The 57,671-nt window shown below is 45.1% G+C and carries 44 protein-coding genes, 1 other RNA gene and 1 pseudogene (2 of these 46 running past the window's edge); 24 read left to right on the top strand and 22 right to left on the bottom strand.

The window, feature by feature from the left end:
• Positions 1 to 883, bottom strand: the beginning of a protein-coding gene (locus tag ACT7WV_RS21515) for a cation-translocating P-type ATPase (RefSeq protein ID WP_445104843.1). The gene continues 1,883 nt to the left of window position 1, outside the view; only the first 883 of its 2,766 coding nucleotides appear in the window; its start codon is at positions 881 to 883; its stop codon lies beyond the left edge, outside the window.
• Positions 884 to 1,683: 800 nt separating this feature from the next.
• Here ACT7WV_RS21515 and ssrS point away from each other — a divergent pair.
• From ssrS to ACT7WV_RS21490, 5 genes are all read left to right on the top strand, one after another.
• Positions 1,684 to 1,868, top strand: a non-coding RNA gene (ssrS, locus tag ACT7WV_RS21510) — 6S RNA.
• Between the two features lie 335 nt (positions 1,869 to 2,203).
• Positions 2,204 to 3,472 carry a M16 family metallopeptidase gene (locus ACT7WV_RS21505; protein WP_445104842.1) on the top strand — a complete coding sequence of 423 codons (1,269 nt, stop codon included), beginning with the start codon at positions 2,204 to 2,206 and terminating at the stop codon, positions 3,470 to 3,472.
• A 163-nt stretch (positions 3,473 to 3,635) separates the two neighbouring features.
• Positions 3,636 to 4,160: a retropepsin-like aspartic protease family protein gene (locus ACT7WV_RS21500; protein ID WP_445104841.1), complete on the top strand. Its 525-nt coding sequence runs from the start codon at positions 3,636 to 3,638 to the stop codon at positions 4,158 to 4,160.
• A 194-nt stretch (positions 4,161 to 4,354) separates the two neighbouring features.
• Complete coding sequence (locus ACT7WV_RS21495) at positions 4,355 to 4,480, top strand: hypothetical protein (RefSeq protein WP_445104840.1); 126 nt, start codon at positions 4,355 to 4,357, stop codon at positions 4,478 to 4,480.
• Positions 4,481 to 4,821: 341 nt separating this feature from the next.
• The gene (locus ACT7WV_RS21490) at positions 4,822 to 5,682 is read left to right on the top strand and encodes a peptidoglycan-binding domain-containing protein (RefSeq protein ID WP_445104839.1); all 861 of its coding nucleotides are present in this window, start codon (positions 4,822 to 4,824) and stop codon (positions 5,680 to 5,682) included.
• Positions 5,683 to 5,945: 263 nt separating this feature from the next.
• Here ACT7WV_RS21490 and ACT7WV_RS21485 read toward each other — a convergent pair whose 3' ends face one another.
• Complete coding sequence (locus ACT7WV_RS21485; RefSeq protein ID WP_445104838.1) at positions 5,946 to 6,761, bottom strand: DALR anticodon-binding domain-containing protein; 816 nt, start codon at positions 6,759 to 6,761, stop codon at positions 5,946 to 5,948.
• A gap of 169 nt (positions 6,762 to 6,930) precedes the next feature.
• Between ACT7WV_RS21485 and ACT7WV_RS21480 the strand changes: the two genes are divergently transcribed.
• The gene (locus ACT7WV_RS21480; protein ID WP_445104837.1) at positions 6,931 to 7,611 is read left to right on the top strand and encodes a Crp/Fnr family transcriptional regulator; all 681 of its coding nucleotides are present in this window, start codon (positions 6,931 to 6,933) and stop codon (positions 7,609 to 7,611) included.
• Here the strand turns inward: ACT7WV_RS21480 and ACT7WV_RS21475 are convergent.
• Both ACT7WV_RS21475 and ACT7WV_RS21470 read right to left on the bottom strand, forming a co-directional pair.
• On the bottom strand, positions 7,600 to 10,701 hold the full coding sequence (locus ACT7WV_RS21475; RefSeq protein WP_445104836.1) for an efflux RND transporter permease subunit: 3,102 nt from the start codon (positions 10,699 to 10,701) through the stop codon (positions 7,600 to 7,602). The two genes, ACT7WV_RS21480 and ACT7WV_RS21475, sit on opposite strands and share 12 nt — an antisense overlap.
• A gap of 6 nt (positions 10,702 to 10,707) precedes the next feature.
• A complete protein-coding gene (locus ACT7WV_RS21470) occupies positions 10,708 to 11,388 on the bottom strand; it encodes an efflux RND transporter periplasmic adaptor subunit (RefSeq protein WP_445104835.1) in 681 nt (226 codons plus the stop codon).
• A 358-nt stretch (positions 11,389 to 11,746) separates the two neighbouring features.
• Here ACT7WV_RS21470 and ACT7WV_RS21465 point away from each other — a divergent pair, with 358 nt between their 5' ends.
• The 4 genes from ACT7WV_RS21465 to ACT7WV_RS21450 all read left to right on the top strand — a co-directional run bounded on the left by ACT7WV_RS21465 (position 11,747) and on the right by ACT7WV_RS21450 (position 13,885).
• Positions 11,747 to 12,556, top strand: coding sequence for a dCTP deaminase domain-containing protein (locus tag ACT7WV_RS21465; protein WP_445104834.1), 810 nt, complete (start codon positions 11,747 to 11,749; stop codon positions 12,554 to 12,556).
• Between the two features lie 65 nt (positions 12,557 to 12,621).
• Positions 12,622 to 13,059: a dUTP diphosphatase gene (gene dut, locus ACT7WV_RS21460; RefSeq protein WP_445104833.1), complete on the top strand. Its 438-nt coding sequence runs from the start codon at positions 12,622 to 12,624 to the stop codon at positions 13,057 to 13,059.
• Positions 13,060 to 13,278: 219 nt separating this feature from the next.
• Positions 13,279 to 13,506, top strand: a complete 228-nt coding sequence (locus ACT7WV_RS21455; RefSeq protein ID WP_445104832.1) for a hypothetical protein — start codon at positions 13,279 to 13,281, stop codon at positions 13,504 to 13,506.
• Positions 13,496 to 13,885, top strand: a complete 390-nt coding sequence (locus ACT7WV_RS21450; RefSeq protein WP_445104831.1) for a type II toxin-antitoxin system VapC family toxin — start codon at positions 13,496 to 13,498, stop codon at positions 13,883 to 13,885. The genes ACT7WV_RS21455 and ACT7WV_RS21450 overlap by 11 nt, the downstream gene beginning before the upstream one ends.
• A 200-nt stretch (positions 13,886 to 14,085) precedes the next feature.
• On the opposite strand, the pseudogene ACT7WV_RS21445 reads toward ACT7WV_RS21450, so the two are convergent.
• Positions 14,086 to 14,220: pseudogene (locus tag ACT7WV_RS21445) on the bottom strand (cobalt transporter); the annotation flags it as partial.
• 77 nt (positions 14,221 to 14,297) lie between these two features.
• Here ACT7WV_RS21445 and rppA point away from each other — a divergent pair.
• A complete protein-coding gene (gene rppA, locus ACT7WV_RS21440) occupies positions 14,298 to 14,990 on the top strand; it encodes a two-component system response regulator RppA (RefSeq protein ID WP_445105709.1) in 693 nt (230 codons plus the stop codon).
• A 12-nt stretch (positions 14,991 to 15,002) separates the two neighbouring features.
• The gene (rppB, locus tag ACT7WV_RS21435) at positions 15,003 to 16,379 is read left to right on the top strand and encodes a two-component system sensor histidine kinase RppB (protein ID WP_445104829.1); all 1,377 of its coding nucleotides are present in this window, start codon (positions 15,003 to 15,005) and stop codon (positions 16,377 to 16,379) included.
• 160 nt (positions 16,380 to 16,539) lie between these two features.
• On the opposite strand, the gene ACT7WV_RS21430 is transcribed toward rppB, so the two are convergent.
• The 3 genes from ACT7WV_RS21430 to ACT7WV_RS21420 all read right to left on the bottom strand — a co-directional run bounded on the left by ACT7WV_RS21430 (position 16,540) and on the right by ACT7WV_RS21420 (position 19,665).
• Positions 16,540 to 17,358: a carbohydrate ABC transporter permease gene (locus ACT7WV_RS21430; protein ID WP_463424290.1), complete on the bottom strand. Its 819-nt coding sequence runs from the start codon at positions 17,356 to 17,358 to the stop codon at positions 16,540 to 16,542.
• A gap of 62 nt (positions 17,359 to 17,420) precedes the next feature.
• Positions 17,421 to 18,293: a carbohydrate ABC transporter permease gene (locus ACT7WV_RS21425; protein WP_463424289.1), complete on the bottom strand. Its 873-nt coding sequence runs from the start codon at positions 18,291 to 18,293 to the stop codon at positions 17,421 to 17,423.
• 97 nt (positions 18,294 to 18,390) lie between these two features.
• Entirely contained in the window at positions 18,391 to 19,665 is a 1,275-nt protein-coding gene (locus tag ACT7WV_RS21420; protein ID WP_445104826.1) for an ABC transporter substrate-binding protein, read from the bottom strand.
• A 197-nt stretch (positions 19,666 to 19,862) separates the two neighbouring features.
• Here ACT7WV_RS21420 and ACT7WV_RS21415 point away from each other — a divergent pair, with 197 nt between their 5' ends.
• Positions 19,863 to 21,344: an MFS transporter gene (locus tag ACT7WV_RS21415; protein ID WP_445104825.1), complete on the top strand. Its 1,482-nt coding sequence runs from the start codon at positions 19,863 to 19,865 to the stop codon at positions 21,342 to 21,344.
• Between the two features lie 19 nt (positions 21,345 to 21,363).
• Here ACT7WV_RS21415 and ACT7WV_RS21410 read toward each other — a convergent pair whose 3' ends face one another.
• From ACT7WV_RS21410 to ACT7WV_RS21390, 5 genes are all read right to left on the bottom strand, one after another.
• Positions 21,364 to 22,401 (bottom strand): PstS family phosphate ABC transporter substrate-binding protein, encoded by a 1,038-nt coding sequence (locus ACT7WV_RS21410; protein ID WP_445104824.1) that lies wholly within the window; start codon positions 22,399 to 22,401, stop codon positions 21,364 to 21,366.
• Positions 22,402 to 22,537: 136 nt separating this feature from the next.
• Positions 22,538 to 23,605 (bottom strand): PstS family phosphate ABC transporter substrate-binding protein, encoded by a 1,068-nt coding sequence (locus ACT7WV_RS21405; RefSeq protein WP_445104823.1) that lies wholly within the window; start codon positions 23,603 to 23,605, stop codon positions 22,538 to 22,540.
• 53 nt (positions 23,606 to 23,658) lie between these two features.
• Positions 23,659 to 25,071 carry an ABC transporter substrate-binding protein gene (locus ACT7WV_RS21400; protein WP_445104822.1) on the bottom strand — a complete coding sequence of 471 codons (1,413 nt, stop codon included), beginning with the start codon at positions 25,069 to 25,071 and terminating at the stop codon, positions 23,659 to 23,661.
• 34 nt (positions 25,072 to 25,105) lie between these two features.
• On the bottom strand, positions 25,106 to 26,665 hold the full coding sequence (locus tag ACT7WV_RS21395; RefSeq protein ID WP_445104821.1) for a protein kinase domain-containing protein: 1,560 nt from the start codon (positions 26,663 to 26,665) through the stop codon (positions 25,106 to 25,108).
• Between the two features lie 168 nt (positions 26,666 to 26,833).
• Positions 26,834 to 27,823 (bottom strand): LysR family transcriptional regulator, encoded by a 990-nt coding sequence (locus ACT7WV_RS21390; protein WP_445105708.1) that lies wholly within the window; start codon positions 27,821 to 27,823, stop codon positions 26,834 to 26,836.
• Between the two features lie 1,185 nt (positions 27,824 to 29,008).
• On the opposite strand from ACT7WV_RS21390, the gene ACT7WV_RS21385 reads away from it, so the two are divergent.
• The 4 genes from ACT7WV_RS21385 (at position 29,009) to ACT7WV_RS21370 (ending at position 34,476) form a co-directional block, all read left to right on the top strand.
• Positions 29,009 to 29,725, top strand: a complete 717-nt coding sequence (locus ACT7WV_RS21385; RefSeq protein ID WP_445104820.1) for an NnrU family protein — start codon at positions 29,009 to 29,011, stop codon at positions 29,723 to 29,725.
• A gap of 98 nt (positions 29,726 to 29,823) precedes the next feature.
• Positions 29,824 to 30,222 (top strand): thioredoxin, encoded by a 399-nt coding sequence (gene trxA / locus ACT7WV_RS21380; protein WP_463424288.1) that lies wholly within the window; start codon positions 29,824 to 29,826, stop codon positions 30,220 to 30,222.
• A gap of 518 nt (positions 30,223 to 30,740) precedes the next feature.
• A complete protein-coding gene (locus ACT7WV_RS21375) occupies positions 30,741 to 32,807 on the top strand; it encodes an NAD(P)H-quinone oxidoreductase subunit 5 (RefSeq protein WP_445104818.1) in 2,067 nt (688 codons plus the stop codon).
• An 85-nt stretch (positions 32,808 to 32,892) separates the two neighbouring features.
• On the top strand, positions 32,893 to 34,476 hold the full coding sequence (locus ACT7WV_RS21370) for an NAD(P)H-quinone oxidoreductase subunit 4 (RefSeq protein WP_445104817.1): 1,584 nt from the start codon (positions 32,893 to 32,895) through the stop codon (positions 34,474 to 34,476).
• A gap of 132 nt (positions 34,477 to 34,608) precedes the next feature.
• On the opposite strand, the gene ACT7WV_RS21365 is transcribed toward ACT7WV_RS21370, so the two are convergent.
• The 3 genes from ACT7WV_RS21365 to ACT7WV_RS21355 all read right to left on the bottom strand — a co-directional run bounded on the left by ACT7WV_RS21365 (position 34,609) and on the right by ACT7WV_RS21355 (position 37,535).
• Positions 34,609 to 35,601, bottom strand: a complete 993-nt coding sequence (locus tag ACT7WV_RS21365; RefSeq protein ID WP_445104816.1) for an ROK family protein — start codon at positions 35,599 to 35,601, stop codon at positions 34,609 to 34,611.
• Between the two features lie 110 nt (positions 35,602 to 35,711).
• Complete coding sequence (gene wecB / locus ACT7WV_RS21360; protein ID WP_445104815.1) at positions 35,712 to 36,827, bottom strand: non-hydrolyzing UDP-N-acetylglucosamine 2-epimerase; 1,116 nt, start codon at positions 36,825 to 36,827, stop codon at positions 35,712 to 35,714.
• 333 nt (positions 36,828 to 37,160) lie between these two features.
• The gene (locus tag ACT7WV_RS21355; protein WP_463424287.1) at positions 37,161 to 37,535 is read right to left on the bottom strand and encodes a hypothetical protein; all 375 of its coding nucleotides are present in this window, start codon (positions 37,533 to 37,535) and stop codon (positions 37,161 to 37,163) included.
• A gap of 887 nt (positions 37,536 to 38,422) precedes the next feature.
• Here ACT7WV_RS21355 and ACT7WV_RS21350 point away from each other — a divergent pair.
• A complete protein-coding gene (locus tag ACT7WV_RS21350; protein ID WP_445104813.1) occupies positions 38,423 to 39,775 on the top strand; it encodes a type IV pilus twitching motility protein PilT in 1,353 nt (450 codons plus the stop codon).
• Between the two features lie 453 nt (positions 39,776 to 40,228).
• A complete protein-coding gene (locus ACT7WV_RS21345) occupies positions 40,229 to 41,197 on the top strand; it encodes a circadian clock KaiB family protein (protein WP_463424192.1) in 969 nt (322 codons plus the stop codon).
• Here the strand turns inward: ACT7WV_RS21345 and ACT7WV_RS21340 are convergent, their stop codons facing one another.
• Entirely contained in the window at positions 41,198 to 42,730 is a 1,533-nt protein-coding gene (locus ACT7WV_RS21340; protein ID WP_463424286.1) for a thioredoxin-like domain-containing protein, read from the bottom strand. It lies immediately after the preceding gene.
• Positions 42,731 to 42,828: 98 nt separating this feature from the next.
• Positions 42,829 to 44,319, bottom strand: coding sequence for a hypothetical protein (locus ACT7WV_RS21335; RefSeq protein WP_445104811.1), 1,491 nt, complete (start codon positions 44,317 to 44,319; stop codon positions 42,829 to 42,831).
• An 850-nt stretch (positions 44,320 to 45,169) separates the two neighbouring features.
• Here ACT7WV_RS21335 and psaA point away from each other — a divergent pair.
• From psaA to ACT7WV_RS21320, 3 genes are all read left to right on the top strand, one after another.
• Positions 45,170 to 47,425, top strand: a complete 2,256-nt coding sequence (psaA, locus tag ACT7WV_RS21330; protein WP_445104810.1) for a photosystem I core protein PsaA — start codon at positions 45,170 to 45,172, stop codon at positions 47,423 to 47,425.
• Between the two features lie 168 nt (positions 47,426 to 47,593).
• Entirely contained in the window at positions 47,594 to 49,822 is a 2,229-nt protein-coding gene (gene psaB / locus ACT7WV_RS21325) for a photosystem I core protein PsaB (RefSeq protein ID WP_445104809.1), read from the top strand.
• Between the two features lie 166 nt (positions 49,823 to 49,988).
• Complete coding sequence (locus ACT7WV_RS21320) at positions 49,989 to 50,912, top strand: hypothetical protein (protein ID WP_445104808.1); 924 nt, start codon at positions 49,989 to 49,991, stop codon at positions 50,910 to 50,912.
• 17 nt (positions 50,913 to 50,929) lie between these two features.
• Here the strand turns inward: ACT7WV_RS21320 and ACT7WV_RS21315 are convergent, their stop codons facing one another.
• Complete coding sequence (locus tag ACT7WV_RS21315; RefSeq protein WP_445101212.1) at positions 50,930 to 52,171, bottom strand: IS701 family transposase; 1,242 nt, start codon at positions 52,169 to 52,171, stop codon at positions 50,930 to 50,932.
• 116 nt (positions 52,172 to 52,287) lie between these two features.
• Positions 52,288 to 52,500, bottom strand: coding sequence for a helix-turn-helix domain-containing protein (locus tag ACT7WV_RS21310; protein WP_445105706.1), 213 nt, complete (start codon positions 52,498 to 52,500; stop codon positions 52,288 to 52,290).
• Between the two features lie 134 nt (positions 52,501 to 52,634).
• On the opposite strand from ACT7WV_RS21310, the gene ACT7WV_RS21305 reads away from it, so the two are divergent.
• Complete coding sequence (locus ACT7WV_RS21305; protein ID WP_445104807.1) at positions 52,635 to 53,117, top strand: hypothetical protein; 483 nt, start codon at positions 52,635 to 52,637, stop codon at positions 53,115 to 53,117.
• 151 nt (positions 53,118 to 53,268) lie between these two features.
• Here the strand turns inward: ACT7WV_RS21305 and ACT7WV_RS21300 are convergent, their stop codons facing one another.
• Together ACT7WV_RS21300 and ACT7WV_RS21295 are read right to left on the bottom strand one after the other, a co-directional pair.
• The gene (locus ACT7WV_RS21300) at positions 53,269 to 53,385 is read right to left on the bottom strand and encodes a photosystem I reaction center subunit VIII (protein WP_445104806.1); all 117 of its coding nucleotides are present in this window, start codon (positions 53,383 to 53,385) and stop codon (positions 53,269 to 53,271) included.
• Between the two features lie 116 nt (positions 53,386 to 53,501).
• Entirely contained in the window at positions 53,502 to 54,014 is a 513-nt protein-coding gene (locus ACT7WV_RS21295; protein ID WP_445104805.1) for a photosystem I reaction center protein subunit XI, read from the bottom strand.
• Between the two features lie 542 nt (positions 54,015 to 54,556).
• Here ACT7WV_RS21295 and ACT7WV_RS21290 point away from each other — a divergent pair.
• Positions 54,557 to 57,671, top strand: partial view of a DUF4114 domain-containing protein gene (locus ACT7WV_RS21290; RefSeq protein WP_445104804.1) — the 5' portion only. The gene runs 701 nt beyond the window's last position; the window shows 3,115 of its 3,816 coding nt (coding positions 1-3,115); it begins with the start codon at positions 54,557 to 54,559; the stop codon falls past the right edge of the window.

Here is a 57,671-nt window from a genome sequence, read left to right as displayed (position 1 = left end):
GGGCAATAGTCACTACTGCGGGCAAACCTTCGGGGACTGCGGCCACAACTAAACTAACGGCGGTGAGAAACATATCTTTGAGTTCTTCACCCCGCAGCAAACCTAAGACAAAAATTACACCTGCAATAGCTACGGCAATTAAACCTAAGATCTTTCCTAACTGCTCTAAACGCCTCTGCAAAGGAGTTGGTTCTGACTCTACCGTCTGGATGAGGTTGGCAATATTACCTAGTTGCGTCTGCATGCCAGTTTCGGCGATCGCTACTGTGCTGCGGCCATAGGTAACAGTGGTGCCCATATAAACCATGTTGAGTCGGTCACCAAGGGGCTGCTCTGTATCAAAAATAACCTGCTCATTCTTTTCTATCGGCTCTGACTCTCCGGTAAGAGAAGCTTCCTGGACTCGCAGATTGAAGCTCTCTAGTAAGCGTCCATCGGCTGGGACTAAGTTTCCCGCTTCTAGCAGTACAATGTCACCTGGCACTAACTCACTGGCCGAAACCTCTTGTACTTGACCGTTGCGCCGAACCTTAACCTCAGGTGTAGCTAGTTTTTTTAAGGCGGCCATTGCCTCCTCAGCCTTGCGTTCTTGATCAAATCCTAAAAAGGCATTGAGCAAAACGATCGCCATAATCGCTATTGAGTTTTTATAATCCCCAACGGCTAGCGAAATGATCGCCGCAATAACCAACATAACCACCAAGGGGGCTTTCAGTTGCTCCCATAAGATCTTCCAGGGATTTTTACGACCCCTTTCAACTAATTCATTCGCGCCATACGTCTGCCGACGATGATTTACCTGGGCATCCGTCAAGCCATGAGTGACATCGGTGTCTAGTTGTTGTAAAACCTCAGAAATACCTAATTGATACCAGTTACTCACAGTGTCCTCCTTGCTAGTTACTTGGCCAAGGCTAAATTGGTGCGGCTATAAAACTTTTGAGCTCTTTACTACTTGGCTCTATCTTTAGATTTTGCACTATCTTCAGTCTCTCCTCAATTAAAGGAGAAATACAGTTGTCGTATCCTGCTCGTTCTTAGTCCTGCTCGTTGTTAGTAAGGAGTATTAAGGAATATTAATAGAGTTAAAAACAATTGATAACAGGAACCGTAAGCTCTGATTCAAAGAAACTTGAGCATCTTTTCTCAAATATTTTTTGGTAACAATTGAATTTTTTAGAGTTCAGACAATATAGCTCACTGTCCGCAGCTTGAGGAAAAATTGCCGATGTACGCAAAATCACCTCTTAGGTCAGCACCCTTCTCTTCGTTTAAGATAATTTTGGGGAGTCAATCTGCTTAGTAATAATAAAGTATATGGGCAACGATAAAGTTTTGCCATCCTCCTCTAAGAAAATTTTAAAGTAACTGATTTTCTATAATTAATTAGCTATGTTCTCTAGGCTTTACTCAGTTTTGTCTAAAACCCCTAAGATGATTATCGATTGAACTCCTGACTAGGGCAGGTAGGTAAGCTAATAAACAGGAAAGCAAGTTAAGGCAGCAGGAAACATAGCTGATCAGTCAGGAGAGGGGAATTAGCAATTTTGATCGTGCTTGAGGAATCTGCAACTTAAAAATGGATTGCTCTAATAAGGTTAACGCTGGGAATATGTCAAGTCTGTTCATCCAGGAATAAATAGTTACAATAGAGTCACAGGTTCTACTGGGACGTTGGTGACTCACCGACTGAAACGTTAGTGATTGCCAAAAGCGTTTAATGATCTATGTCCTTAAAAATAAGGGAATTCCAGTGGTCTCGTGGCAGTAGACCGGGCATGTACCCGGAAACTTCAAACAAGATCAAGGAGTGCCCACCTGGTTCTTCCAGGTCATAAACTGAGGTAAGACGGCGTCCCGGTGAATCTTTAAAAATTACACAGCGAAGCTCCTTTGGTTAATCGAGGGTGCTTCGTTTGTGTTCTTATAGCAATTCATTGACCTTAAGCTCGGTGAGTCTTTCGGAAATTCAACAAGCTGTTTGAGTCTTTGCCTGTTTGTCCATATTTGGGGTTAGAGTTCCTCGGACACTTGCTCACAGAGTAGACAGGACAGTTCACGCTCTGTAATTTATTGAATAGGGAAAAGCCAGCTAGCTTCAATATAAGCTTAGCTAAGTAATCTAGCAGTGAGCGACCATTAAAAATGTGGGAGTTGCTCGGCAACTCACTACTGCGTTTTTATTAAATTTAAAATAGCACTCATGCCTCAAAATTTAACTTCTTATCAACAACAGACAATCCATCGTAATGTTCTAGATAACGGTATTGTTGTGCTTGCGGTAGAAAATCCAGCAGCAGATATTATTGCTACTCGTATTTTTCTCCGAGCTGGCAGTCAATGGGAGCCAAGAGAAAAAGCCGGGTTATCTAACCTGCTCTCCGCAGTACTCACCAAAGGCACAGAGCAATTGTCTTCTATAGAAATTGCTGAAAAAATTGAGTCAGTGGGAGCTTATCTGAGTGCCGATGCGGCTAGCGATTATTTTCTACTATCCCTCAAGACTGTTTCCAGGGACTGGCCCCAGATTTTACAGCTAGCAGGGCAGATTTTGCGATCGCCTAGCTTTCCCGAAGCTGAAGTGGAACTAGAGCGACAGTTAATCATTCAAGATATTCGTTCTCAAAAGGAACAGCCCTTCAGTGTTGCTTTTGACCAACTGCGGCAAGCAATGTATAAAAATCATCCCTATGGTGTCTCAGTTTTAGGAACGGAAGATAGCGTATCTCAACTCTCACGCTCTGACTTAGAAGAGTATTATCAAACCCATTTCCGACCCGATAATATAGTAATTAGCATCGCTGGTCGTGTGACTCCAGAAGAAGCAACAGAGCAGGTTGAGCGAATTTTTGGCGATTGGTTGCCGAACAAAACGCCACTGCCGACAAAAATTTTACCTTCAGTTCCCTTCCAGCCTTACCAGATCAAAAAGCCGCAAGAAACTAAGCAGTCAGTTGTGATGTTGGGTTATCTTGCACCATCCGTACAAGATGCCGAATTCGCTGGCTTAAAACTGCTAAACACTTACCTGGGTAATGGCCTTTCTAGCCGCTTATTCGTAGAACTGCGGCAAAAGCGAGGTTTAGCCTACGATGTTTCATCCTTTTATGCTACGCGTCAGTCAACTTCTACATTCATCACTTATATGGGTACAGCACCAGAAAATACGAACATAGCAATTGATGGTCTACGGGCAGAAGTTGAGCGCCTTGCCTCTAGTTCTTTAAGTGAGGATGAACTCCAGGTAGCTAAAAATAAGCTACTAGGTCAGTACGCATTAGGCAAGCAGACTAATTCCCAACTTGCCCAAGTTTATGGTTTGTACGAGATTCTAGGACTGGGAATTAAGTTTGATGACCAGTTTCAGCAGGACATTAACAGTGTTACTCCGGAAATGACTCAAGCCGCTGCAAAGCGCTATTTCCTTGAACCTTATGTGTCTTTAGTTGGTCCTGCTGAAGTCATTAATTAGCCAGGTACGCCTTGAGTTTAAGTAGTTTGTTCCAAATAAGTCAGTTATAAACATCACTATAAGTAACTTTTTCGGGAGCTTCGAGATTTCCTGAGTAGGCTCCGGTTAGTCATTCCAGAAATGCCAATAACTGGTAACTTCAAGAATACTTAGGGAAAAGGGCGTGAAAAACCATTCACCAAGCCAACTGATAACAGTACTATTTTTGCTGGGAGGAGTAAATTTAATTTCTTCTCCAGCCAACTCTCAAGCTGACTCTGCCTGTTTTATGGTTAATGATGACGGCAAAGTAATTGATCTAGGCAATCTTTGCACAGGAGAAAATTCTCGTGTCATGGAAGCCCAGATTAAACGCAGAGATAGAGGCATTCCTGTAATTGATGTCACTTTTAATGGACGAACTTTTGAAATGCTGTTCGACACTGGTGCTTCTGGCACTTCAATCACCCCGCAAATGGCACGAGCGTTGGAGGTGGCACCAGAAGGAACTACCCTAGTGGATACGGCAGGAGGCACTATTAGAGTTACTACTGCTCGTGTGAGTTCCGTAACAGCAGGAGGAGTTGTCGCCAACAATTTACTTGTAACTATTAACCCATCATTACCCATTGGACTCTTAGGACAGGACTTATTTGGCAATTACGATATCACTATCAAGCAAGATGTAGTAGAATTTAATCCCCGCTGATAGAGAAAGAACTGGGAGTGTTCCACGGTCGGGGAAGGGGAACAAGATTGACTGGGGGAAAGGAATCGCTGTAAATCCTAGATCATTCTTCAAAATGCAAGGCTGAACCGGGAAAAGGGCTATCCACAGTTCAAGAAGTTCTCTCATTCTGTAGGCAGCGTCAAGACTTTGGCATCAAGACGGCATTGTGTGTAGTGAAATCTAACGACTTGATTGCCGATGAAAGCTTGCAGGTGAAGAACCATAAGCTTGCCAAAAGAATCAGTGACGCCGCCTGGTCGCAGTTTGCTCAATGGCTGCAATACCTGGGGAAAGTGTAGGGAAAAACAGTGGTTACTGTACACGTTCCAGGATTTTTCAGCTTGCGGAAACAGGGTCAACAAGTCGCTATCAGTCAGAACTCATGTGTGCGCTTATGGCACGGTTTTAGACCCTGATCACAACGCCCCACGGAACATCTTGGCTAAAGCTTTGAGGCAGGCAGGAATTGATTTAAATACCGTATGCTCTAGGGAAATTAACGCTTTCGGACAGAACGACTTCTACTTGCGGGTGGTAACATCAACGAATAAGCCGACTGAATGATCAAAGAATCCTCGTGCGTTAACGTCGAGGAGTGTCAAAAAACGCCTCTATAAAGAAGCACAATGATTTAACTCAAATGGGTAAAAGCCAGATAGTAAATGCCTCTAAAGCCAGTTGGGCAGGAAATTTGAGCATGCTCAGCTTGTTAATATTTAATTTAGGAAATCTGCCAGTTTTTGCTGTTGAATCTAGATCATTTACCCAAACGGTGGCTCAGGCGATACCTGCTGCAACAATCAATCGACCAATCCTCAAAACTGGTAGCGAAGGTTCCTTAGTGTCGGAACTGCAAGCGGCTCTCAAACTGTTGGGGTACTACAGCGGCGTAGTGAATGGTGTTTACGGAGACAGTACTGCGATAGCTGTATCTCAATTCCAAAGTGCAGCAGGTGTAAGTGCTGACGGAATTGCTGGGCCAGCTACTTGGGAGCGTCTTTTCCCTGATACTCTGTCTTCTAGTACAGCATACGTTCCTGTACCTTCAAATAACTCAGTATCGGTGAGAAAGGCACCTTCTCGACCTTCTCTAAGTAACCCACAAGCTGCGGCAAGTAGACCCTACACAACTTTCTCTAATGACTCAGCATCCCCTAACTCAACCTCCCCTAACTCAGCATCTGCTTTCCCAGTTCCTTCGACCCTGCAAACCACAGCTAGTGTCCTCAATTCACCTACCCCTCCTAACAATCAGAGAGTTCCATTAGAAACAAGTTCTCAGTCTACGGCTGTTACTCTACCAATTCTTAGAGAGGGTATGGAAGGGTCTGCTGTTAAGCAGTTGCAAGAACGACTGAAAACCCTTGGTTTTTTACAAGGGTCAGTGGATGGTGTCTTTGGTTTATCCACCCAAGCCGCAGTGAAAGCTGCTCAACAGAAATTTCAGCTCGAGCCGGATGGTATTGTTGGGCCTGCAACTTGGAGCGTTCTACTGCGTTAGTTCTTCAATCAAAGGAAAAGTGCAACGCGCTGAAAAACCTTACACCAGAGCAGACTAACTATAGAAGATGGCAAAACTTTCAGATCAGAAAGGGAACCGACGACTGGCCGTGTTTCGTCTCGGTTCCCTTGCTGGTTCGCTCCTCACACAATAAGAATAGTAGGCTGTTTTGTCAAAATTGTCACTCGTTTTGCGAAAAGATTATTCCTTCTTTACAGATGTCCAGGAATAATACCTCTTGATCACAGTTAGTTGTGAGTAGATCAAAGTTCTACTGCTGCTGTTGCACTTAACACGTCTTGTAAGAGCGATCGCATTAACCCTTGAGTGATTGCTACTAATCCGAACCTTGCCTGAGCTAGCTTAGGGTTATCAAGCTTGACCTCTCCCCAAATGCGGCAGTGGCTGTAAAACTTTTCAAAAGCCTCACTCAAGTCATTGCCCTTTTTATGCCAATTACTGTGAGTTTGATTACTAAAGCCATCTTGCCAATCTAATATCTGGGTAATCAAACTGCACTCTGCCGGATGCACTAACCTAAGAGGAATTTCCACTGTGCCTTCTTCTAGTTTATCTTCCAGCCAGGGAATCGGATTAGGCTCTAGTATTTGTCCTTGGGGAGTTGAGAAATCTGCATCCCTGAGCTTAATTAAACCCTGTCGGTGAGCTAGATGCAGCAGCGAACAACAACGGGCATGGGTATACTGTAACTTAAAAAAATTATCAGCTTCTTTTGAAGTATCATCTAATGATTTGAGCTTAGTTTGTTCCGGTTCTTGAATTAAATGCTGTAACCAGCTAGCTAAACTGTGGTTACTGAGTTGGAAACTAATCCAGCCTGGGGGTATTACTTCAATCCTGAAGTTCAGGCACCGATCACTGGCACTCTGTTGATTAAAATCAGGGAAGGATGCTGTTAACTGATCAGCAAAATCGATAGCTCGGAGCTGTTTGTGGGATGCTAATTGAAGAGCGATCGCACAACGGTAAATTACACAAGTATTATGGGATAAGCGGTATAGAGGAATATCACTCGGCTTTAACTGTTGAGTTTCCAGTAAATCAGCCGTCGTACCCATACCGGACAACTCGATTGCAACCCAGAGGTTTTGCTGCAAGATTTTCTTAATAGCGATAGAATCGTGCAGCCACCTAACTCTGATAGAACAATACCTATGAGTATTTTTTGTTATTTTTGACTCCATGTAAAATCTAGAAAAACTAGCGTTGCCGTGACGCTCTGAACCTATGCACTCACCATCCTCTGCTTCAGAGGCCTCTCGACCTTTTTTGACCTGGCAACGGGTTCTTGACTGGGCGCAGGAACACTATCGTTATCGAGTTTTTGCTAGGGATGAGCGGATTCCTGTTCGTGCTGGGTTGTTGTATTTAGTACAACGAGGAGCGATTCGGTTGGTTGGTACTGCTCAAGTTAGTCCTAATTACGTCTCTCCATTGTCGCATCAGACGACAGAGGATACTTTTTTGGGTTTTGTTGCTGCTGGCCAGCCTTTTGAAATTGTGGCGCAATCACCATTTACACTTCAAGCTTATTCCCATGTTGAGCAAACTGCTGTGGTGTGGATGTACTGGAATGATTTAGACAACTGGCCTTATTTCCGGCGAGAGGTTTTAGAGGCATTTAGGTATCAGCATCAGCGCAAACTTCTTTGGCTAAGTACGCTGGGAAAGCGACGAACAATTGACCGATTAATGGGCTTTCTCAAACTCTTAATAGAGGAATTCGGTGAACCTTGTGATAGCGGTTACCGTCTACCTTTTTCCTTAACTCATGCACAGATTGGCAGCGCTATTGGCTCAACTAGGGTGACGGTAACTCGCTTAATGGGAAAACTGCGTCAAAGTGGACTTATTGGCACTCAAGGGGATAATCTGATTTACTTACCAGCTAATGCCTTACAAAAGTAGTTTGGGCATCAACTGTTTGCCAAATTTGGCATAGAGTGCAGGAATCACCAACAAAGTCAATGCCGTAGAAGTAAACAAACCACCCAAAACCACAATTGCCAACGGTTGCAGAATTTCGTTTCCAGCTCCATCGGCGATCGCTAACGGCAGCATCCCCAGTGCCGAAGTGAATGCTGTCATCAGGATGGCGTTCAATCGTTCTAGAGAACCGTTGACAATCACATCCTTGAGAAACATTCCCTGAGCAAACTTTTTGTTGTAATTGTCTACCAGCAACAAGCCATTGCGAACAGCAACGCCAAACAGGGTGATGAAGCCAATTAAAGAAGCCACTGAAATCACACCGCTACTCAGCGCGATTGAGACAATGCCACCTACTAGCGCTAACGGTAAGTTAATCATGATGGCGATCGTGGCAGGAAGCGATTTAACTGAGAAAAACATCAAAACTGTAATGACGATCGCCGCGAGGATACTATACACCAGCAGGCTATTAGTAGCGCGTTCCTCCGATTCAAACTGTCCACCGTATTGGATAAAGTAACCATTTGGCAACTGCACCTTTTGCCGAATTTGAGACTGAATATCGCCAACAACGCTGCCCAAATCGCGCTCTGCAACATTTGCCGACACGACAATGAGCCGCGAAACATCTTCTCGATTCACCACGTTTGGACCCATGCCGTAGTCTATTTCGGCAACTGTACTGAGCTGGATAGTTTTCCCCGTGGGGGTGGAGATGGGAATGGCGCGAATGGCATCTAAATTATTGCGAGCCTTTTCTGTCAGGGAGACGGAGATATCAATGAGCTGTTGGTTTTCTGCCACCTGCGACACCACCCGACCATTAAGAGCGGTTTCTACCACATCTGACAGTTGTTCCATGCTTAATCCATAAGTCGCAGCCGCCGCACGATTGTATTGGATTTGCACCTGACGTATGGGTAGCTGAGGTTCAAGCTGCAAATCTACAACCCCAGCAATCGGTTCGATGACATCGCGGACTTGTTCACCAATCTTGCGGAGTTCAGCTAAATCAGAACCAAAGATTTTTACGGCGATCGCGCTTCTTACTCCAGAAAGCACCTCATCCATGCGGTGAGAGATAAATCCGCCAATATTAGGTGCGACACCGCGCAACGTCAGGAAGGCTTCGCGCAGTTTTTTGATACTAGCTTCGCGGTCTTGCAGGGCGCGATCGCTCAGTTCTACATCCACATGCGCCATATTCACTCCAGCCCCGTCTGCATCACCTGGAGCGCGTCCTGCCCGCACTTGCACCCACTCATACAGGGGATTATCTTCGAGAGAATTGGAAAGCGCCATGCCTGCCCGATTAGTAATATCCAGTGAAACACCGGGAAACAATACCATTGAATTCACCAATGACTTTTCCTGAAATTCCGGCAGAAACACCCGCCCCAGGGAAGGAACGACCGCAAAAGCAGCCACCAAAGCAGCCAGTGCTAGACCCAAAACAATTTGGGGTGCTCGCAGCGATACATTGAGCAACGGACGATAGAGCCGTTCTGCCCAACGCGAAACAAAAGTGCCTTCCTGTGGCAAGGTTTGATTTGCCAGCAGAATCACACAAAGGGCAGGGGAAAGGGTCATGGCAACCAAAGTCGAGGCGGCGATTGAGAGCAAATATGCCAACCCCATCGGGGCAAAAATCCGTCCTTCCACGCCAGTCAAACTAAAAATCGGCGCAAAGACGACTACGATGATAACCGTAGAGAAAATCACCGCTAGCCGTACCTCTACAGACGTGTTATAAACCACTTCAAAGGGATGTTTAGGATTGCCCTGCGCCTGATTAGTGCGGAGTCCGCGATAGCAGTTTTCCATGTCCACAATCGCGTCATCTACGACTGAGCCAATAGCAACCACTAACCCGCCTAGGGTCATGGTGTTAATGCCCAAGCCAAACGCTTTGATGAACATTAACCCAATCAACAAGGATAGCGGAATCGCACTCAGAGTAATCACGGCGGTGCGCCAATTCATTAAAAACAGCAGCATAATCACCGAGACAATGATGATGCCTTGAATTAGAGAACCGCTGACATTGCCAATAGCAGAATCAATGAAGTTGGACTGGCGAAAGGTTCGTGCCACTTGCACATCAGCAGGAAAGGTTGACTGCAACGATCGCATCACAGCTTCCACCGCTTTAGTGACAGTGGGAGTATCGACATCGGGCTGTTTATTAATCATCAGCACCACCGCAGGCTGCCCGTTAAAGCTGGCATCCCCGCGCTTTAGGGCTGCACCCGTTTGCACCTGTGCCACGTCTTGGAGCAAAATCGGTTTACCATCCTGCACCTTAACCACAGATTGCTGCAAGTCTTCAATTGATTTCACCTGCCCAATACCGCGCACCAGCAGTTCTTGACCCCCGCCAATCAGGAAACCACCGGGAGCATTGGAATTCGCGCCTCTTGCTGCATTGGTGACTTCGGTGAGAGAGACATTACGCGATCGCAACTTTGCCGGATCGACGAGCACTTGTTCTTGGCGTTCATCTCCTCCATAAATTGTGACTTGAGAGACTCCCGGTACTGAGAGAATCTGATTGCTGAGGGTGACTTCCACCAGTCGGCGCAGTTCCATCAGCGAAGTTTTCCCCTGCCCATTGACGGTGAAGGCGTACTGCAAAATCGTGCCCAACGGGGATACCAGAGGCGAAATTTCTGGCGGATGAGTTCCTTCTGGAAGCTGATTGGTTACTTGCTGAAGCCGTTCTGTTACAGATTGCCGCGCTTTGTAAATGTCAGCATTCTGGTCAAAGACTACCTGCACCATCGATAGCCCTACCTTAGAGGACGATCGCACCGTCGTCACCCCTGGCAAGCCATTCACGGCACTTTCAATGGGTACGGTAATTTGCGTTTCCAGTTCCTCTGGAGCTAGTCCAGTCGCTTCGGTTTGAATATCCACCTGAGGCGGTGCAAATTCAGGAAACACATCCAGGGGCATCTGGGTAATACTGACAACACCCCATAGGGTAATTACAATAGCACCAACCACGATGAACCAGCGTTGGGTAATTGAGTTTTTGAGAGTCTGATTCAGAATCGTGTTCAACATCTTAAATTAGAAGCCCTCTTTGTTGTCAGAAAAGATGCTCTTTTTCTTGCGGCTACCCATGACAGCAATCGCACCGACTAACAGCACAGCCCCACCACCAACGGCAGCTAAAATCCCCATCGGCAATCCACTCTTTTGCGGTGCGACTTCCCTAGGCTGTTCGGTCATATTGCCAGAGGCATCGTGGCTATGAGGTAGGCCTTGGGCATCTGCCTGAGCATGAGCTTTATTGGTTTGAGGGGAAACGCTCAGATCACTGCTAGTGGCTACATCTGCGGTCTGGGTTTTACGAGATTCGGCATAAAGAGATAGACTGCCCTGAGTAACGAGTTTTTCCCCAACCGACAATCCTTGAGTCACTTCGATCAGTTCGTCCTTAGTCGCGCCAGTTGTAATTTCAACTGGCTCATAAAAATTCTCATACTGCACAAAGACTAGCTGCTTGCCGTTGGCATCCACCAATGCAGTAACAGGCACCATCACCCCTGCTCCACCCTCGGCAGACTGAGCGATCGGCGTGACAACAATGCCCAACAACTGATCAGTTTCGGGGTTGACTTCTACGCGCTGAATGCCCCCCGTTGCTTGAAACTCATCGCCATGTCCAACGTGAGCAAACACAACTGTGGGGGTACTGCTGGCTAAACTGGCTGCAAGAATGGAACTAATCAGTAGAATGGATTTCATAAATACCTCCTCACAATGGATACGGGTTAAACAAAAGTTCTCCATAGTTTGCCAAAGGGTAGATGAAATCCAGGTGAAATGGCAGCTGTTTTTGTAAGATCAGAGCTTCGTGGTTGATTTCCCTGAAGTGATGCGAATTTTACTGGTGGAAGATGAAGCAGAATACCCATCGGCAATCCACTTGCCTGCTGTGTGGTGTTATGGCTATGAGCTAGAATGTTAACTTTGTAACATTTTCGGTGTTCAAAATTCATGCAAAATATTCGAGGTCAAGATAGCTTGAGGTTGTTGGTGTGCCGATCTCAGTTTTGGAATGCTATTTGGGTAGACGCAGCTTCATCTTGCGCTTAACTAACATATGTCAACATTAAGCAACGTAGATATTGAAAAAGAAATTGGCAGCAATATTTACATATATCCATTCTCAAGAAGTAAGCTCAGAGGTGCAAGCTATAACCTCACAGCAAGTAAATTAGCATGGAGCTTACAAACTAAAAAAAGTATATACGATGCTCAAACTAATAAGTTAATTATTCCTAAACAGTCAACAGCTCTGATAGAAACAAACGAAGCTATTTGGGTGTCACTGAAAATAGCTGGAACTTATCATTCTAAAGTCGCTTGGGTTTCCAAAGGATTATCTCATATTGGCACAACACTAGATCCAGAATATGTTGGCTCCTCCTTAATTGCTGTACATAATCACAATGATCAAGATGTATCGCTGACTCCTGAAGTCGATACTTTCGTGACTCTAGTATTTCAATATGTGAAGACTAAAGCATCTGTTAAACCCGGAAATGATCCAGGTCGTCCGGATGTATTGCGTGCTTATCATCTAACCTCAGAAGAAGAGACTTGGTTGGATCAGGACTTTAGAAAAATTCCTGACAGTTTAAAAACGAAAATGAAAGAGAGTACAGACTTTCAAGAAATTTTAGATCAGCGCAAAGCTATTAAAACTAGATTAGGATCGAGTGCAGTTTATATTGTTTTGAGTATCCTATTTATTTCGAGCCTTGCTGCTTATGGTTTTTTAGCCTCACGAAAAGAAACCTTTGCTAACCAGCTTTGGTATGATCCTACAATGAATGCTCTTTTAGGTTCTACAATCGCCTTGCCTACTGCTCTTCTGACAAAATGGCTTTCTGATATCAGCAAAAACTGATGTATAAAGTTAGGGTGTTAAAGACTAGACTGAATTTCTAACCAAAGGGGAAGGTGTAGCGTCAAATGCAAAAGGTCAAAATTAAGATTTTGAGATTGGTCGATTCTGCTAGTTTGCCCAAGTATGAGCATGAAGATGATTCCGGATTAGATTTGTTTGCAATTGAGGAACGAGAGATTCCTCCTGGGGAGGCTATGCTTATAGGGACGGGTATTTCAGTAGAACTACCACAGGGAACTGAGGCGCAAATTCGACCTAGAAGTGGTTTGGCTCTTAAACACTCGATTACAGTATTAAATACTCCAGGAACCGTTGATGCAGGTTACAGAGGGGAGATTGGAGTAATCCTTATCAATCACAGCAAGCATTCTTTCAAAGTACTCAAAGGTATGAAAATTGCTCAGATGGTTGTTGCACCAGTAATTCGAGCTGAGATTGAGGAAGTTGATAGCTTGTCAGAGACTCTTAGAGGAGAAGGTGGATTTGGTTCGACTGGGGTTTAGTGAGAAGTCTGAGCCTGTCAAATAGGAGCATTCCGATTCATAAAAAATATTAGTCACATAATTCTACTCAGAAACGTAGTTTGGTTGACAAACCATTGCAAAAGCTGAGAGATGAAGCGTAATCTAGTTCGTAGCTGATGCGGCATAACAAGCCGGTTGGAGCAGACTGACAAAGGTGGTCGCAGCGATTATCTACGACCTTGAGAAAAGGAGGAGAGAATGAGTGTTTCCATTATCAATGAAGTAATCAAACGGCTAGAAATAATGCCGCAGCACTTGCAACAACGAGTGCTTGAATTTACTCAAGCGTTAGTAAAAGCTGAAGTTCGAGGAACTCCAGGGCAGCAATTGCTACGTTTTGCAGGTTCAATTCCTTCGGACGATCTCCAGGTCATGCGTGAGGCGATCAAGCAGGATTGTGAACGGATAGATGTCGATGAGTGGTAGGTATTTGCTCGATACCAACATCATCATTGCTCTTTTTGCAGATGAAGCGATCGTCAAAAGCAATCTTGCTCAAGCCAACGAAGTTTTCATTCCAAGTTTTGTGATTGGTGAGTTGTGTTATGGAGCCAGAAAGTCAGGGCGAGTTGAAGCAAATTTGGCAAGAGTTGATGAGCTAGTTGCTAGCAGCACGATATTGGGATGTGATGCTGAAACTGCACGGCAATACGGTGAGGTCAAAAACAAGTTAAGGCTCAAGGGTCGTCCGTTACCTGAGAACGATGTCTGGATTGCATCTCTTGCACTGCAACACGCTCTGATTCTAGTAACACGCGATGCTCACTTTCAAGAAGTGGAGAGTCTACAAACAGTAGCGTGGTGAGTAAAGCTGCCGCATAACAACCCGGTCGGAGCGGACTGCCGAAAGTCCTCAGTGTGGATGCAAAGGTTGCTTGCCGCCGCACAACTTCACCGTTAAATCGACCACTTCACTCAGTATACTTGCACTATATGCTACAAGAATCGGTAAGTGGCGTATTTAATGACCCGCTTCACCCGCCGCTAGTAAACATCTCGAACTCACAAACTACCTTGGGTAACTAGCTTTTCCCCAACTGGCAATTCTTTGGTAACAGTGATTAGTTCGCCTTTGGTCGCGCCAGTTGTAATTTCTACTGGCTCATAAAAATTCTCATACTGCACAAAAACTAGAGTCTGCCAAAGGGCAGATGAAATTGAGGTGAAATGGCAACTGTTTCGATAAAATCAAGCTCGTGGTTGATTTCCTCAGAGCAATGCGAGTTTTGCTGGTAGAAGATGAAGCGGATTTGGGACTGGCAATCAAGCAAGTCTTGGTTAGCGAAAAATATGTGGTGGATTGGGTGCCGGATGGTGCTCAGGCGTGGGACTGTCTCGAAAGCCAGTGGACTGACTACACGGTGGCAATCATCGACTGGCTTTTACCGGAGATGTCGGGATTAGAGTTATGTCAGCGGCTCAGATTGCGCCAAAATCCCTTACCCGTGCTGATGCTCACAGCCCTTGGCCAGCCTGAAAACCGCGTGGCAGGGCTGGATGCTGGAGCTGATGATTACTTGGTCAAACCGTTTGTCATGGAAGAACTGCTGGCGCGGCTGCGGGCACTTCAGCGGCGATCGCCCAACCTCCAACCACAATCGCTTACCATTGGTGCATTTACCCTGGATTACGCCAACAATGCACTATGCAACAAATTAACCCAACCCCCTCAAATGATTCCTTTAACGGTCAAGGAATTTCAAATACTCGCCTATCTAATGCAAAATCCCGATCGCATCATTGCAGGTAGTAAAATTCGCCATCAACTTTGGGATTTAGAAGAGGAACCAATGAGCAATGTAGTCGCGGCACAAATGCGGCTGTTGCGGCGCAAGTTAGCCAGTTATGGCTGCGACTGCCCAATCGAAACGATTCCCGCTCAGGGCTATCGATTCAACACATCTTTGTGAACAGCCACCATTATGAACAGCCATCAACTGTTTCGCCGCAGCCGTATCCGCTTAGCACTTTGGTATGCAGGAGTGATGGGGGTAATTTTAAGCCTATCTGGGTTTGGTATGTATCGAGCACTTGTTCAAGCAAACTGGGCAGCTTTGGAACGAGAAATTGAGTCGATTGCTGGAACGCTACATGATAGTCTTGAACCGATTCTGCCTGCTTCAGAAGACCCTACAGCGATTTTGCAGCAGATTTTGCCTGAATTGTGTTTGGTTGGACAACCCTGTAACACTAATCCAACGCTGATTCAAAGACATACGACGGGAATTAGCGATCGCAACACGTACTATATTCGCCTGTTTGATCATCAAGGTAAACTCCTCGCCTTTTCGCCTAATCAAGCCTCACATCTAACCCAAACCTTAAATCCGGCTACTTGGCAAACCTGGCGTAGTGCTGACGGCATTCGCTATCACCAATTCACCACGATTTTGCACAGCGCCAATACCCATCATGTGACAGCTAAAACTAGCTCCCATCCGTCCTGGGGCTACATACAAATTGGACGCACGCTAGAACCCTTCGATGCTGAAGTAAGACGGGTTCAATGGATTTTTGCAATCGGCTTTCCCCTTGCCCTCGGCTTGGTTGCTGTCTCTAGTTGGTGGCTTTCAGGATTGGCGATGCAGCCGATTTACCAGTCCTATCAACAACAGCAACAGTTCACTGCCAACGCTGCCCACGAACTGCGATCGCCCCTTGCCAGTCTTTTGGCAACGGTGGAAGCCATCTTACGAGTGCAGCCGTCAAATCAGCAGGATATTCCAACAATGCTCCAAACAGTTGAACGGCAGGGACGACGCTTGAGCCACTTAATTGCTGATTTATTATTACTAAGCAGTATTGAACAAAATACCTCTTCAGAACAGTTTAAACCTTGCTGTCTCAACGACCTGATTAGTGATTTATCAGAAGAGTTTTTAGAGCTTGCGGTCGCATCAGATATTAAACTCTCCAGCCACATTCCTGCTCATCTGATTTATGTTCTAGGACACGAGCAGCAACTCTATCGATTAGTATCCAACTTGATTGCTAATGCAATTCATTATACGCCGTCTGGAGGATGTATTAACATCAGTTTAGAGCAGCGAGATCGCACCTCATTTATCACGGTAAAAGATACCGGAATTGGAATTCCACCTACTGAGCAGCCCCGCATTTTTGAACGTTTTTATCGAGTTGATAGCGCTCGCTCCTGCAAAACTGGCGGCACAGGATTAGGGTTAGCGATTGTGCAAGCGATTACCCAAGTCCATGGCGGTAAGTTAAGCGTGGAAAGCCAACTTGATCAGGGTAGTACCTTTACGCTCCAGTTAGCCGCTCATCCTTTACAAATGTAAGTGCTAAAGCGCTGACAAACATCAGTTGTTTTGGGATTATGATGTCTGCATTGCTCAACTCAATGTCCGTATCTTGCCCAACGCTAAACTTCCTACCTGACCAAAAAAGTGTTACTGTTGCTTGTCATCGCGCCGATAAAACCGAAGGTATTACTGATCTCTAACCTTTGCCTCCAGTAAAAGTGACGTTTTCAATAAAGTAACGATTAAAAAAGGCATAAATACCAAGGGCGGGTAAGGTGAAAACCATAGAAGCCGCCATGATGTAGTTCCAATAACTGATGTATTCGCCCTTAAAAGTATTTAGTCCCAAAGGTAAGGTAAACATTTCTGGGTCAAAGAGGATTACTACTGGCATCAAGAAATTATTCCAGCTTCCCATAAATACAAAAACCGCCTGTGCTGCTAGTGCAGGCTTTGCTAAAGGCAATACGATGTGCCAGAAAATACCAAAGCGACTTAAGCCATCAAGTTGGGCTGCTTCCTCTAGTTCTTGGGGAAAATTGACAAAAAACTGCCTCATCATAAAGATGAAAGTGGCATTGATCATGCTGGGCACAATCATGCCTTGGTAAGAATTTAGCCATCCGAGAGCCTTGAGAATTAAAAAAGTCGGAATTAGGGTTACCTGAGCTGGAATTGCTAGCACTGCCAAGATCAAGAAGAACCAAAAACGTTTGCCTCGAAAGCTAATACGAGCTAGGGCATAACCAGCCATGGAATTGAGCAGTAAATTGCAAGTCGTTACGCTGACGGCAATCACTACACTATTGAAAAACCAGCGGAGAAATAGCGGTTCCTGTAGGAAAATTTGCCGATAGTTGTCAAGGGTAAACTGTTTAGGCAGGAAGTTTGTTCCACCACTGACAATTTCAGATAAGGGCTTAAAAGAGGCAGAAAGCGCCCACAAAAAAGGGATGAGCGTGACTATACCGTAAAGAGTCAGCAGAACATACAAAAGTCCTCGAAGCCAGAACATTCGCTTTTCTGGTACGCTAATAACGCGAGCCTGTCTGGAAGTAGATGTTGGTCGCTGTTTAATCACAGTTTTTCTCCTCCCAACCAGCGACGCTGAATTAGGGTTACGGAAATAATTAATGCTGCTAACATAAAAGCGATCGCAGCCGCATAGCCCATCTGCAAGTCTCTAAAAACATACTGATAGATCAACAGCACTACCGTCAGTGTGGCGTTATTCGGTCCTCCGGAGCCTCCAGAGAAGATATAGGACTGATCAAATAGCTGAAAGGTGCCAATTACTCCCATCGTGACCACGAAAAAAGTGACTGGTTTCAGCAGGGGAACTGTAATGTGGATAAACTGCTGCCACCAATTTGCCCCATCTAAAGTTGCTGCTTCGTAGACAGATTTAGGGATATCTTGGAGAGCAGCTAAATAGATCACCATATAAAACGGAGTGGTTGACCAGATATTCATCAGCATGATGCCTTTAAGAGCAACTGCTGGATCACCCAACCAGTTATAGGTTGGCAGTTGTAAGAAGGCAAGAAAATGATTGAGCAAACCATCGGTTTTATAAATCCACATGAAAATCAAGGTGAGGACGGCTGAAGAGGTAACTGTCGGCAGAAAGTAAATGATGCGCCACCAATTTTTCCCTTTAATCCCAGAATTAAGCGTCACCGCCAAAACCAAAGCCAGGATGGTTTGAGCGGGAACTACAATGGCAACATATTCGGCTGTGTTCTTCAGAGCAATCCAGAGGCGATCGTCAGCAACGAGGCGCACAAAATTACGAAAACCGACAAATTCGTACTCTATCCCACCTAAAAGTTGCACTTTTTGCCAGGAAAGGAAGATCGCGTAGCCAATTGGCAGCAGCACAAAGGTTCCCAAAATCAGAATCACTGGTGCCATAAACAGGTAGCCAGCTAGATCTTCTTTAATATTCATGGTGCGCCTGTTCAGTCGCCTGCTAATTCCCCACACGTCCCAGCCTCCTACCAGTTCAGAATTTACCCCTTGTGGCGGAGGGTAGTATTTGACTCCATCACTCATTCGCCTTAATTTGTTGATTAGCACTTTCCTGTGCTCTAACCATTGCCTGCTCCAAGCTTTGATCACCTAGGATGGCGCTAACGAACTGATTATCAAAGCTACTCATAATTGTCGGCAAATGTTCGCCTGCTTGCCAGGGCGTTGCATAGGCAATACCTGCTACAAATGCAGCCCTTAGGGGGTCTTGATTATAGCCTAGGGTTGCGGCAACGGACTTGCGAGTAGGGAGAGCAAACCCCGTACTAGTCCATTTCTGCATACCCTCTTTGCCCGTTAGGTAAGAGATAAGTTCCCAAGCCTCAGCTTTGTGCTGAGCCTGTTTGTTCATCACATAGGCCGCCGTAAATACCATTGTTCCAGGCTGGTTGTTGATACTAGGGACTTCAGACGTACTAAATTCTAGTTTGGGAAAGGTTGTAGACAGATAAGGAATTGCCCAGTTACCTTCAATTACCATCGCCACCTTTCCTTGACCGAACATTTCACTGCCCGAATTCGTCCCCACATCTGAGGGTTGAGCCGAGGAACGATCTTGACGATACTGGTCTACTACTAGCTGTAAGCCTTGGAGACTTGCTTCAGTGGCGAATGTAGCATAGCCTTGTTGATCAACCAATTGACCGCCAAATGCTTTTATTTTATAGGCTTGACGAGCTAGATTTGGTAGTACACCAAAACCATACTGGTCGGTTCGTTGGTCTTGGTTAATGTCAATCGTCAACTGTTTTGAGTAAGCTAGCAATTCATCCCAAGTAGTAGGAGAACTTTCTAAGCCTGCGGTTGCAAAAGATTTTTGATTGTAGAACAAAGCAAGCGTCGAATAATCCTTTGGTAAACCATAAATCTTGTCTTGGTACTTGAAAGCATCTAGCAGTTTGTCTTCAAAATCAGTCAAATCAAATTCTGGTGTGATGTAGGTTTCTAGAGGCTCCAGTACATTCTTACTCATTAAGAAAGGAGCTTCAAAGGCATCTAGATAAAAGACATCGGGTGCAGCTTCCCCAATTAGCCGAGTCTTGATCACGTCCATATATTGAGTAGAAATTAATTCATACTTGATTTTGATCTGGGGATGAGTTTCTTCAAAGTCTTGCAGTACCTGTTTCAAGAGCGCTTGCTCACTGGGACTTGCTCCCCAACCACTAAGTTTAATGATGACTGGGGCGTGAATGTCTGACTCTGGGATGAGCAAACAGCTCTGGTATGTGATGAGAATAAGGGCAATGGTCAGCGCCAGTGCCAAAAAATTAAGCAATCCCTTTTTCATAGTATTTCACATTTTAATTAAATAACCTAAAAGCAATATTTGGAAATCTGAACTTTTGTAGAGAAATGCAGGCTAAAATGACCAAAAGTTGATGTTAAATATCTCTCGACGAGGAAGATGAGCAGAAGTCATTAATTGAGCCACAATTTCTTCTCTAGCTGTACTAATGACGAGATTTTTACCAATAGAGATAAGCAATGAACTTTGTGCAAAATGAAACCATCGCTCCTCTAAAAGAAATTCCCCAAATTGCAGCAGCAGAACCAAATTTTCCTCTAGTTGTCCAGCCTAGTCCCCCTGGAACAAAAAACGCCATTCGTACTAGCTTGAGAGCCTCTACTTTAGATGGTGTTTTTGCTACTATTTTCTCCAACGTGGCTGGGGGTGTATTGCTGAGCAATTTCTTAGTGGAATTAGATGCAACTCCTATACAGATTGGTATGCTTTCCTCTATTCCCATGGTGGTGAACTTAATTCAGCCCTTGGGAGCTTATATATCTGACCGCACTAAGAGTCGCCATCGTTATTGTCTGTGGATTTACGGCATTTCCCGAATACTTTGGCTGATTCTGGTGTTGGGGATTGGCATAACTAGCTGGGGCAATACTGAACCACGCCAACTAGTACAGTGGACACTAAGCGTAGTCTTGGTAAGCCATATCTTAGGAGCACTGGGAAGTGCGCCGTGGTTCAGTTGGTTAGCAACCTTAGTTCCTCGGCGATTACGGGGGCGGTATTTTGGTATTCGCAACAGTGCTGCTAGCCTAACCAATCTAGCCTGCCTACCTTTAATGGGTTTGATCGTCTCCACCTGGCCCGGTGGCAGTCTCCAGGGTTATGGTGCAGTACTCAGTTTGGGTATTGTGGCGGGTTTAATCAGCCTGATGTTTCAGTATTTCATGGTAGATGTTAACCCGCAGATCCAAAAATCCCTTGCCTGTAATCCCACTCAATCAGCTAATAATGATGATCTTGATCCAGAAACTACGAAGTATTTACCAAAAACCCAGCTTAATTCCCAAAGTAGCATCCTGAAGAACTCTAATTTCTTAATGTTTTTACTCTACTTTAGTCTGTGGATGTTTGCTGTTAACCTGAGTGCTCCTTTTTTCAATCTCTACATGTTAGACACTCTGGCTTTAGATGTCAGATGGGTAACGCTTTATAGCAGTCTGAATGCCGGAACTCATCTGCTGATGATGATGCTGTGGGGCAAAGTGGCAGACCGCATTGGTAACCGTGCAATTCTAATTTCAGTAGGTATTCTAGTAGCTCTCACGCCTTTGTTGTGGTTAGGAACTGATACTAATTCAATTTCAATCTGGCTCTGGTTGCCCTTGTTACATCTTCTGAGCGGTGGTATTTGGGCTGCGATTGATTTGTGCAACAATAATATGCAGATAGCAATAGCACCTCTAGAAAATCAGTCCCTCTACTTTGCGCTCACGGCTGCCATTGCTGGTGTTAGTGGTGCTTTAGGCACAACGGCGGGAGGCTTTCTTGCTCAATTGGCTGACTATGGAGGCTTACCAGGATTGTTTGCCCTATCTAGTGTGGTGCGACTAGCAGCCTTGCTTCCTTTAATCTTGGTGCGAGAACAGCGAGGAAAATCCCTGAGAGAAATGATGCGAGCTTTTTTACTGGTAAAAGTTCGACTTAAAATGAACGAAATCTTTTAAAAGATAGACAATTTTTGACTTAACGAATCCTGACAAATCCAGATTGGTTGATCAATTCTTGACCCTGATTTGTTAGTAACAAATTGGCATAAGTCAAGCCCGCCTGCTCATCTTCCTGACCATTTTCTTTGACTATTACCAATAAGCGGCGAGTAATTGGATATTCTCCGCTTTGAAAAGCCTCAAAGTTGAGCTGATTGCGTTGATTAGGACATTGGGAAAGAGGTACAAAAGGCTCTTGATAGGGAGGAAATAACTCCTCAGCTTGACGTCCAACAGGAAGAGTCTTTACCGTACATTGGGGTACTACCTCTGGTGCTGAAGCGTAGTAGATACTACCCACATTGTCGGCTACTTTTCTTAAAGCTTCGGTAGTCGTAGAAATAAACTTAACATTACGACCAAAATCCTCACCTCCAAGAATATTTTCGACAAAGAATTCAATCGTTCCACCCTCTTCTTGACGCCGTGAGTAGGGAGTAATTTGCAGGTTAGAACCACCGAACTGATTCCAGTTGGTCAGCTTACCAGTGTAGATATCTTTGAGTTGAGTAATTGTTAAACCGGGAACTTTCAAATCTGGGTGTACTGCGATCGCAATTCCGTCTATTGCCACAGGTATTTCTTTAAGGGTAAAACCTCGTTGTACCGCCTGCTGATATTCTTCATCTTTGAGGGGACGAGAGGACTGAGAAAAAGCGAGTTGGTTGTTTAATAACATCTTGATACCAGTTCCCGAACCAGGTGCCCCACTAGTTGGGTCGGTGTAACGTAACCGGAAGTTGGGCCAGACGATTTGAATTGCTGGGTCTACCTCTTTGCGGATTGGTGCCCAAGTCGTGCTGCCACCATAGCTAAACAGCCCTGCTGGTACATTCTGTACTTTGACAAAGTTTTCAACGGCTTTAGTATTCTGAGATGAACTTGCTTGATTGCTCGATATTTGCTCTGAATTAAGATTGAAACCTCGGGAAAACCACCAGATACCTCCACCGACTAACCCCAATGTGATCAAGAGGGTTAAAACAAGAACGGTGGTTTCTTTATTATTGGACATGGATAGCTCTTGGAGTTTGAAGAAAAAACCTAGGTCTGAGGAAAGCAAATACTCTCTATGAGGTTTTGGCAAATTCCTAACCTGCAACCTGCAACTTTCAAACCGATTTTCCAGACAACTCTATTCAATCATTTCCTCAGCGGATTCTGACAAATCCAGCCTGACTAATCAATTCCTGACCTTGATTAGACAATAGCAAGTTAGCATAGGCAGTACCAGCTTGCTCCTCAACTTGTCCGTTCTGCTTGACAACGACAAAAAGATTGCGAGTAAGGGGATATTCACCTTTTTGGAAAGCGTTGATATTAAGCTGATTTCGTTGATTAGGACATTGGGAAGCTGCAACCAAGGGTTCTTGGTAAGGAGCAACTAACTGATTGGCAGTGCGACCTAAAGGTAAAGGTTTAACTGTACATTGAGGAACAACTTCCGGTGCAGAAGCAAAGTAGATACCTCCGGTATTGTTACCTAGTTCCCGTAAAGCTTCTGTGGTAGTAGGGACGAACTGAACGTTTGCACCAAATCCTTGACCCCCCAAAACGTCTTCCCTAAAAAGCTCAACTGTGCCACCAGAATTTACTGGACGGGAGTAAGGGATAATAGGAAGGTTTGGCCCTCCTAGCTGTTGCCAGTTAGTAACCTCACCTGTGTATATTGCTCTAAGTTGTTCAAGAGTTAAACCCGCAATATTCAGACTAGGGTTAACCGCAACGGCTAAACCATCGATGGCGACGGGGATTTGTTGGAGGGTGAAACCACGTGGCTGTGCCCTGCTGTACTCTTGATCCAAGATGGGTCGTGAAGACTGAGCAAAAGCTAATTTTCCCTCAATTAACATTTCGATGCCTTTAGTGGAACTAGGCGCACTACTAGCAGGATCCACGTAGCGCAGCTGAATTTCTGGTCGCGCTGCTTGGATGGCTGAATCTACAGAGAGTCGGATAGGAGCCCAAGAAGTGCTACCGCCGTAGTTAAACAATCCTGAGGGAACGTTTGGTACTTGGGCTAAGGTTTGACTGGTTTCGGTTGCTTGGCTGCTAGAATTTTGTGTTTGAGCTGTTTGTGGTTGCGGTTGTGCGTTCTGATTGGTCTTGGGAGATAACAAGCCAGATCCACGAGTAAACCACCAAAAACCGGCACCCAACAAAGCTGCCGTAATTAAGAGAGCTAAGACTAAGGTTAATGTTTCGTTTTTTTGCGACATGTAAGTTTAGAAGCTATTAATTGAGAGTATTGCTCCGCCTCCTGCCTTCTGTCTTAACGCACTGGCACAAATTCATAGCCGAAACTGGTGCGAGATCCAGCCTGAATGGTGACCAATTGCACTGATTGGTTGCGATCGCCTGAAGGGAAAAACCGAATCTGATCCGTAGCACCACTGCTGGAAAAGTCAGGCGAGGCTAGCGCTTGTTGAACACCAGTGCGGCTAGGACTGCGTTCAATACCAGCGATGAATGCTTTGGCGGCATCGTAGGCAAGTGCTGTGCGCCAGTTAACCTCTCCTCCCCAAAGTTGATTAGCGGCTTGAGGAAAAGCAGCTTGGGGGTTACCCAGAATATGCCAAGGGATGGCTAAGACCATGCCCACACTATCATTGCGACCTATTTGCAAGGTTTTAGCATTGTAAGCACTGTCTCCCGCCAACAGTTGCAAACGTTGATCATTTACCTGCACTACTTGCAAAGCTTGATCAAGGGTGGCTGGATTGGGAACTAGCATCAATACCTCAGCACCCTGCTTGATGGCTTGGTCTACATTATTAGCAACATTAAAACTGGGACTATTAAAGTCAAACTGAGCAATCACCTGTCCGCCATCTCCTAATAAGGCAGTGGTGAATTCGTCTTTAAGAGATTGACTGTATTTACTATCCGAGTTGAAAAATACCGCCGCCTTCTGTTTTTTTAACTTACTCAGCATATAACGAGATAGTGCACTGGCGGCAAAGCGATCGCTCGGTACTGTGCGAAAAATATAGCTACCAGCCTTAGACAGTTCTACAGCAGTACTAGTAGGAGAAATGAGTACCAACTGCCCTTGCTGATAAATGTCCTGTGCTGCGGCAGTTACATCACTACTGAAATGACCAACTACTCCTAAGACATCGGTATTATCTACTAACTCCTGTGCTATTTGTCTAGCTACGTCGGGATTATTATCATCGTTAGCAATTAGTACTTTTAACGGAATGCCGTTAATGCCACGGCCTTGATTAACTTCATTTTGAGCTTGAGCGACACCCCGCAGAATTTCTTGAGCAGGATTTTCTTGGGAACCCAGGGGAACAGACACCGCAATTTTAAAAGAAGTTTGGTTGCCAATGCGAGTATTATTTAAATAGATTAGGGCTTCAGGGTCGTTGCGATCGCGTTTGAGAGAAGCCTCAAGATCAGAAATAGCAACCTCGTAATTACCCTTGTTAATCGCCTCGGCGGCGGCTTTTTTTTCTGGTGTTACTACTGAGGAAACTAAAAGTCTCTCTCCTGCGCTGATACGTTCCTTAACTGGTTGATTGGATGCAGCTGAGCTTTTCCCAGAACTTGCCAGTGGATTACTCTGCGGCAAATTTGTGCTGCTACGGTTTGTAAACCACCACAAGCCAGCTCCTACTAAAATAAAGGTGATTACTAACGAAAATAGAAGAACTTTAGTTTCGTTTTTCTGGGACATAAATTTTTATTTATGGCAAGCCGCAAGCGGGCATTTAAAGTAGCCGCGATAGTAGATGATAAACCAGACGAAACAGAGCTGTTACTGCGATCGCTCCTGCTCCCGCCAAAATTGCTATTACCGCTACATCTACCGAGGGTAATTCCCGTAGCGCAGGGATAAATAAAACGACAGCTAGTGTGATACCAGCAATAATCAATAAATCGATTTTTTCAATTAGGCGGCGCAATTGAGCAAAAATTAGCCCTCCCATAATCATTCCCCATAGTCCTATACTAATTCCCGGTGAGGGTAGAAGACTGGCAGCGGCAATAAACAATAATGCTCCTTCAAAGCCGGTAAATGCAGCTCCACTTAAGACCTCTAGCAGTGAAAAGCTGCTTTGCCTAGGTACGGGTGGAGGGCTAGGGTTTTGAGGTTGCAGAGGGGACGGCATTGCCTGCTGTGGTGTCGCAGGAGTTGCTGTCGGGTTGGGTGTGGTTGTCATACTGGGGATTTGGCTACGCCTAAGCCTACGTCGTGTCCGGGGAGTGGCTGTAGGGGTAGGTGTTGTCGCAGCAGGAGGATTATGACTCTGAGGAGATGGTGGGATTTGCGTGGGTGGTGATGCTGGCTGTGGTTTAGGTGGTGGTGCTTTGCCTGTAGTGAGAACCTCAATAACTGCCTGCGCTGACTGAAAGCGTTGATTAGGGCTTGACAGGAGCATACGATTTAAGATGCCCTCTAGTGTGTCGTTTACCTGAGTATAGTTTCTCCAAGTCCATTGGTTAGTGTAGGAGTCATATAACTCTTCTGGCTCTTTGCCCGTTAGTAGCGTGATTACGGTTACTGCTAAAGCGTACAAGTCTGTTGAGGGATACACTTGAGAACCCGCCATTTGTTCTGGCGGCGCAAATCCCATAGAGTAAATTCCGGTTGATCTTCCCTGGGGGGAACCTGTTACCGCAACATTTTTTACCTGCTTAACAGCACCAAAGTCCAAGAGGTATAGACGCCCATCCCGTTCGCGCATGATGTTAGAGGGCTTGATATCTCTATGGATCGAACCGTTTTCATGAACAAACTTGAGTATTTTCAGGATTTCCAGCAGCACCTCTAATGCTTGCTTCTCCGAGAATTTTCCTTGACTTTTGACTTCCTCTTCTAGGTTTTGTCCATCGATAAATTCTTGAGTCAGATAGAAGAACTTGTCTTTCTTACCGGGTTGTAGACTAGGAATGCTTAAGGGGAAGAAAGCAAATAACTGGGGTATTTGAGGATGATGACTGCCGAGTGCCTCTAAAACCGCTGCTTCCCGCTCAAATAAATCTTGAGCAATTTTTAGCTGTTTGGGGTTTAAGTTTCCAGAAGGCTGAAACTGTTTAACTACACACTGACGCATGGTTGGAGTGTAGCGATCGCGAGCTAGAAACGCTGTTCCAAATCCGCCTTGTCCCAGCAGCTTTGAGGGAATATAGCGCTCGGCTAAAATCAAGGGCATACCGCAGCTTGTACAATATTTCTGCTTTGCTACTTTAAGCGTAGCTTCATCATCAATATCGGCAAAGAAGTTTCGGGGATTGGGGCAACCGGGACGGGTGCAGTAGATTTCCATTATCTAGAGAGCGTCGGGACTAAGAATTAGGCATATTAAGTGCCTCAAAGAGCACTGTTCAAATTAGGCGCAGGTTTTTCTTTCTCTTCTCACTTTAGCCTCGAAGCTCTGTACTCAACGCTCTAATTCTTAGCCTCTCTGTAAACGGTGATTGAGTTACCTTCTGATTTAGGAAGAAGCTGTTTTGAGGGTTTCAGCAGCAATTACCGATGAACCTAAAATGGTGTTGTCTAATTTTTGAGTAGCAAAATCCGGTAATATCTCGCGGCTGAAGGCTTCTGCTGCTTTGGAACGATAGCGATGGGGATTGATAATCACCGAAAGCATCCGTTTTACTACTACTTGGTTGATTGGTGCCCGGTGAAGAACTCCCATTTGTAACTCTTTTTCAATGGCTGAAATTGAGACGAAAGAAGCGCCTAGTCCCGACTGCACTGCGTTTTTAATCGCTTCAATCGAGTTGAGTTCCATTTCAATTTTCAGGCGTCTAGTATCAATGCCGCAACGAGATAGCACTTGATCTATTACTTTACGAATTGTCGATTGAGAGTCTAAAGCAATGAATTGCAACTTATACAAATCTTCTTTTTGCACCATATCGACTTTTGCCAGAGGATGAAAGACTGGTAAAATCAGTGCTAGCTCATCCTCTGCATAAGGAACAATTTCTAGAGTCTCTTGCAAATCAGCGGGAACTTCGCCACCGATAATTGCCAAATCCACCTGTCCATTGGCAACACTCCAAGAGGTGCGACGAGTCGAGTGAACTTGCAATTGTACAGCGACATCAGGATATCGCTGGCGGAACAAGCCAATCATCCGAGGTAGAAGGTAGGTGCCGGTGGTTTGAGAAGCGCCGACAATTAGGGTGCCACCCTGAAGATTTTGTAAATCCTCAATGGCGCGGCAGGTTTCTTGGCAAAGGGTGAGGATTTTTTCTCCGTAGTTTAAGAGTAAGTATCCCGCTTCTGTAAGTTGAGCACGGCGTCCTCCTCTGTCAAACAAGGGTACATCTAATTGTCGTTCTAAGTTTTGAACCTGTAAGCTAACGGCAGGTTGCGAAACGTACAAGCTATCAGCGGCTCGCTTAAAACTACCTTCGGAAGCAATTGCTTTGAGAATACGGAGTTGATCTAGAGTAAAAGGCAGATCCGACATATGATCTAAAGTAAAAGGTAGGTCAGACATAAGACTAAACTTCGGGAAAAGGAGTGAACTCAAAAAGGGTGGACTATAGCAACTAACTAGCCTGTAAAAACCTGTGACTAAAGCAATAGCTGAAAAATTTAGCTAGGTTTCTACTAACCGTGAAAGTCTTCTTAACTATAAATAAGACTCCCATTTTGTCTAGTTACTGTAACTACTAGTTTTATCAGAAGCTAGTACTTTTCTAGGCTACCTTCCAAAAACTAGCAAAGATAGCCTTGGATTAGCTTTTCCAGCTTGCTCCATTCTCTCGCTTATTCCTGTCTAAGGTTGAGAGCGATGTTTGTATCATAGGGATGTTAATCAGATAGCTAAGAATTTTCGTCCGAATGCTTGGTTGTCAACGCCCAGTTATTCTCGCTTACAGTTTGCCACTATTTTTTTCGATACCCCTTGTTATATTGGCGGTGGTCTGCTCAGACTCTCAAATTTTGCTACATCATATAGTCTAATCTTTAAGGACTAATAGTCTAGTTCTTAAGAGAGTCTTAGAACAGTTAATTTTTTCTGACCTCCTTTATAACTAGTGTCTGATATCTCTTAGTATCGCTCAGTCAATTGGTCTCACCTAGATACGGAAAAGTTTTCTGGTTTTTAACAACTGAGACGCTAACTGTTGTATATGCACTCTATTGCGACTCCTGTTTTTTGGGGTAAATAGCTTTTCAGTTAGAATTATTTTGGTGACGCTCCAAAGTGAGAGGTCTCTGGCGTTACTCATTCTTAGATTAGGTTATTAAGGAACTCCAACTGCAAAAAGTTTCTGCTAGTTGCAACTTTTCCTGATAAGAGGATTGATAATTAATCTTTTCCGTCAGTCAGGCAACCTCAAGTATCTGTTACCCTGTTGCTACGATGAATACTAGACTAGGCTTTGAGGCTAGCACTTTTCTCTGCTTTTCGGTCTGGAGATTAAAAAGAGTTAACCTCTAGATGAGAGCAAATTGCGATTTCCTTTACATTCTGTGACAAATAAGGGATGGTTTGTATTGTAGCTTACTAAACTAAGCAACAGACAACTCAAAAGCATCAGGCTAGAGAAATGTAAAGTTCTCCGTCTTTTTTGAAAGCTAACTCCTTGGCTTACTTAGTTAGAGTTTGAAACGTGGTTGATGGGTCAATAAAGGTTTAATTTCTATGAGATTATTTAGTTGGTTGACTCCCAGCCACTTAGTAATGGTAGGGCTGCTTTTAGGGTTTGCGATCGCTCACAGTGGTTTAGCTGCACTACGACCTTGGGGTGAACAGCGGTTGGGTGCAAGGTTATACCGTGTGATCTTCGCCCTTGTCAGTTTGCCACTGGCTGTAGTGCTAGTAATTTACTTCCTCAATCATCGGTATGATGGTCTGCTGTTGTGGCAGGTTGAGGGTATCCCCGGAATTCACTCACTTGTCTGGGTGCTCTCGGCAATTTCTTTTCTTTTTCTGTATCCAGCTACTTTCAACTTGCTGGAAATCGCCGCTATCCAAAAGCCTGAAGTTCACTTGTTCGAGACTGGCATCATGCGTATTACTCGACATCCCCAAATGGTAGGACAAGTAATTTGGTGCATTGCCCATACTCTGTGGATTGGTACTACATTCACTCTGCTAACCTCAATAGGACTAGTGACACACCATCTTTTTGCAGTTTGGCATGGTGATAGGCGTATGTTAGCCCGGTACGGCGGAGCATTTGAAGCAGCGCGCACTCGCACGTCTGTAATTCCCTTCTTAGCAATTGTCCAAGGTCGTCAAACCCTTAAGTGGGTTGAGTTTATCCGTCCTGCTTACCTGGGTGTCACGGGTTTTATTCTCTTGCTTTGGTGGGTGCATCCCTGGTTAATCGGAGCTACGGGCAAACTCAACTGGTAGATTTAAATACATTTTCCTGATTTCCCTTGTCGAGAGTATCGCAATTAGATGTAGCATGATCCCAAACAATTTAAAAAGCGTGTATGTTGCCCACGATCATGCCCTTGTCCGTGAACGAGTCCAACTTTAAACAGGAAGTTTTAGAATCTGCTAAACCAGTGCTGGTCGATTTTTCTGCCCCTTGGTGCGGTTTGTGTAGGATGATCCACCCGATAGTTCAGGATTTTCAGGCAGAACGGATTGATCAAGTCAAGTTAGTTAGAATTAACGCCGACGAGAATCTCAAACTTGCCAATACCTACCGACTCAAGTCATTACCAACGTTACTCTTGTTTGAGGATGGTAAGTTAGTTCAGCGACTTGAGGGCTTTCGTGGAAGAGATGACTTGCGTATTGCCCTGGAAAAACTGATGGATAATTTGCTATCTAATTCTGCTTACCGATTGAGCCAAAGTGCAGTTTCTACAACTAATCCCTTACAGAAAGCTGTTCGCTAGAGCTCTAGGACTACGCCTTGATCAAAAATTCTAGGGCAATAGGGCTTTAGAGATATCGATTCCCACCTTTATCAGGTGGGTTTTTTTTGTCTATACAGTACAGTAGACCTCCTGTATAAATACTTTATAACTTTAATAGCCCTCCCCCTGAGTAAGAGTAGGGAGCAGGATTTTTCTTAACTTCCACCCTTAGCACATGGTTGAAGGGCTTGAGGGGGGATAGAGGGGGGCATATGTTGATTGGTGTAGGAGGTTTAGTCTCTAGGATGAAGATGAGTCTGTATTACTCTGCTTGTGGTAGTTAGTTTCAGTCAAATATTTAATTTACTGGTGGAATTTTTGAGATTTGGCCTGTATCCAACATATGACCATAGATAGAAATGGACATTTTTAGGGTCTGTAAGTATTTATACTAGTGTTTTTAGTGGCATAAATTAACTTTTTCTTTGGTTGAGGAATATGTCACAGTCGCTGGCGTTTTGCCAAAATAGTAACGAAATCTGAAGTAGGCATTAGCAATGGAACCGCTTTATCAATATGCCTGGCTGATTCCAGTCCTGCCCTTGGCAGCAGCGATGCTGGTAGGTCTAGGGCTAATCTCATTCAGCAAAGCAACTAACCAACTACGGCAGTTGAATGCCGTCTTTATTGTCTCCGTATTAGGGGGAGCAATGGTTCTCTCCTTTGCTTTGCTCTGGAGCCAAATTCATGGACACGAACCTTTTACTCGAACTTTTGAGTGGGCTAGCGCTGGTGATTTTCATCTGAGAATGGGCTACACCATCGATCACTTAACGGCTTTGATGCTGGTGGTGGTAACTACAGTAGCCTTTTTGGTGATGATCTACACCGATGGCTACATGGCTCACGATAAGGGTTATGTGCGCTTTTATGCATATTTGAGCCTGTTTAGTTCATCAATGTTAGGTCTAGTACTTAGTCCCAACTTGGTGCAGGTTTATATTTTCTGGGAACTGGTGGGTATGTGTTCTTACCTGCTAATTGGTTTCTGGTACGATCGTCAAGCAGCAGCAGATGCTTGTCAGAAAGCCTTTGTCGCCAACCGTGTAGGTGACTTTGGTTTACTTCTGGGTATGTTGGGGCTGTACTGGGCAACTGGTAGCTTCGAGTTCGATGTCATGGGTGCTCACCTGCAATCCTTCGTCGAATCAGGCTACCTGAGTGCCGGCCTAGCTGCACTGTTCGCTGTATTGGTGTTTTTAGGCCCAGTGGCGAAATCAGCACAGTTTCCCCTGCATGTCTGGCTTCCTGATGCGATGGAAGGCCCCACACCAATCTCTGCCTTGATTCACGCAGCAACAATGGTAGCTGCTGGGGTATTTCTGATTGCCCGAATGTACCCAGTCTTCGACGGTATCCCGGTAGTAATGAATGTTATTGCCTGGACGGGAGCTTTTACCGCCTTTTTGGGTGCCTCAATCGCAATTACTCAAAATGACATTAAGAAAGGTCTAGCCTATTCCACTATCTCTCAGCTGGGCTACATGGTGATGGCAATGGGCATCGGAGCCTATAGTGCTGGTTTATTCCACTTGATGACCCACGCCTATTTCAAAGCCATGCTGTTCCTGTGCTCTGGTTCAGTGATTCATGGTATGGAAGGAGTTGTCGGTCATGACCCAGTTTTAGCGCAGGACATGCGGCTGATGGGAGGACTGCGTAAGTACATGCCAATTACCTCCCTAACTTTCCTGATTGGTACTCTGGCAATTTGTGGCATTCCGCCTTTTGCTGGTTTTTGGTCAAAAGACGAAATTTTGGCTAACGCTTTTGAAGCGAATTTTCTCCTCTGGAGTATTGGCTGGCTAACCGCCGGACTGACGGCTTTTTACATGTTCCGGATGTACTTCTCAACTTTTGAGGGAGAATTCCGGGGCAATATGACAAACATCAGGCATCAACTCAAAGCCTTGGCTGGTGAGCCAGTAGCAGCTTTTGGGCCTGGTGCGATGAATGTTAAAGAACTAGAAGCTCAAGCTGCCCATGATCACGAACACGGTGGTCACAGCGAGTTTCCTCATGAGTCACCCCTAACGATGACTTTACCTTTACTGTTGCTGGCGGTGCCATCAGCATTAATTGGTTTGGTCGGGATGCCCTTTGACAACTACTTTGAGGAGTTTATCCATCCCGCTGGAGAAGCTTTAGCAGCCGTCGCAGGAGAAGCCGAGGCTTTTGACTGGACAGAGTTTTTGATTATGGGCGGCAGTTCTGTAGGAATTGGTCTGATTGGCATTACCGTTGCTTCCTTGATGTACTTGCAGCACAAGATTGACCCAGCTGCGATCGCCAAAAAAATCCAGCCTTTGTATGAGCTATCTCTCAACAAGTGGTACTTTGACAACATTTATGACCGCTTGTTTGTTCAGGGAAGCCGTCGCTTGGCAAGGCAAGTTATGGAAGTGGACTACCGAATCGTCGATGGTGCGGTCAACTTAACTGGTTTCTTCACCCTTTTAAGTGGTGAAGGACTGAAATATCTGGAGAACGGTCGCGCCCAATTCTATGCCTTGATTATCTTTGGGGCGGTACTGGGTCTGGTGATTGTCTCTGGTATCTCTTAAAAAGTTATTGGTTGTTAGTCGTTTGATCCTCGTCAGCGACTAACAACTAATAACTCAACGACTAATTACCAACTACCAACTACCGATGACTGATTTTCCCTGGCTAACTACGATTATTCTCTTCCCGATCGCGGCTTCGCTGTTTATCCCTTTTCTGCCAGAAAAAAATGGCCTTTGGGAGCGCTGGTACGCCTTAATCATCGGGCTGATTGATTTTGCTCTGATTGTTTATGCCTTTGTTACTCAGTACGACTTTGCCAATCCTGGACTGCAACTGGTAGAGAAATACTCTTGGGTGCCCCAGTTAGACCTCAATTGGTCAGTAGGAGTCGATGGTATCGCCATGCCCTTGGTGATTCTCACAGGCTTCATGACCACCTTAGCAACTCTGGCAGCTTGGCCAGTGACTTTCAAGCCTAAGCTGTTTTACTTCCTGATCTTGGCAATGTACGGCGGTCAAATTGCCGTGTTTGCCGTCCAGGATATGTTGCTTTTCTTCTTAGTTTGGGAACTGGAGTTGGTTCCAGTTTACCTACTGCTGTCGATTTGGGGGGGCAAAAAACGCCTGTATGCAGCAACGAAGTTCATTTTATATACAGCGGGGGGTTCGCTGTTTATTTTATTGGCTGCCTTGTCGATGGCTTTCTATGGAGATACCATCACCTTTGACATGCAGTCCCTTGCTCTCAAGGACTACGCACTCAACTTTGAACTTTTGATGTATGCGGGCTTTTTAATTGCCTACGGGGTCAAACTGCCCATTTTCCCGCTGCATACCTGGTTGCCCGATGCCCACGGTGAAGCGACGGCACCTGTACACATGTTACTCGCCGGAATTCTCCTGAAAATGGGTGGTTATGCCCTGATTAGGATGAATGCTGGTATGCTGCCCGATGCCCATGCTTACTTTGCACCAGTATTAGTGATTCTGGGCGTAGTTAATATTGTTTATGCGGCTCTAACTGCTTTTGCCCAGCGTAGCCTGAAGCGGAAAATCGCCTACTCTTCCATTTCCCATATGGGATTTGTGCTGATTGGTATTGGTTCGTTTACTGACCTTGGCATGAGTGGCGCATTACTGCAAATGGTTTCCCACGGTTTGATTGGGGCCAGCCTCTTTTTCTTAGTGGGAGCAACTTATGACCGGACACACACCCTGATGCTCGATGAAATGGGTGGTGTTGGTCAAAAGATGAAGAAGATTTTTGCCATGTGGACTACCTGTTCGATGGCGTCTTTGGCTTTGCCTGGGATGAGTGGATTTGTGGCCGAGGTTATGGTGTTTATTGGTTTTGCTACCAGTGATGCCTACAACTCCACTTTTAAGGTGGTTGTTGTCTTTCTGGCCGCAGTTGGGGTGATTCTCACTCCGATTTATCTGCTATCTAATCTCCGAGAGATTTTCTACGGCAAGGAAAACCAGGAATTAGTTTCTCACCAAGTCTTGCAGGATGCTGAGCCACGAGAGGTGTTTATTGTTGCCTGTCTGTTGATTCCGATTATCGGCATCGGCTTGTATCCCAAGATTCTGACTCAGATGTACGACGCCACAGCACAGCAGTTAACAGCACGCTTGCGTGAGTCTGTACCCACTCTGGTTGAGTCAGGACAGATAGCACGAAAGGATATCTCTACTACTTTTCGAGCACCAATGATTGCTGAACGTTAGCGTTCTAGGCGAAAAGCTGATTATTTTTGTCATATTAAATATGGGATTAGTATTATGCTAGTCCTATTTTTTTTATTGTCTGTTAGCAATTTATAGAGATATTTGGCTCAATTTAGTCTCAAAAGAGGCTTTTTAGCCAAATCTTTCGTTTGTTGTTCTTATTAAATCCTCCGCTAAGGCTACAGCCCCCCACAAAGGTGCATCATCTCCTAAAGCAGCAGGGATAATCTCGAAGTCTACTTCTGGCATAGCAGTTTCACGGGCTACTCGGCGCAGTTTTTGCCAAAAGATTTCTCCTGATTTAGTGACTCCACCGCCAAGGATAAAAAGCTGGGGGTTGATCAAATTCGCAGCATTGCCAATACCTACTCCCAACGCCCAAGCCGCTTTTTCTAGAACTTGACGGGCGAGTTCGTCTCCCTGTGATGCGGCTTGACTGACTAGTTGGGTGCTAATTGTCTCTAAGTTACCATCAGCCAGGTTACGTAGAATTTTTCCTTGTTCGGCTTTCCTTTGTAATTCTTCCCTTGCCCACTGAGCAATAAAAGAACCAGAAGCAAAGCGTTCTACACAACCTGGCTTGCCAAACCAGACTGGGCCGTTAGGGTCAATCACCGTATGACCAATTTCACCTGCCATACCGCTAGCACCCCGCCAGGGCTTTCCATTGAAAATCCAACCGCCGCCAACGCCAGTACTGACAGTGATGTACATTAAGCTGTCATAACCTTGACCAGCACCCAAGCGGTGTTCACCAAGAGCAGCTACATTGGCATCATTATCTACTCTGACAGGAGTAGTAAATTCTTCTTCTAGCAGTTGTTGTAAAGGCATGTTTTCCCAGCCGGGAACGTGGTGAGAGAGAAGCACTGTGCCGTTAGTGAAATCCACTGGCCCACCAAAGCTGACGCCAATGGCAGAGGGTTTTTCTCCTGCTAGCAGTTTCTTTGCCAGAGAAGTCATTATTTTGAGATCGCTGTTAGCATTCGCGTTGAGAGGAGAAAAAGCACGTTGGTGAGCGTGCCATTGGCGGTTTACTTCTTTCCCCGGATTATCGGCTAAAGAAGTAATGGCTGCAGTATGTTTAGTACCGCCGAAGTCAAGAGCAAGGATCAATGGGGGCATGAACTCTCAGGTTTTTGGTGTGTCTGAGTCAGCAAAGTGGGACAACAACATTTTCGGCTAAAACCAGGGAGATAAATTGCTCAATTTCTCTAGGGATTGTCTATTCCAGATTAGAGAGCAAAATAATTCTTTACAATTTTCAAAATTCTCTCAGCAGCGTGACCATCACCAAAGGGATTAATTGCCGTTGCCATAGATTCGTAAGCACCAGAGTCACTTAGTAACTCTGTGGTGGCTGCAAAAATCTGATCGGGATTCGTCCCTACCAGCCTCGCTGTCCCAGCTTTGACGGCTTCTGGTCGTTCCGTGGTTTCTCGTAATACTAGTACTGGTTTCCCTAGACTAGGTGCTTCCTCCTGCAATCCGCCGGAATCTGTTAACAGTAGATAACAACGTGCAATCGCTCCTACCAGTTTCGCGTAGTCCAAAGGTTCTGTGAGGAATACCCTGGGGTGGCTACCCAATAGTGCTTGTAATGGTTCTCTCACCGTAGGATTGCGATGTAGCGGTAGTAGCAGAGCAGTATCAGGAAACTTATCTAAGATTTGTAAAAATCCTTGAGCAATCTGCTGTAGAGGTTCACCCCAGTTCTCTCGGCGATGAACTGTTGCTAAAAGAGTGCGGTATTTTTGCCAATCTAAGCCATCAACAGAACACTCTGGTTGACGCTGGGCTACTGTCAATAGGGCATCAATGACTGTATTGCCAGTCTGATGAATTTCCCCGACAATTCCCGATTTTTGCAAATGTTCCACAGCTAAAGGAGTTGGTGCAAAATTTAACTGCGCTACCTGGGAAATCAGACGGCGGTTGGCTTCTTCAGGATAAGGATTGAATAAGTTATCTGTACGTAATCCGGCTTCGACGTGACCTACAGGAATTTTTTGGTAGAATGCCGCCAAGGTAGCAGCCAATGCTGTACTGGTATCTCCTTGAACAATCACTAGTTTGGGAGCAATCTCCTCAAACAGCTTTTCTAGACCACGCAAACTACGACAGGTAATATCAGTCAGCGTTTGCTTAGCTTGCATAATTTCTAAATCCTGATCCGCACTCAGTTCAAACAGTTGCATTACTTGCTCGACCATTTCTCGATGCTGACCAGTCAAAATTACCTGAGTTTGAAAGGCATCACATTGTCGGAACTGTTGAATAACTGGTGCTAGTTTAATCGCCTCAGGACGAGTTCCTAAGGTAATGCAAATCGGAAGCGCAGATGGGGTCATCAAGATTTATTCAGTGGCAACTAACTACAGAAGTACTAAAATTACGTGCTGTTGGACTAATCGTCTCTAACAATCCTATCCCCCTAACCGTCGCAATACAGCTAAAATAACCTTCTTGGTGAGAAACAAATTTTGCTAAATTGTCTTCTCTAAGGATATTGGGTTTTGCACTCTAAATATTCGAGTTAAGTAGTCAAATACTTGAGCAGTTTCCTAAATCATTTGAACACGAAAAAGCCCGGTCAAAACCGGGCAGTATGACTATACTATTAGAAACTTGTTAAATTGAGCAAAGATCGAGCTAAACGAACACGTGAAAGACTCAAACTGGTTTTATTCACCAACTTCGCAAGTGAGTGGGCAAGCAGCATAAACAGGAGTGTGCAGAATGTCAGGTTCACCATGCAGCCAATGCAACCAGCTAACTTCTTCAGGATTGATTCCCTTGAGACTTAGCACTGCCGCACCCACGACCACTGCCAAAATATTTACTCCAATTAAACTACCTGCTACTAGTAAAACAGCGCTTACTGGTAAAACGGCTTGTAGAGTAATTGCCAAAAGACCACCAATAGTGACCATTAAGACTATCAAAGGAAAACCTACAACCAGCAAGCAAACCGTCAAAGTAAAAGCCCAAATCAAAAAGCTCTTGACCATTGCTAGTGAATAGGTTTTTGTTAAGCTCTCATGTGTCGTCAATTCCATCATTGTTTCTCCTGAGGTCATTTAAAAACGTAATCTGCAACAAAATCCTTTTAGCTTAATCCGGGAGGACTGAGCGTTATGAAGTAAGTATAGAGAAATTCTTTATCTAAAATGAGTAAAATGAGCTTTTCTTCAAGAAAATTTACATTGAGATTACAAATAAATTAACGTTGAATACCAGATAGTGACGAAAGTATACTGTTACTAAAGGCACAGTTTAATCACAAAACATTGTAAATAATTCTTACTGCACATCTTCTACGCTGATAAACTTTAACTTGTTTCTCAACTACAATTCATTTCCTGTCGCATTCATTAATTTAACAGAAAATTAAGTAATGAAATATTGAATCTAGTTTTTTGAGTTTTTCCATAAGACTAGAAAGGAATCTAAAGTTTTTAGATTTACTACGATTCTTGAGTTTTAGCTGAAAATATTTGCTCGAATTAGACCCTTACTGCTAGAAATCCCAGAGCAATAATACAGACGAAATATTACTCATACTTGCTTGAAGAAATATTACGTTATTTGCCAAGCGATTCAGAGGTAAACGGTCTTGACGAATTTATCTACGAACCAACAATAAACTTTCTCTGCTAAATCTTATTTTTTCCCCCGTCCGATTTGCTCCTTTGAAAAATAAAAAACTAAATGTTTGAAGATTAGAAGATTGGATGACTTTTGAAGTCACTTTAAAGCAACAAGAGTGTGGGCAAGCAACCTCAAGCAAAGATTTCTCACTTCTAAATTGCAGCTTCCGAAGATCTGACAATAGCCAGTAGATTTAGTTATTTTTGAGGGTGAATGTTATTCGCCCTGAGGAGTTGGGAATACTCAGAAGAGTAGTTTGTTAACTCATCTCTTATAGCTAAGTCAAAATCTCACCATGACAGAATCACAACGCCCACCTTTACCGCCACCTCCTCCACCTCACATTCCACCAACATCACCACCGAAGAATGGTAACTCTAAGGAAGCCTCTACTGGAGTTACTCAGCCAATGCCTTCCCAGATGCAGCCAATGCCTTCAAAAGCAAGTAACCCCGGTGTAACGGCAGCACAAAGACAAAGAACTAACTCAGTACCACCAGTTACTGAGGCAACAGCAAGTTACTCTTCGCCAGCAAAATCAAGCATTGAGCTACAGACACCTCTACATGGTGCCGGTTCTCCGCCTGGACAACCCACCTTAAATCAGATTATCCGCAACGCTCATGCCAAAGGTTTTTCTGATATTCATCTAGGTGTTGGTGAAGTTCCTCGTGTACGTAATCGTGGTGAGATGGAACTTACTAATTATCCGGAAACAGACAAGCTAACCTTTATGAGTTGGCTCCAGGAAGTGCTTACCGACCAAGAAATTCGGCGCTTTCAAGAGAAGCTAGAATTTGATGGGGCAACTCAGTATGACTTTGCCCGTGTGCGGATTAATATTTTTGTGACCCTCAAGGGACCAGCGCTGGTGATGCGCTTAATCCCACTCAAAATTTTGACCCTTGAAGAGTTACGATTGCCGCCAGTGTTGAAGGATATTTCTGAGGCTCCCAAAGGGCTAGTTTTAGTTACAGGTCCCACGGGTTCTGGTAAATCTACAAGCTTAGCCGCGATGGTAGATTTTATTAACAAAAACCATGCCAAGCACATTGTCACTATTGAAGACCCGATTGAATTTGTTCACCAAAGCCGCAAATCTTTGATCAAGCAGCGAGAAGTGGGTATACATACCCTGAAGTTTGATAATGCCCTGAAAGCTGCTTTGCGGGAAGACCCTGATGTGATCTTAATTGGGGAAATGCGGACGAAAGAAACGGTCAACACCGCCTTGAAGGCTGCTCAAACTGGTCACTTAGTTATGGGAACTTTGCACACCAACAGCGCCGTCAAGTCGATTGAGCGGATTCTTGGTCTTTACAGCGCCGAGGAACAGCCGGCGATGCGAGTAGCGATCGCGGAATCTTTAGTGGCTATAATTTCTCAGGGCCTATGCCGCACCACTGATGGCAAAAGGGCTGCTTTCCACGATATTTTGGTCAATACCGAAACGATGAAGGATTACATTAGGGATTGTAAGAATGATGAAATGACCCAGCTTATGCTCACCGGTGAATATGACGGCATGGTTACCATGAATCAATCTCTCTTTAAGCTGTATCAAGAAGGGCGCATCACGGAAGAGACGGCTCTAGAATGTTCACCGACTCAAAACGAGATAGCTCAGATGCTACGAGGTCGCGTGTGACATCCTCCCGTCGCTAATTCAAAGAATATAGCGCGTACGGTCATGCTTCGCCAACCTCCAATCACTTGGAAGATTTCCTGGTTACTCCCTTACCGGGATTTAGATATTTACCTAGTCTGAAAGAAGTACATTTCAGCCTCCGGTAGACCGTCTGCACAGGCAGTTTCCCTTCCCCCTTGCCCAGGAGTACTAGTTGAGTTTTGATTTCGTTTTTTTCGCTACTCAACTCACCGTGCAGCAATTCCAGCTAGCGGAAGTGAGCTTATGTATCGACCCTGCCTAGTTTACTACTCAGGTGTTGGGGGATACCTCGACTCCCCCAAACCCCCTCAAGTAGATCAAGTTATTAGGGTTGAAATCTCAGCAGTGATCAGCAAAAGTAAGTAAAGGTGGGAATTTGACAATTCTGTATCAAGGCTTTAGTTTTAACCCTTAAGTTTCTAGTAATCACCATTGAACTTAGACAATCCTCTCTTCCCCCGGCTATTTAAAGGCATTGCTATGTTTACACCGGGGGGAGATTTAATTTATAGCGTTGATCCAACTAAGCAGAGTCGCTGGCATCTGCATCTATGTGTAGCCATGCAGGAAATTTTGGCATTGCCGGAACCTCCTCATTTTCTAGTGCCGGGATACACTGCTACTATTGACCGATGGCTAGACTCTCAGACTCATCAGGTTCGGACATCAGCCGAAATTTCTCGACCAGTGCAGCGTCATCAAGAACTACTCAATGCCATCTTTGGTACGAAGAACTTAACTTGGCAAGTTGCTCCCTGGCAAGAAGAATCATGCGATCCGAGTGTTACTGAAACTTATCGTGATCGGTTTCCTCAGCTATGGGAAGACCACGACTTGATTGTGCGTTTTGAGCGCACTGAGGAATTTTTTAGTCCTTCTGTAGGACAAGGTTCCTGGTCGGCAAATCATCCTAGAGTTAGCCATTCTCGCATCTACGAAGATGTTGCCAAGACAATGATACCGAACCTGGCTGATCAAGAACCCTCTAGAACGAGGACCCAAGGCTCTGAACAGTTCACTAAATTTACGAGCAAGGATGCTAGATTTTCCGAAATCTCTGCTCAGGAGCGATTGGGCAACGATCCTCAAGTAATTGAACCCCTATCAGAGTTGCTGCGGGCTCAGGGCTACGTTTTACGCCTGTTCGTTTCTGGGAACAGTGTTACCACCGAAAACACTCTCAAGACTTTACACCAGTTGCTAGAAAAATCTCTTGTCTATCCTTACACCTTAAAAGTAATTGACGTTTTCAAGCATCCGGAACAAGCTGAAGCGAATCAGATTTCAGCTACACCAACACTTCTGAGAGTCTGGCCGAGTCCTGTCCGCCGCATTGTTGGCGGCTTGGACGATGTAGAGAAAGTATTGCGAGTGCTTGAGGCTCCATCATCCAGGGGTTAATCAACTTGAGGAAGCAGCGGTAGGAACACATTTATCTGGTGCGCATAATCCAGAAATTTCTAAGGTTTTTACCTCAAAGTTTCTCTGGTCAACCTTGCGGATGGCATGGTTATTGGTATCGGCAATATATAGGTAAGGTGTGATAGCACTAAGACCGGATGGTTCACAAAAGCGAGCCTGGCTGCTCTGACCGTCTCTATGACCTGCTCTACCATCTCCTAACATTGTCTGACAACGACCTGTATACGTATCAACGCGCTTGATTTTGTGATTGTAGGTATCAGCAACCCAGAGATAATCGGGGCTGTATTCAACACCTAGGCAGTGCTGGAGTAAGACCTCAGAGCCTTCGCCATCTTGATCACCAAAACCAAACAGTTCACCGCTACCGCAAACAGTGCGCACTGAGGGACTGTCAAATAAACCGACACCCCGAATTGAGCTTACTTCACTATCAGCAACGTACAACTCTTGACCATCGGTGGTAATACCACTGGGTTGAGCAAAGGCAACTTCATTGAGTACACCATCAAGGCAAGCTTCCCCTCCATGACCAGCGTAGGTACTAATCCTGCCGGTATCTAGCTGCATTTCCCAGATTTGATGAGAACCAGCCATCGCAATCAAGAGACGATTTCCGACTTTTTCTAAATCCCACGGTGAATTAAGCGCCGTTTCCAAACCGAAACCACTATGGGGCCTAATGTTGCGGCTTTGTTCCCCAGTCCCGGCAATAGTTAAAACCTGCTCATTTTCCAGGTCAATTCGCCGCAAGCAGTGGTTCTCCATATCAGCAACGTAAAGAATCTGATTCTGGCTATCAATAGCCATGCCTTGAGGTGCAAAAAATTGTGCCTCCGAGAAAGAGCCATCAGTTAATCCTACCTGACCCGTACCAATAACTTTCAGCAGCTCACCAGTGAGCGAACTAACTACAAGGCGGTGATGACCAGAGTCAGCAATGAATAAGCGATCGCTAACTTTATCTGCGAGTACTTTACCTGGAAAAGCCAGAGGCGTTGCTATGGATTGCCGTTGTTTTTCTAGAGTAAAACTTAGTGGTTGAAAGTTTATTGTTCCTTTCTCTTGGTGTTGGCTGATTATGTCTTGAATCAGCTGCTCCAAAATATCCCGATTCCCTTCACCGGAGACATCGCCAATGACGTATCCTTCCGGGTCAATCACTATTAAGGTAGGCCAAGCTTTAACGGCATATTGCTGCCAAACCTGAAAGTTACTGTCAACTAGGACGGGATGCTTAATACCATAGCGAAGAACGGCTTGACGAATATTTTTTGCTTCTTTTTCGTTGTCAAATTTCGCAGAATGAATGCCAATAACAGTAAGGCTGTCCTGATACTTATTTTCTAAATACTTCAGTTCCGGTAGGACGTGTAAACAATTAATGCAACAGTAGCTCCAAAAGTCCAGAACTACTACTCGTCCTTTCAAATCTTTAAGCGATAAAGGGTGATCTGTATTTAGCCAAATGCTGTCTTGGGGTAGTTCTGGTGCTCGAACACGAGGCCTAATCAAATTTTGTTTCTCCAACAGGGCGACTGCTTGATGCTTCTTAAGCTTAACGAAACTCAAGAGTCGCCTCTTTACTTGCAAAAAATAGCCGTGGTTCCTCAATTAGCTACTGTTTTTTCTTCAGCGGCTGTTGTTATCTCATCTAGCTTTGTGAGTGGCTCGGGAATCACGCCTTCTAGCTCTGGTGCTGGTTCGGTTTTCTTTGGAGTAATTACCGGTGCTACTGTTGGAGTTTCTGGTTCTGGTGTGACGGTTTTCTCCGGTGCAGTAGTTGGCTCAGGAGTTACCGCTTCTGGCTCTGGTGCTGGTTCAGTTTTCTCTGGAGTAATTACCGGTGCTACTGTTGGAGCTTCTAGTTCCTCTGGTACTTCAGGTGAGGGACTAGGAGCAGCATTTGGTCGTCGGAAAATTTTTAAGAAGCGACTAAAAATACCACCAGATTTTGGTTGCTCTGTCGGTTTGCTTTGAGGGGGTGCCAATTCAGCTTCTGGAATTGGTGCTTCTTCTGGCTGTACTGGCTCAGAAGTTGGTGTTTCTTCCACCGCTGGAGCAATAGGTGATATGGCTGTTGGCTCTGTTGTTGGAGATGGTGTTGGCGTTAGCTTTGTTTGGTAGTTTGGTTCGACAAGGCGACGAGCTACCTCTAAGTCGAGTTCGCCGTCTACTAACTGAGAAAGAGTGTCTTTGCCATTAGGTTCGTAGCTAATCAGCCGTACTGTGTTGTTGAAAACATTTTTGAGGGGGTTGCCTTGTTCGTCAAGAAATTCTAATTGCACCCAATTTTTACCGGGTTTGAATCCTTTGAGATAAACAGACTGCCAGTGGTCAAGAATAAAACTTTGACCGTTGACTGTGACACGAATTCGCCAATCAGCAACATCATCTTCAGAACTTTCGGCAGCAATTAGATGGAGTGGTGCACTCGTTAGGTAAAAGTCGAGCAGAATGGGCTCTGCTCCGTAGCTACCTGTAGGGCTGTTATACGTCAGCAGTGGCAGAGCTGGATCTGGGTTGTTATCGTCAGTCTTAGTAAATATGTGAAATGTTGTCTGGGCATAGGCACCCTCGTTTTTGAAACTTTCTAGCCAGGGACGGGCGGCAAAAATCCGCAGGGTATGAGTTCCTGGTTCTAAGTCAGATAAAACTAAGGATTCGTTCAAATCATAAATCTTTGTATAAGATTGGTTGTCTAGCACTACCTCAAGATGGGGACCAGTTCCTAAATCTGAGTCTTGAAAAATGGGTAAATCTTGAACCTGTAACTGCACGGATACCGTAGTGTCTTGGAAAACTTGGTCAGCCTGAGGACTAATGATAGTGACTTGAGGCTGGTAAGCTTCTAAGCTCTGGTTCAGCTTTTGAATCAGTTGAGGTGGTGCTACTTCTGAAAGTTGTGCTGAAAGCTTGACTCTAGAATTGAGTTTGGTTTCTGATACTGCTGATGTCTCAACTCGCTCTCTTTCGGCAAAGGGCATAGTACGACATCCAGCTAAACCCCAAGTCAAAATCACTGCCATCAGGAATGAAATTATTGCTCTCACAGTTATCCACCGGCGATTTTTGCCTAACACGCCATCTCCTTTTGCCACAACAATCAATCCTACTTATCTGAAGCTTTCCATAAATTATTGCCTGTAGGAACCCCCATTGGGTCAAAACCTTAGTGGAGACAATCGGGGAAACTACTGTTAATTTCGGTTTCTCTTCACCAAAATAATCGTGACTATCTTTCGAGTGAATAAGTACTACTCAATGGCTTTCATAATAAAATTGTGATATAATATTAAGGGAGATTACTTTTTATAAATCATCACCAGTAAAAGCAAATCTATCTATGAACCAGGTAGAGCTTTTACATAAATAACTAAAGTGCAGACCTAGCACTATACTTCTACACCCAAAGTTGCTAACTGTTTGTTGGCAGCTCTCTAATTAGAGTCTCATTGTTTCAGAGTGCTGAAAACTTTTAGACGGCAGTTTGCTTAAGACAATCTTAATCTTAGCAGTGCCTTATCAATTTTAGAGGTATTTGGGGCACCTTGTGTGGTAAGGAAGCACTTGGGATGATTGGCAATGCTCCCAGCGCTTGCACTATAATGCACCGCGCGAGCGCTTACTTAAAATTAATTAATATTGTAGTTTGTAACATTTCGGCAGACTGCTATTGACTTTTTTCTTTGTGCTTTAGTATCAAAAGCCAAAGTACATATTGGTTTGCCCAAATTTTAATTTTTGTTAATTGCTTCCGAAACCTTACTTAAAGAAGCCCTAATATCAACTACAGAAGGTATTCCCTTTGACCTACTTCAAAACGGATATCTGGTTTATCTTTTCCAGGAAAGTCGTAATCGAGCGAACTTTCCCATTCAATTCAATTCGATAAGAATCGAGCTCCCCTTGGAGTATTTCTAGTTCCTTGTCCATAGAGGAGATTCCTAGATGACAATCAGCCCTCCTGAGCGAGAGGCAAAGGTCAAAGTTGTAGTTGATAAAGACCCGGTACCAACTTCTTTCGAGAGGTGGGGCAAACCAGGTCACTTTGACCGTACCCTCGCAAAAGGTCCAAAAACCACAACTTGGATTTGGAACCTGCATGCAGACGCTCATGATTTCGATAGTCATACGAGCGATCTTGAAGACGTCTCTCGTAAAATCTTTAGCGCTCACTTCGGTCACTTAGCAGTAGTTTTTGTCTGGTTAAGCGGCATGTACTTTCACGGTGCACGCTTCTCTAACTACGAGGCTTGGCTGAGTGATCCTATAAATATCAAGCCTAGTGCTCAAGTCGTTTGGCCAGTCGTTGGTCAAGGTATTTTGAATGGAGATGTCGGTGGAGGCTTCCACGGCATTCAAATAACCTCTGGTTTCTTCCAGCTATGGCGTGCTTCTGGTATTACTAACGAGTTTCAGCTTTACTGCACCGCTATCGGCGGTCTAGTAATGGCAGCTTTAATGCTGTTTGCTGGTTGGTTCCACTACCACAAGAGAGCTCCCAAACTGGAATGGTTCCAGAACGTGGAATCAATGATGAACCACCACCTAGCCGGGTTACTTGGACTTGGCTCTCTGGGTTGGGCGGGTCACCAAATCCACGTCTCTTTGCCCATCAACAAGCTGTTGGATTCTGGGGTAGCAGCGAAAGACATTCCGTTGCCCCATGAGTTCATCTTGAATCCCAGCTTGATGGCCGAACTGTATCCCAGTTTTGCCGAAGGGTTAAAGCCATTTTTCACCTTGAACTGGGGCGTCTACGGAGACTTCCTGACCTTCAAGGGTGGCCTGAACCCGGTTACCGGTGGCTTGTGGTTGTCAGATACGGCGCACCATCACTTGGCAATTGCCGTTCTGTTCATCATTGCCGGCCACATGTACCGGACTAACTGGGGCATTGGTCACAGCATGAAGGAAATTCTAGAGAGCCATAAAGGTCCCTTCACTGGAGAAGGACATAAAGGTCTCTATGAAACCTTAACCACTTCTTGGCATGCCCAACTGGCGATTAACCTAGCTCTGCTGGGTTCACTCACCATCATCGTGGCCCATCATATGTACGCGATGCCTCCGTATCCGTACATTGCTACAGACTACGGCACTCAGCTGTCTCTGTTTACCCACCATACTTGGATTGGGGCATTCTTAATTGTTGGTGCTGGAGCTCACGGCGCAATCTATATGGTGCGTGACTATGACCCAGCAATGCACCAAAACAACCTCCTAGACAGAGTGATCCGTCACCGGGACGCTATCATCTCTCATCTAAACTGGGTTTGTATTTTCCTAGGCTTCCATAGCTTTGGTCTGTACGTTCACAACGACACGATGCGGGCTTTTGGTCGTCCTCAAGACATGTTCTCAGATACGGGAATTCAGTTGCAGCCAGTGTTTGCGCAGTGGATCCAAAACCTGCACACTCTGGCTCCTGGAAATACTGCCCCCAATGCGCTTGAGCCTGTTAGCTATGCCTTTGGTGGTGGAATAGTTGCTGTAGGCGGGAAAGTGGCAATGATGCCAATCGTCCTTGGTACAGCAGACTTTATGGTGCACCATATCCATGCGTTCACCATCCATGTCACCGCGCTGATTCTTCTCAAAGGCGTACTTTACGCCCGTAACTCTCGCCTAATTCCAGATAAATCGGAATTGGGCTTCCGCTTCCCCTGCGACGGTCCAGGTCGGGGCGGTACTTGCCAGGTATCAGGCTGGGATCACGTTTTCCTTGGTCTATTCTGGATGTACAACAGTATCTCGATTGTGATTTTCCACTTTAGCTGGAAAATGCAATCCGATGTCTGGGGGACAGTCGCACCAGATGGCACTGTGTCTCATATTACTGCGGGGAACTTTGCCCAGAGTGCCATTACCATTAACGGTTGGTTACGTGACTTCCTGTGGGCTCAAGCTTCTCAGGTAATCACATCTTACGGCTCAGCCCTTTCGGCTTACGGCATAATGTTCCTGGCTGGTCACTTCGTTTTTGCCTTCAGTCTGATGTTCCTGTTCAGTGGTCGCGGCTACTGGCAAGAACTAATCGAATCGATTGTTTGGGCTCATAATAAATTGAAAGTGGCCCCAGCTATTCAGCCTCGTGCTCTGAGCATTGTTCAGGGTCGGGCAGTTGGGGTAGCCCACTACCTCCTGGGAGGAATTGTTACTACATGGGCATTCTTCTTGGCGAGGATTATCGCAGTCGGATAACGGCTCTTGGAATAAATGCCAAAGATAAAGTGGGACACACCAAAAGTGTCCCACCTGTCGAGACCCGAACGAACCTGGAACAAACGTTCCAGGGGTCATGAAGACAGAAAATGAGCGGCAGTAATGCATTAAGCCTCATACGTCAGCGAGGAGAATTTCCTAAGACAGATGGCAACAAAATTTCCCAAATTTAGCCAGGACCTGGCTCAAGACCCGACAACACGTCGGATCTGGTACGGGATTGCCACGGCTCACGACTTTGAAAGCCATGATGGCATGACTGAAGAAAATCTTTATCAAAAGATTTTTGCTTCACATTTCGGCCACATCGCGATCATTTTTCTGTGGACCTCTGGTACCCTATTCCACGTCGCCTGGCAAGGTAACTTTGAACAGTGGATTAAAGATCCTCTAAATGTCCGTCCCATCGCCCATGCGATTTGGGATCCTCAATTTGGCTCACCGGCAGTGGATGCCTTCACCCAAGCCGGTGCTTCCAACCCAGTTAATATTGCTTACTCAGGCGTTTACCACTGGTTTTACACCATTGGTATGACAACAAATAATGACCTGTACAGCGGTGCAGTGTTCCTCTTGTTGATGTCTGCGGTATTCTTGTTTGCGGGCTGGCTACACTTGCAGCCGAAGTTCCGTCCTAGCCTTTCTTGGTTCAAGAGTGCAGAACACCGCTTGAACCACCACCTAGCAGGTTTGTTTGGTGTTAGCTCTTTGGCTTGGACTGGACACTTGGTGCACGTAGCGATTCCTGAATCTCGTGGACAGCATGTGGGCTGGGATAACTTCCTAACCACACCACCGCACCCAGCAGGCTTAGCGCCATTCTTTACTGGTAACTGGGGCGTATATGCCCAGAACCCAGATACAGCTGAGCATGTGTTTGGGACGTCCCAAGGAACAGGTACAGCAATTCTGACCTTTTTAGGCGGCTTCCATCCTCAGACTGAGTCTCTGTGGCTGACGGATATTGCCCATCACCATTTGGCGATCGCGGTAATCTTCATCATCGCTGGTCACATGTACCGGACTAACTTCGGTATTGGTCACAGCATCAAAGAAATGCTGAATTCCAAAGCCGGTCTGGTTGGTGGTAAGAGTGAAGGTCAGTTCAACCTGCCTCACCAAGGGTTGTACGACACCATGAACAACTCGCTGCACTTCCAGTTAGCATTTGCTCTGGCAGCTTTGGGTGTCATCACCTCCCTGGTAGCACAGCATATGTATTCGCTGCCTCCTTATGTCTTTATGGCTAAGGATTACACAACTCAAGCAGCGCTATACACCCACCACCAGTACATTGCTGGCTTCATCATGGTTGGGGCGTTTGCCCACGGTGCCATCTTCCTGGTACGGGACTATGACCCTGAACAAAATAAGGGTAACGTTCTTGACCGGGTGCTACAGCACAAAGAGGCAATTATCTCTCACCTGAGCTGGGTGTCTCTGTTCCTGGGCTTCCATACCCTAGGTATTTACGTCCACAACGATGTAGTTGTTGCCTTCGGCACACCTGAGAAGCAAATCCTGATCGAGCCAGTATTTGCTCAGTTTATCCAAGCCGCTCACGGTAAAGCGCTGTATGGCATGGATGTGCTGTTGTCGAACCCCGACAGTATCGCTACTACAGCTTGGCCTAACTACGGTAATGTTTGGTTGCCTGGTTGGTTGGATGCGATCAACAGCGGTACAAACTCTTTATTCCTGACCATTGGTCCTGGCGATTTCCTGGTTCACCACGCGATTGCTCTGGGTCTGCATACCACTACCTTGATTTTGGTCAAAGGTGCGTTGGATGCCCGTGGTTCCAAGCTAATGCCGGATAAAAAAGACTTCGGCTACGCCTTCCCTTGTGATGGCCCTGGTCGTGGCGGTACTTGCGACATCTCTGCCTGGGATTCTTTCTACCTGGCCATGTTCTGGATGCTCAACACCTTAGGTTGGTTGACTTTCTACTGGCACTGGAAGCATCTGGCCGTCTGGCAAGGCAACGTCGCCCAGTTCAATGAGTCATCAACTTACTTAATGGGCTGGTTCCGTGACTACCTCTGGCTAAACTCTGCTCAGTTGATCAACGGCTACAACCCGTTCGGCATGAACAACCTCTCAGTCTGGGCTTGGATGTTCCTCTTTGGACACCTGGTTTGGGCAACAGGCTTCATGTTCTTGATCTCCTGGAGGGGTTACTGGCAAGAGTTGATCGAAACGATTGTTTGGGCCCATGAGCGCACTCCTCTGGCGAACCTAGTTCGCTGGAAGGACAAGCCCGTTGCTCTTTCTATCGTTCAAGCTCGTTTGGTTGGTCTAGCTCACTTCACTGTTGGCTACGTCCTCACCTACGCAGCGTTCTTGATTGCCTCGACTGCGGGTAAATTCGGTTAACAAGATTAGCCTAATCCTAAGTTTGTAGGTAATTAAACAAAATCCCCTGCCTTCGGGTGGGGGATTTTTTGTTGCAATGTAATTTTGCTGACGTTTTTGTACGGATATTGGAAAGCTATTAGGGAAAGGTATAACAGCTTTAACTCTTGCAGGAAAATCACTCAGAATGCTTGTATTTTTTATCCACGGCGTCGCAACAAAGGATGCTGGGTATTCAAAAAAATTAGAAGCTCTCCTTAAGGAGGAATTTATTAAAAAAGATCAATCACTGCCTCTGTTCTACGCTAGCTTCTGGGGTAATATCCTAAAGCAAACAGGTCAAATTTGGAATTGGGTTCATCAAGACTTGCAAGATCTTGAGAGAAACTATCCTCAAGTTGACGTGCAAGATGTATTTCGTTATCAAGCATTTAGACAAGATTTTATTTCTGAATTTTTTGGAGATATCCTTACTTACTTCAATACGGAACGAGGTAGGAAAATTAGGGAACTTATTGCACAGGGATTAGGTGACTTAATAAGAACTTCTCCTCAAGACGATGAACTGCATATTATTACGCACTCACTTGGTAGCGTCATTCTCTGGGATATTTTATTTTCCCAAGAGTTTAAGTCTGGTGATCCAGCTTATGAAATTCGCTCGATGATTAATTTACCCAATTCTCCTGAAGATAGACGAAAAACTTATGTAAAAAGCATTACAACAATGGGCGCACCTGTTTTGTTCTTTAACATGATGCTAAATATTAGTCAGGACAAAATAAGAGTTCTGACTGATCAATATAAAACGAGGCCTCTCAGGTGGGTTAATATAATCCACTCCTCCGATATTATTGCTTATCCCCTTAAAGCGAGCCTGAATGTTCAGTCATTAACTAACTTCTTTTTTCGGGATAAGTACATTTGGGCTGATGCTAATATTCCAGAAAAAGGAGCGCGGGTGTTTGGTCAAACTCCTGCCGCAATGGCCCTGGGTGTAGCTGATGCCCATGGCTACTACTGGCGTAGTCGTGGCACAGCCCGATTGATTGCGGCTAACCTTCTTGGCGACAGCAAAGCTATAGACTCCACAAGATTAGATACAGATTAGTGGGACTTAGACAGATTTCAAGCCCAAACAAAGCCCAAAGCAGCTTTGTGAGCAAAGAATACGTCCCGATTGTGGTTCAACCACTCCATAAAACGGAAAGACATCGCTGTCCGAAACGCCTCTAATGCTTCAGTAAAGGTGTTTAAAGGTTTCGATGCCCAACGCCGTCTTAATCCTCCGGTTAAAGTGTGCCATAAAATAAATGTATAGGCACAAAACACAAGCATGAAATGTCTTATCAGGCTTCTATAATCTCTGACTTGATATTCAGATAAACCCAACCAGCCTTTGGCTTCCCGATAGAAAACTTCTACCCAATTTCTTTGAGAGTAGGTAGTTACTATCCAATCGGCTGTGGCTTTTGTTGATTCAACATTGGTAATAAAATAGTCAACATCACTAGCTTGGTCGAAGGTTGAGGCATTCATGACGATAGCAATTGTTCTCTTTCCTTCAAGCTGTGAGAGTTCAACTTCTACAGGAGCCACCCAAACGGTTTTCAGTTTATCTAGATTGATTTGAACAGGGGTAAAATCTTTTGGCGACAAGGATTCGGCTAACTTATCTAGGCGAATCTCTTCTCGTTGACTTATCCCTATTTCAATTATCACCTTACGGTTTTTGGCTAATCCTCCTATATACTTGAGTTTCCTTTTTTCCAGTTCCAGCAAAAACGTTGTGTTATTTCCATACCCAGCATCAATTAATACGATACCCGGTCGATATCCTCTGTTCATGCTGCGGTCAATTAATGCTAAGCCTAACTCCGGCTTTTTCTGGAATTCAATATCTTTTTTTCCTTCAGCTAAAGAACTAGCGTGTTGAGATAACTCTATATCTAACGGTAGGCTTTTTTTCCCATCATATAGATGAGTTGTTACCACTACTATTCCGTTGTCTGTCTTCCCGATTTCTCCAATGTACTGTCGTCCTACTCCCGCCGTGAAATTGCCACTTTTCCTATGTCCTGAGTCATCTACAATTAACGTGAATCCTCTACTTATTCGGGTTGGGCTACACTGATTCATCACCAGTAGACGCCGCTCATTTACCTGTTGAGCATTCCAGGGGGCTTCCGTTAAAAAATGATGTAATCGGTGGTAAGTCACTCCCACCGCGTTATCCGCCATTTGAGACAGGTTTTTTCCTTCACTTTCCCCTAATAATCCCCCAATATAGTTCCTAAACTCCCTTTTTTGCGCTTGATGTCTCCAGACATCATCAAAGCGTTTGCACCATCTATCGAAGCAAGGAGGCATGGCGGCGGGGGTTGTCTCTTTCCTGTCTTACACTCTAATGTCAAATGGCTGCCATGCCTAAATTATACCTTTATTAACTCTTTATTTTCGTTTAAGTCCCGTTAGGCAAGTATCACCTACTCCTCCAAAATTTCTACCAAGTCCTCGATCATCACATCAAACGTTCGAGCCAACTTGTGAATAGCAGTAAAGTCAACCATTGCCATTCCGGGAGAGCGGGCATAGTTGCTAATCGTGCTGTAGCCGACGCCAGAACGTTTAGCAACTTCCTTGAGCGTCCAGCCCTTCTCAGCAGCGAACTCTCTGACTCGCAACCTTACTAAGCCCATACTCATATTGACAACTTACAAGATTTTGTATTTAATACTGATTATCCAATTATATAAAAATGGCGATCGCCCCCATAGTTTGGCCAACTCATGAGCGATCGCCAAAATGCTCCATACAATAGGAAGCACTTACTATGGTATCAACACTCAAGGCAAAAACGCCTCTGATCAGGGAATCGAAAATTAGTCACAAGTCACCAGTTCTTCACCCACTGGTTAGATTTGTTACAGAAGAGACAGTTGCTTTGCTCTTTGATCTCAAGTCAGACGAGATATATCGCATCGACTGCTGGCAACACGTTGTCTATGTACATGCAAAAGGCGTAAGTCGGTTTGTTAGCTATGCTGATTTTCCGCCCAACTTAGAGGTACAGATACCAAACCCTCAAGATTTTGTTCGCTGGCGCAAGCGTTGGAAAAACCGTTGGAGATGTCACCAAGCACCTGAGTTTTGGACAAAATTCTATGAACACCAGTTCAAAAACGCTGTAACAAAATCTAAATTGCTGGATTGGGGAAAACTGATTGCTTGCCTTGAATCTTCGCTATCTATCGCAGCAGTGCAACAACTACGAGACGCTTACACTCAAGAGAAATACTTCTGGGATAACTTCTAAAAGGAATTTAAAAATTTAAGGGAAACTATACATTCCCGCACCAAATCTTAGCAATTGTAGCGTAGGAATTTTATAGCCTCCCTCAGTTACCCATCTTATTGCAATGGGATATTCAGATTTTTTAGACCAACTCTGAGAATCAAATCCTCAGTTAGGCATCGCTTTCAATGTGGATAAACAAGAGTCCCATCAATACAGCAGGCATTAACCAGCAAACGATGGGGATGAGAATCCAGGGTAAAAAGGAAGCTGCGTATGAACCTGTCATGTCAAATTCTCCTATCTAAAGTTAGAGAGTTACAAACTGTCTGTTAGATGTTGCAGGTAAAAACTACTAGGCTACCGAGGATAAACTACTCGGACAATAGCTCTCACCATTTTTTCTTAGGTGTTATTTACCACACCCCGGAAAATAGCATCTACGATGTCAAAATTTTCCAAGAGGAAATAGGCAACAAAAGCACCACCCATTGCTCCGACAAAGAAACCACCAGTAAACTGGCTCCATCCGTCATCAGTTGTCATTGCTTCGGGAGTTCTGGGATTTTGTTCCTTGGCATCGTTACTACCTTCTTGGAAGGAGACAATTCCATAGGCAGCTAAAGCACCGGTGGCAATGACAATTAAGGAAATTACTGAAATCAATGCGCCTAAGTTAGCTGCATCAGGATAGTCGCGCAATGGACCAAGCAAAGTCCATGGACCAATCAAAAAGTAACCATGGGCCATACCAATCTCTAACCCCCGAAGTAAGGGAGAAATCCCTTTGCGGTAAATGGGCAGATTATTAAGGTAAGTATTTACTAAAGAAGAATCACTAATCGGTGTTGAGAGATGACCCACAAACGGGTCACCATTGTAGGCTTGAACAAGTTCTTTATTTCTAGGATCAGCCATACTAGATGTTTCCTCTCTGTCTGAGATGTACGGGATTGCTTAAGAATACATTCTAAGCAAGGAGGGGTATCCAATTTCAGAATCAGTAGGGAGCTTTAGAAAAGTTCATTTTTGAGTAGCTTCATGAGATTAGTTAGTAATAATTAATAAATAAAAATTAATATTTTCTTGTTTTACAAGGAAAAATACTCTTCATATCTCTACTTATTACCATCAAGGCTATTTAAGATCTATGCATCGGCTAGACTAGAACGACTAATACTCTAACCCACAGCAGAGGGTTTTCTCAGCCATTTTCCCTCAAGCTCTGTAAATCCCTGATTATTGGCACTATCTGTTGAGCGTTGAGGGACACTTTGCCGTCTCTATGCCAAATTATTGGGGAAGCCTCAATGGGTTAGCTTTGCGATCAAAATTCCTTAATCAATTTAAGTCAACGAATAAGGTTATTCGCAGCTTCCCTCGCGCCATAACCCTGCTGGGGTAATTGAATGGTGCTGTTCGGGTGTACTGGTGACATACTACCTTTTTGATATAACAACATGACAAACATCGTAAGTTTAGGGGACTCAATTACCTGGGGAGTCATCAACAGCCAACCAAATAATGCCGAACAAAGCGGCGGCTATCGCACCGTATTATTCGACTCATTATTGGCTAATGGTTTTGACGTAGATTTTTTGGGTTCGCAAAATGCTGGGCCGAGTACTAGTGACCAAAACCATGAAGGTTACCGTTCCGAAATTATCCAACAGATTAGTACTCGGATAACTAACAACACTAACAATCTTCGGACAACTCTGGGGCAAGCAGATGCCGTTCTGCTGATGATTGGCACTAATGATGTGCGCAGGAATACACCCATTGAGTTGGCTGATGCCCCTAATCGGTTAAGCAACCTGATTGATCAAATTCTCAATGCCGGTGCAGGGGCAGTTTTGGTGGCTTCAGTTCCCCCCCAACCTGGACCTTTTGATACTCCACCCGGTAACCCTGATCCGAATGCTGCGGGTATCGAGTTCAATACAGCCATCCGCGACGATATCGTGCCGAATAAAGTCGATCAAGGCAAAAACGTCACTTTTGTCGATATCTTCAGCACAATAACAGAGAATGACATATTTGACGGCATCCACCCCAAATCAGAAGCTTATAGCAAAATAGCTAGTGCTTGGTACAACAAGCTACTGGCAGTTATTGACCCGGATAATTTTGCTCCTGAGATTAGTGAAACGAGGGGGGAACCAGTCCGCTTTGAAGCCGAAAGCTTGACTCTCAACGGCTACCAAATTGTGGGCAACGGTGCGGCAGTAGTTCCCGACACTCCAGAAATCAGACTTCCCAACGGCGGCACAGGCACCGCTACGAGGACATTTAATCAACCTACTGGCACCTACGACGTAGTACTCGGCTACTTTGACCAAAATAACGGGGATGGCCAGTTAGAAGTCAGTGTTGGCGGCAACTCGTTAGCCACACTAAGCCTTAATCGTAACCTGGGTCTATCACCCAAGAACTTTGTGCGGCAAACGATCGCTGCTGGTCTACTAATTAACAATAATGCCCCCATACAAATTACTGGGACAGTCTTGGGGGGCTCCGAGTTGGCACGGGTTGACTACATCGAATTTGTCCCCGTCAACGACGCACCCGTTCTACAAATCAACTCAGTCGATAATCTCACCGACATCGACGAAGATCAACAGAACAATAATAACGATGGCGATCGCATCAGAGATCTTCTGGGCAATGCTGTCACAGATATAGATACAGATGCAGTTGATGGCATAGCGGTAATCGGGGCAGATACGACTAATGGCACCTGGCAGTTCTCCACTAACGGCGGTTCCGACTGGACAGATTTTGACAACCCTAACCCCTCTGAAGCATTATTACTGGCTGCTAACGCCAATACCCGCCTCCGCTTCATTCCCGAACCCAACTATGATGGCGAGGCCAATATCACTTTTCGTGCCTGGGATCGAACCAAAGGTTTTGTTGGCAAAACAACCGATGCTACCAGCTTTGGTGGCAGCAGTGCCTTTAGCCAGGACGCTGCCACTATTACTGTTACCGCAAATCCAATCAATGATGCCCCAGTTCTCAACCCAGACCTAGTAGAGCAATTTACCGCTATTGACCAAAATAGTGCAACTAACAACGGTAACTTGGTTTCCGAGATTCTGAGTACTGCTGTCACGGATGTAGACCAAAACGCTCTTTCAGGGATAGCAGTCACCGAGGTAGACAATAGCAACGGCACCTGGCAGTTCTCTACCAACGGCGGCACTAATTGGACAGCTTTTGGCACTCCCAGCCCTAACCAAAGCCGGTTACTTACAGGGGATGCTAATACTCGCATCCGCTTTGTTCCTGACGCAAACTTTGATGGCACCCTTCCTACCATCAGTTTCCGGGCATGGGACCAAACCACAGGCACTGCTGGCAATACAGCCAATACCAGTAATAACGGTGGTGAGACTGCCTTCAGTCAGGAAGTTGCCATTACTACTCTTACCTCTCAAAATGCACCGGTTCTTGACCCGAACTTAGTTCAAGCCTTCACTGCGATCGAGGAAGATCCAGCTACTAACAACGGCAACTTAGTTTCTGATCTCTTGAGTACTGCGGTGACGGATGTTGATGCAGATGCTCTTTCGGGGATAGCAGTCATTGAGGTAGACAATAGCAACGGTACGTGGGAATTTTCCACTGACAGCGGCACTACTTGGACAGCTTTTGGCACCGCTAGCCCTCAAGAAGCGCTGTTGCTGGGGGCTGATGCCAATACTCGTATCCGTTTTGTTCCCAATGCTAACTACAGTGGTTCTGCTGAGATCACTTTCCGTGCTTGGGATCAAAATACAGGTACTACAGGTAGTCTAACTAACGCTAGTACTGCTGGTGGTACTACTGCTTTTAGCGAGGAGATTGCCGCCGCTAACATTACCGTCAACGCTATCGCTGATCAGCCAAAGCTTACCCTCGCACCAGCATCAGGTGAGCAAAATACTGCTATTCCCCTGAATATCGATGCTGTTTTAGTCGATAATGACGGTTCCGAAACCCTCTCCATTGAGATTGCTCAGGTGCCAACTACTGCTACCCTCAGTGCAGGGACGAACATTGGTGGCGGTGTATGGCAGCTCAGTTCAAGCGATTTGGCGAGTTTGGCTATTACGCCCCCTGACGAAGGAGATTTGAGTCTGATAGTCACGGCTAGTGCTACTGAAATCTCTAACAGTGACATCGCTTCTATCGCTGCTCCTCTAGGGGTAACAGTCACTGCGACAGTACCAGAACCTAGTCCACAACCCAATCCACAACCCAATCCACAACCTAATCCACAACCTAATCCACAACCTAATCCACAACCCACCGCAGTTCCTGCTCTGACAGCAAACGCTAATGGTGTATTTGCCGTCCAAAGCTCCTCTCCAACAACCCAACTTTTGTTTACGCTCACTAATAGAACTAACAGTTCTGTAGACGAAATTGGTTTTTTTATTGTTGATGATGCTCAAGGAAACATAGGTAATACGGCTCCTAATGATCCAGGCTATCTACAAGCAGCCTTTAACCGCGCGCAAGTGCTGTTATCGGTTCTTGATCCTAAGCTTGATCCAAGCAACGTCATAGATAAACGTCAGTTAAACT

The organism is Symploca atlantica LB2515 (genome assembly GCF_052546295.1).
The sequence above is the reverse complement of the archived record's forward strand: the minus strand, read 5'-3'. Positions and strand labels throughout refer to the sequence as shown.

Bases quoted from the DNA above. Each gene is read 5' to 3' on its own strand.
- ACT7WV_RS21505 (WP_445104842.1), top strand. From the start codon at position 2,204: ATGCCTCAAAATTTAACTTCTTATCAACAACAGACAATCCATCGTAAT.
- ACT7WV_RS21490 (WP_445104839.1), top strand. From the start codon at position 4,822: ATGGGTAAAAGCCAGATAGTAAATGCCTCTAAAGCCAGTTGGGCAGGA.
- ACT7WV_RS21485 (WP_445104838.1), bottom strand. From the start codon at position 6,761: ATGGGTACGACGGCTGATTTACTGGAAACTCAACAGTTAAAGCCGAGT.
- ACT7WV_RS21480 (WP_445104837.1), top strand. From the start codon at position 6,931: ATGCACTCACCATCCTCTGCTTCAGAGGCCTCTCGACCTTTTTTGACC.
- ACT7WV_RS21475 (WP_445104836.1), bottom strand. From the start codon at position 10,701: ATGTTGAACACGATTCTGAATCAGACTCTCAAAAACTCAATTACCCAA.
- ACT7WV_RS21470 (WP_445104835.1), bottom strand. From the start codon at position 11,388: ATGAAATCCATTCTACTGATTAGTTCCATTCTTGCAGCCAGTTTAGCC.
- ACT7WV_RS21465 (WP_445104834.1), top strand. From the start codon at position 11,747: ATGTCAACATTAAGCAACGTAGATATTGAAAAAGAAATTGGCAGCAAT.
- dut (WP_445104833.1), top strand. From the start codon at position 12,622: ATGCAAAAGGTCAAAATTAAGATTTTGAGATTGGTCGATTCTGCTAGT.
- ACT7WV_RS21455 (WP_445104832.1), top strand. From the start codon at position 13,279: ATGAGTGTTTCCATTATCAATGAAGTAATCAAACGGCTAGAAATAATG.
- ACT7WV_RS21450 (WP_445104831.1), top strand. From the start codon at position 13,496: ATGAGTGGTAGGTATTTGCTCGATACCAACATCATCATTGCTCTTTTT.
- rppA (WP_445105709.1), top strand. From the start codon at position 14,298: ATGCGAGTTTTGCTGGTAGAAGATGAAGCGGATTTGGGACTGGCAATC.
- rppB (WP_445104829.1), top strand. From the start codon at position 15,003: ATGAACAGCCATCAACTGTTTCGCCGCAGCCGTATCCGCTTAGCACTT.
- ACT7WV_RS21430 (WP_463424290.1), bottom strand. From the start codon at position 17,358: ATGTTCTGGCTTCGAGGACTTTTGTATGTTCTGCTGACTCTTTACGGT.
- ACT7WV_RS21425 (WP_463424289.1), bottom strand. From the start codon at position 18,293: ATGAATATTAAAGAAGATCTAGCTGGCTACCTGTTTATGGCACCAGTG.
- ACT7WV_RS21420 (WP_445104826.1), bottom strand. From the start codon at position 19,665: ATGAAAAAGGGATTGCTTAATTTTTTGGCACTGGCGCTGACCATTGCC.
- ACT7WV_RS21415 (WP_445104825.1), top strand. From the start codon at position 19,863: ATGAACTTTGTGCAAAATGAAACCATCGCTCCTCTAAAAGAAATTCCC.
- ACT7WV_RS21410 (WP_445104824.1), bottom strand. From the start codon at position 22,401: ATGTCCAATAATAAAGAAACCACCGTTCTTGTTTTAACCCTCTTGATC.
- ACT7WV_RS21405 (WP_445104823.1), bottom strand. From the start codon at position 23,605: ATGTCGCAAAAAAACGAAACATTAACCTTAGTCTTAGCTCTCTTAATT.
- ACT7WV_RS21400 (WP_445104822.1), bottom strand. From the start codon at position 25,071: ATGTCCCAGAAAAACGAAACTAAAGTTCTTCTATTTTCGTTAGTAATC.
- ACT7WV_RS21395 (WP_445104821.1), bottom strand. From the start codon at position 26,665: ATGGAAATCTACTGCACCCGTCCCGGTTGCCCCAATCCCCGAAACTTC.
- ACT7WV_RS21390 (WP_445105708.1), bottom strand. From the start codon at position 27,823: ATGTCGGATCTGCCTTTTACTCTAGATCAACTCCGTATTCTCAAAGCA.
- ACT7WV_RS21385 (WP_445104820.1), top strand. From the start codon at position 29,009: ATGAGATTATTTAGTTGGTTGACTCCCAGCCACTTAGTAATGGTAGGG.
- trxA (WP_463424288.1), top strand. From the start codon at position 29,824: ATGCCCTTGTCCGTGAACGAGTCCAACTTTAAACAGGAAGTTTTAGAA.
- ACT7WV_RS21375 (WP_445104818.1), top strand. From the start codon at position 30,741: ATGGAACCGCTTTATCAATATGCCTGGCTGATTCCAGTCCTGCCCTTG.
- ACT7WV_RS21370 (WP_445104817.1), top strand. From the start codon at position 32,893: ATGACTGATTTTCCCTGGCTAACTACGATTATTCTCTTCCCGATCGCG.
- ACT7WV_RS21365 (WP_445104816.1), bottom strand. From the start codon at position 35,601: ATGCCCCCATTGATCCTTGCTCTTGACTTCGGCGGTACTAAACATACT.
- wecB (WP_445104815.1), bottom strand. From the start codon at position 36,827: ATGACCCCATCTGCGCTTCCGATTTGCATTACCTTAGGAACTCGTCCT.
- ACT7WV_RS21355 (WP_463424287.1), bottom strand. From the start codon at position 37,535: ATGGAATTGACGACACATGAGAGCTTAACAAAAACCTATTCACTAGCA.
- ACT7WV_RS21350 (WP_445104813.1), top strand. From the start codon at position 38,423: ATGACAGAATCACAACGCCCACCTTTACCGCCACCTCCTCCACCTCAC.
- psaA (WP_445104810.1), top strand. From the start codon at position 45,170: ATGACAATCAGCCCTCCTGAGCGAGAGGCAAAGGTCAAAGTTGTAGTT.
- psaB (WP_445104809.1), top strand. From the start codon at position 47,594: ATGGCAACAAAATTTCCCAAATTTAGCCAGGACCTGGCTCAAGACCCG.
- ACT7WV_RS21320 (WP_445104808.1), top strand. From the start codon at position 49,989: ATGCTTGTATTTTTTATCCACGGCGTCGCAACAAAGGATGCTGGGTAT.
- ACT7WV_RS21315 (WP_445101212.1), bottom strand. From the start codon at position 52,171: ATGCCTCCTTGCTTCGATAGATGGTGCAAACGCTTTGATGATGTCTGG.
- ACT7WV_RS21310 (WP_445105706.1), bottom strand. From the start codon at position 52,500: ATGGGCTTAGTAAGGTTGCGAGTCAGAGAGTTCGCTGCTGAGAAGGGC.
- ACT7WV_RS21305 (WP_445104807.1), top strand. From the start codon at position 52,635: ATGGTATCAACACTCAAGGCAAAAACGCCTCTGATCAGGGAATCGAAA.
- ACT7WV_RS21300 (WP_445104806.1), bottom strand. From the start codon at position 53,385: ATGACAGGTTCATACGCAGCTTCCTTTTTACCCTGGATTCTCATCCCC.
- ACT7WV_RS21295 (WP_445104805.1), bottom strand. From the start codon at position 54,014: ATGGCTGATCCTAGAAATAAAGAACTTGTTCAAGCCTACAATGGTGAC.